At 49.4% G+C, this 57,671-nt stretch carries 58 protein-coding genes and 1 tRNA gene (1 of these 59 only partly in view); 12 read left to right on the forward strand and 47 right to left on the reverse strand.

The window, feature by feature from the left end; all coding sequences use genetic code 11:
• Together ppdK and pgmB are read right to left on the reverse strand one after the other, a co-directional pair.
• Positions 1-1,312 carry the 5' end (the start) of a pyruvate, phosphate dikinase gene (gene ppdK, locus NQ534_RS05345; RefSeq protein ID WP_040783997.1) on the reverse strand. 1,313 nt of this gene lie to the left of the window's left edge, so only the first 1,312 of its 2,625 coding nucleotides appear in the window; its start codon is at positions 1,310-1,312; the stop codon falls past the left edge of the window.
• A gap of 327 nt (positions 1,313-1,639) precedes the next feature.
• Positions 1,640-2,284, reverse strand: a complete 645-nt coding sequence (gene pgmB, locus NQ534_RS05350) for a beta-phosphoglucomutase (protein ID WP_040783995.1) — start codon at positions 2,282-2,284, stop codon at positions 1,640-1,642.
• 132 nt (positions 2,285-2,416) lie between these two features.
• Here pgmB and NQ534_RS05355 point away from each other — a divergent pair, with 132 nt between their 5' ends.
• Together NQ534_RS05355 and NQ534_RS05360 are read left to right on the forward strand one after the other, a co-directional pair.
• Complete coding sequence (locus tag NQ534_RS05355; protein WP_006862846.1) at positions 2,417-3,034, forward strand: TetR/AcrR family transcriptional regulator; 618 nt, start codon at positions 2,417-2,419, stop codon at positions 3,032-3,034.
• Positions 3,015-3,635, forward strand: a complete 621-nt coding sequence (locus NQ534_RS05360; RefSeq protein ID WP_006862845.1) for a DUF998 domain-containing protein — start codon at positions 3,015-3,017, stop codon at positions 3,633-3,635. The genes NQ534_RS05355 and NQ534_RS05360 overlap by 20 nt, the downstream gene beginning before the upstream one ends.
• 250 nt (positions 3,636-3,885) lie before the next feature.
• Here NQ534_RS05360 and NQ534_RS05365 read toward each other — a convergent pair whose 3' ends face one another.
• The 11 genes from NQ534_RS05365 to NQ534_RS05415 all read right to left on the reverse strand — a co-directional run bounded on the left by NQ534_RS05365 (position 3,886) and on the right by NQ534_RS05415 (position 13,412).
• Complete coding sequence (locus tag NQ534_RS05365) at positions 3,886-5,217, reverse strand: MFS transporter (RefSeq protein WP_006862844.1); 1,332 nt, start codon at positions 5,215-5,217, stop codon at positions 3,886-3,888.
• 43 nt (positions 5,218-5,260) lie between these two features.
• Positions 5,261-6,601 carry a hypothetical protein gene (locus tag NQ534_RS05370; RefSeq protein WP_006862843.1) on the reverse strand — a complete coding sequence of 447 codons (1,341 nt, stop codon included), beginning with the start codon at positions 6,599-6,601 and terminating at the stop codon, positions 5,261-5,263.
• A gap of 238 nt (positions 6,602-6,839) precedes the next feature.
• The gene (gene rplA / locus NQ534_RS05375) at positions 6,840-7,532 is read right to left on the reverse strand and encodes a 50S ribosomal protein L1 (protein WP_006862841.1); all 693 of its coding nucleotides are present in this window, start codon (positions 7,530-7,532) and stop codon (positions 6,840-6,842) included.
• Positions 7,533-7,739: 207 nt separating this feature from the next.
• Complete coding sequence (rplK, locus tag NQ534_RS05380) at positions 7,740-8,165, reverse strand: 50S ribosomal protein L11 (protein WP_006862840.1); 426 nt, start codon at positions 8,163-8,165, stop codon at positions 7,740-7,742.
• Between the two features lie 75 nt (positions 8,166-8,240).
• Positions 8,241-8,756 (reverse strand): transcription termination/antitermination protein NusG, encoded by a 516-nt coding sequence (gene nusG / locus NQ534_RS05385; RefSeq protein WP_006862839.1) that lies wholly within the window; start codon positions 8,754-8,756, stop codon positions 8,241-8,243.
• 15 nt (positions 8,757-8,771) lie between these two features.
• Positions 8,772-8,981, reverse strand: coding sequence for a preprotein translocase subunit SecE (gene secE, locus NQ534_RS05390; protein ID WP_006862838.1), 210 nt, complete (start codon positions 8,979-8,981; stop codon positions 8,772-8,774).
• Positions 8,982-9,010: 29 nt separating this feature from the next.
• Complete coding sequence (rpmG, locus tag NQ534_RS05395; protein ID WP_040784044.1) at positions 9,011-9,160, reverse strand: 50S ribosomal protein L33; 150 nt, start codon at positions 9,158-9,160, stop codon at positions 9,011-9,013.
• A gap of 359 nt (positions 9,161-9,519) precedes the next feature.
• Positions 9,520-10,347 (reverse strand): tRNA threonylcarbamoyladenosine dehydratase, encoded by an 828-nt coding sequence (locus NQ534_RS05400; protein WP_006862835.1) that lies wholly within the window; start codon positions 10,345-10,347, stop codon positions 9,520-9,522.
• 15 nt (positions 10,348-10,362) lie between these two features.
• Positions 10,363-10,899 (reverse strand): rubrerythrin, encoded by a 537-nt coding sequence (gene rbr, locus NQ534_RS05405; RefSeq protein WP_006862834.1) that lies wholly within the window; start codon positions 10,897-10,899, stop codon positions 10,363-10,365.
• A 210-nt stretch (positions 10,900-11,109) separates the two neighbouring features.
• The gene (locus NQ534_RS05410; protein WP_006862832.1) at positions 11,110-12,435 is read right to left on the reverse strand and encodes a putative ABC transporter permease; all 1,326 of its coding nucleotides are present in this window, start codon (positions 12,433-12,435) and stop codon (positions 11,110-11,112) included.
• 146 nt (positions 12,436-12,581) lie between these two features.
• A complete protein-coding gene (locus NQ534_RS05415) occupies positions 12,582-13,412 on the reverse strand; it encodes an AraC family transcriptional regulator (RefSeq protein WP_040783983.1) in 831 nt (276 codons plus the stop codon).
• A gap of 241 nt (positions 13,413-13,653) precedes the next feature.
• On the opposite strand from NQ534_RS05415, the gene NQ534_RS05420 reads away from it, so the two are divergent.
• Genes NQ534_RS05420 through NQ534_RS05435 form a run of 4 tightly spaced genes read left to right on the forward strand, consistent with a single transcriptional unit; the run spans position 13,654 to position 19,012 of the window.
• Positions 13,654-16,155, forward strand: a complete 2,502-nt coding sequence (locus tag NQ534_RS05420) for a glycoside hydrolase family 31 protein (protein ID WP_006862829.1) — start codon at positions 13,654-13,656, stop codon at positions 16,153-16,155.
• A gap of 14 nt (positions 16,156-16,169) precedes the next feature.
• Positions 16,170-17,192, forward strand: a complete 1,023-nt coding sequence (locus NQ534_RS05425; protein ID WP_006862828.1) for a TRAP transporter substrate-binding protein — start codon at positions 16,170-16,172, stop codon at positions 17,190-17,192.
• An 18-nt stretch (positions 17,193-17,210) separates the two neighbouring features.
• Positions 17,211-17,714 carry a TRAP transporter small permease gene (locus tag NQ534_RS05430; protein WP_006862827.1) on the forward strand — a complete coding sequence of 168 codons (504 nt, stop codon included), beginning with the start codon at positions 17,211-17,213 and terminating at the stop codon, positions 17,712-17,714.
• The gene (locus NQ534_RS05435; protein ID WP_006862826.1) at positions 17,711-19,012 is read left to right on the forward strand and encodes a TRAP transporter large permease; all 1,302 of its coding nucleotides are present in this window, start codon (positions 17,711-17,713) and stop codon (positions 19,010-19,012) included. Before NQ534_RS05430 ends, NQ534_RS05435 begins: the two co-directional genes overlap by 4 nt.
• Positions 19,013-19,214: 202 nt before the next feature.
• Here NQ534_RS05435 and NQ534_RS05440 read toward each other — a convergent pair whose 3' ends face one another.
• The 6 genes from NQ534_RS05440 to NQ534_RS05465 all read right to left on the reverse strand — a co-directional run bounded on the left by NQ534_RS05440 (position 19,215) and on the right by NQ534_RS05465 (position 24,910).
• Entirely contained in the window at positions 19,215-20,660 is a 1,446-nt protein-coding gene (locus NQ534_RS05440; protein ID WP_040784042.1) for an MATE family efflux transporter, read from the reverse strand.
• 302 nt (positions 20,661-20,962) lie between these two features.
• Positions 20,963-21,196, reverse strand: a complete 234-nt coding sequence (locus tag NQ534_RS21705) for a methyltransferase family protein (RefSeq protein ID WP_006862823.1) — start codon at positions 21,194-21,196, stop codon at positions 20,963-20,965.
• Between the two features lie 149 nt (positions 21,197-21,345).
• Positions 21,346-22,374, reverse strand: coding sequence for a LacI family DNA-binding transcriptional regulator (locus NQ534_RS05450; protein WP_040783981.1), 1,029 nt, complete (start codon positions 22,372-22,374; stop codon positions 21,346-21,348).
• Between the two features lie 126 nt (positions 22,375-22,500).
• Entirely contained in the window at positions 22,501-22,887 is a 387-nt protein-coding gene (locus NQ534_RS05455) for a nuclear transport factor 2-like protein (RefSeq protein ID WP_006862821.1), read from the reverse strand.
• A gap of 106 nt (positions 22,888-22,993) precedes the next feature.
• Positions 22,994-23,956: an RluA family pseudouridine synthase gene (locus NQ534_RS05460; protein ID WP_242655382.1), complete on the reverse strand. Its 963-nt coding sequence runs from the start codon at positions 23,954-23,956 to the stop codon at positions 22,994-22,996.
• A gap of 72 nt (positions 23,957-24,028) precedes the next feature.
• Positions 24,029-24,910 carry an MBL fold metallo-hydrolase gene (locus NQ534_RS05465; RefSeq protein WP_040784036.1) on the reverse strand — a complete coding sequence of 294 codons (882 nt, stop codon included), beginning with the start codon at positions 24,908-24,910 and terminating at the stop codon, positions 24,029-24,031.
• Positions 24,911-25,321: 411 nt separating this feature from the next.
• Between NQ534_RS05465 and NQ534_RS05470 the strand changes: the two genes are divergently transcribed.
• The 6 genes from NQ534_RS05470 to NQ534_RS05495 all read left to right on the forward strand — a co-directional run bounded on the left by NQ534_RS05470 (position 25,322) and on the right by NQ534_RS05495 (position 28,955).
• On the forward strand, positions 25,322-25,588 hold the full coding sequence (locus NQ534_RS05470) for a hypothetical protein (protein ID WP_006862816.1): 267 nt from the start codon (positions 25,322-25,324) through the stop codon (positions 25,586-25,588).
• Positions 25,572-25,850 carry a DUF4160 domain-containing protein gene (locus NQ534_RS05475; RefSeq protein WP_006862815.1) on the forward strand — a complete coding sequence of 93 codons (279 nt, stop codon included), beginning with the start codon at positions 25,572-25,574 and terminating at the stop codon, positions 25,848-25,850. Before NQ534_RS05470 ends, NQ534_RS05475 begins: the two co-directional genes overlap by 17 nt.
• A 118-nt stretch (positions 25,851-25,968) precedes the next feature.
• Positions 25,969-26,541: an RNA polymerase sigma factor gene (locus tag NQ534_RS05480; RefSeq protein WP_074679856.1), complete on the forward strand. Its 573-nt coding sequence runs from the start codon at positions 25,969-25,971 to the stop codon at positions 26,539-26,541.
• Between the two features lie 3 nt (positions 26,542-26,544).
• Positions 26,545-27,813, forward strand: coding sequence for a PepSY domain-containing protein (locus NQ534_RS05485; RefSeq protein WP_006862813.1), 1,269 nt, complete (start codon positions 26,545-26,547; stop codon positions 27,811-27,813).
• Positions 27,814-28,034: 221 nt separating this feature from the next.
• Entirely contained in the window at positions 28,035-28,709 is a 675-nt protein-coding gene (locus NQ534_RS05490; RefSeq protein ID WP_006862811.1) for an Ig-like domain-containing protein, read from the forward strand.
• 175 nt (positions 28,710-28,884) lie between these two features.
• Positions 28,885-28,955, forward strand: a tRNA-Trp gene (locus NQ534_RS05495).
• Positions 28,956-29,065: 110 nt separating this feature from the next.
• On the opposite strand, the gene radA is transcribed toward NQ534_RS05495, so the two are convergent.
• From radA to NQ534_RS05635, 28 genes are all read right to left on the reverse strand, one after another.
• Entirely contained in the window at positions 29,066-30,475 is a 1,410-nt protein-coding gene (gene radA, locus NQ534_RS05500; RefSeq protein ID WP_006862809.1) for a DNA repair protein RadA, read from the reverse strand.
• Positions 30,476-30,478: 3 nt separating this feature from the next.
• Complete coding sequence (locus NQ534_RS05505) at positions 30,479-30,889, reverse strand: hypothetical protein (protein WP_006862808.1); 411 nt, start codon at positions 30,887-30,889, stop codon at positions 30,479-30,481.
• 1 nt (position 30,890) lies between these two features.
• Positions 30,891-33,350 (reverse strand): ATP-dependent Clp protease ATP-binding subunit, encoded by a 2,460-nt coding sequence (locus NQ534_RS05510; RefSeq protein ID WP_006862807.1) that lies wholly within the window; start codon positions 33,348-33,350, stop codon positions 30,891-30,893.
• A 6-nt stretch (positions 33,351-33,356) separates the two neighbouring features.
• On the reverse strand, positions 33,357-33,737 hold the full coding sequence (locus NQ534_RS05515) for a GntR family transcriptional regulator (protein ID WP_040783978.1): 381 nt from the start codon (positions 33,735-33,737) through the stop codon (positions 33,357-33,359).
• 132 nt (positions 33,738-33,869) lie between these two features.
• Positions 33,870-34,919 carry a cadherin-like beta sandwich domain-containing protein gene (locus tag NQ534_RS05520; RefSeq protein WP_006862805.1) on the reverse strand — a complete coding sequence of 350 codons (1,050 nt, stop codon included), beginning with the start codon at positions 34,917-34,919 and terminating at the stop codon, positions 33,870-33,872.
• A 52-nt stretch (positions 34,920-34,971) separates the two neighbouring features.
• Positions 34,972-36,246, reverse strand: a complete 1,275-nt coding sequence (gene purD / locus NQ534_RS05525; RefSeq protein ID WP_006862804.1) for a phosphoribosylamine--glycine ligase — start codon at positions 36,244-36,246, stop codon at positions 34,972-34,974.
• Positions 36,243-36,878 (reverse strand): phosphoribosylglycinamide formyltransferase, encoded by a 636-nt coding sequence (gene purN / locus NQ534_RS05530; RefSeq protein ID WP_006862803.1) that lies wholly within the window; start codon positions 36,876-36,878, stop codon positions 36,243-36,245. Before purN ends, purD begins: the two co-directional genes overlap by 4 nt.
• A complete protein-coding gene (gene purM, locus NQ534_RS05535; protein ID WP_006862802.1) occupies positions 36,872-37,897 on the reverse strand; it encodes a phosphoribosylformylglycinamidine cyclo-ligase in 1,026 nt (341 codons plus the stop codon). The genes purN and purM overlap by 7 nt, the downstream gene beginning before the upstream one ends.
• A gap of 104 nt (positions 37,898-38,001) precedes the next feature.
• Positions 38,002-38,502, reverse strand: a complete 501-nt coding sequence (purE, locus tag NQ534_RS05540; RefSeq protein ID WP_006862801.1) for a 5-(carboxyamino)imidazole ribonucleotide mutase — start codon at positions 38,500-38,502, stop codon at positions 38,002-38,004.
• 101 nt (positions 38,503-38,603) lie between these two features.
• Entirely contained in the window at positions 38,604-40,658 is a 2,055-nt protein-coding gene (locus NQ534_RS05545) for an aminopeptidase (RefSeq protein ID WP_006862800.1), read from the reverse strand.
• A 13-nt stretch (positions 40,659-40,671) separates the two neighbouring features.
• Positions 40,672-40,986: a DUF6142 family protein gene (locus tag NQ534_RS05550; RefSeq protein ID WP_006862799.1), complete on the reverse strand. Its 315-nt coding sequence runs from the start codon at positions 40,984-40,986 to the stop codon at positions 40,672-40,674.
• Positions 40,979-41,440, reverse strand: coding sequence for a VanZ family protein (locus NQ534_RS05555; protein ID WP_006862798.1), 462 nt, complete (start codon positions 41,438-41,440; stop codon positions 40,979-40,981). Before NQ534_RS05555 ends, NQ534_RS05550 begins: the two co-directional genes overlap by 8 nt.
• Before the next feature lie 14 nt (positions 41,441-41,454).
• Positions 41,455-41,613 (reverse strand): hypothetical protein, encoded by a 159-nt coding sequence (locus tag NQ534_RS05560; RefSeq protein ID WP_006862797.1) that lies wholly within the window; start codon positions 41,611-41,613, stop codon positions 41,455-41,457.
• Between the two features lie 30 nt (positions 41,614-41,643).
• Positions 41,644-42,324 carry an orotate phosphoribosyltransferase gene (gene pyrE, locus NQ534_RS05565; protein WP_040784028.1) on the reverse strand — a complete coding sequence of 227 codons (681 nt, stop codon included), beginning with the start codon at positions 42,322-42,324 and terminating at the stop codon, positions 41,644-41,646.
• A 252-nt stretch (positions 42,325-42,576) separates the two neighbouring features.
• Positions 42,577-43,125 (reverse strand): type III toxin-antitoxin system ToxN/AbiQ family toxin, encoded by a 549-nt coding sequence (locus tag NQ534_RS05570; RefSeq protein ID WP_006862794.1) that lies wholly within the window; start codon positions 43,123-43,125, stop codon positions 42,577-42,579.
• Positions 43,126-43,358: 233 nt separating this feature from the next.
• Entirely contained in the window at positions 43,359-44,408 is a 1,050-nt protein-coding gene (locus tag NQ534_RS05575; protein ID WP_040783975.1) for a hypothetical protein, read from the reverse strand.
• A gap of 74 nt (positions 44,409-44,482) precedes the next feature.
• Entirely contained in the window at positions 44,483-45,457 is a 975-nt protein-coding gene (locus NQ534_RS05580; RefSeq protein WP_050778334.1) for an ABC transporter permease, read from the reverse strand.
• A gap of 5 nt (positions 45,458-45,462) precedes the next feature.
• Positions 45,463-46,425, reverse strand: a complete 963-nt coding sequence (locus NQ534_RS05585) for an ABC transporter permease (RefSeq protein ID WP_006862791.1) — start codon at positions 46,423-46,425, stop codon at positions 45,463-45,465.
• Positions 46,422-47,924, reverse strand: a complete 1,503-nt coding sequence (locus tag NQ534_RS05590; RefSeq protein ID WP_040783971.1) for a sugar ABC transporter ATP-binding protein — start codon at positions 47,922-47,924, stop codon at positions 46,422-46,424. The genes NQ534_RS05585 and NQ534_RS05590 overlap by 4 nt, the downstream gene beginning before the upstream one ends.
• A gap of 74 nt (positions 47,925-47,998) precedes the next feature.
• Complete coding sequence (locus NQ534_RS05595) at positions 47,999-49,087, reverse strand: sugar ABC transporter substrate-binding protein (protein WP_006862789.1); 1,089 nt, start codon at positions 49,085-49,087, stop codon at positions 47,999-48,001.
• A gap of 23 nt (positions 49,088-49,110) precedes the next feature.
• On the reverse strand, positions 49,111-50,202 hold the full coding sequence (locus NQ534_RS05600) for an MBL fold metallo-hydrolase (protein WP_006862788.1): 1,092 nt from the start codon (positions 50,200-50,202) through the stop codon (positions 49,111-49,113).
• A 232-nt stretch (positions 50,203-50,434) separates the two neighbouring features.
• Positions 50,435-51,415, reverse strand: a complete 981-nt coding sequence (locus tag NQ534_RS05605) for a sugar-binding transcriptional regulator (RefSeq protein WP_006862787.1) — start codon at positions 51,413-51,415, stop codon at positions 50,435-50,437.
• Between the two features lie 46 nt (positions 51,416-51,461).
• Entirely contained in the window at positions 51,462-53,153 is a 1,692-nt protein-coding gene (locus NQ534_RS05610) for an AAA family ATPase (RefSeq protein WP_006862786.1), read from the reverse strand.
• 33 nt (positions 53,154-53,186) lie between these two features.
• Entirely contained in the window at positions 53,187-54,113 is a 927-nt protein-coding gene (gene pyrF / locus NQ534_RS05615) for an orotidine-5'-phosphate decarboxylase (protein WP_006862785.1), read from the reverse strand.
• Positions 54,114-54,178: 65 nt separating this feature from the next.
• Entirely contained in the window at positions 54,179-54,730 is a 552-nt protein-coding gene (locus NQ534_RS05620; protein WP_074679859.1) for a hypothetical protein, read from the reverse strand.
• Between the two features lie 26 nt (positions 54,731-54,756).
• A complete protein-coding gene (locus NQ534_RS05625) occupies positions 54,757-55,797 on the reverse strand; it encodes an NAD-dependent epimerase/dehydratase family protein (RefSeq protein ID WP_040781437.1) in 1,041 nt (346 codons plus the stop codon).
• A gap of 32 nt (positions 55,798-55,829) precedes the next feature.
• Positions 55,830-57,182 carry a hypothetical protein gene (locus tag NQ534_RS05630; protein ID WP_157200711.1) on the reverse strand — a complete coding sequence of 451 codons (1,353 nt, stop codon included), beginning with the start codon at positions 57,180-57,182 and terminating at the stop codon, positions 55,830-55,832.
• An 89-nt stretch (positions 57,183-57,271) separates the two neighbouring features.
• Positions 57,272-57,640 (reverse strand): hypothetical protein, encoded by a 369-nt coding sequence (locus tag NQ534_RS05635; RefSeq protein ID WP_040781326.1) that lies wholly within the window; start codon positions 57,638-57,640, stop codon positions 57,272-57,274.
• Positions 57,641-57,671 lie beyond the last annotated feature (31 nt).

The following is a 57,671-nucleotide window of genomic DNA, read 5'->3' on the forward strand; positions in this document are numbered from 1 at the left end:
TACCCTCGATATCCTCCGGCGAGGTCTCCAGACGCACCAGAACCACCTTCTTGCCCTTAGCGTGCCAGCTCTTTGCATCCTCCGCCGAGAATACGATCTGTCCGCAGGCTGCACCCGGTGATGCCGCCAGCGCTCTTGCCGCCGGTGTCGCGCGCACGAGGGATGCTCTGTCAAACTGCGGATGAAGCAGCGTATCCAGGTTGCGCGGATCAATCATCGCTACCGCTTCTTCCTCGGTTCTCATGCCCTCATCCACCAGGTCGCAGGCAATCTTCAGCGCCGCCTGCGCGGTTCTCTTACCATTTCTGGTCTGCAGCATATACAGCTTGCCGTGCTCAACGGTGAACTCCATATCCTGCATATCTCTGTAATGCTTCTCCAGAATACTGCAAACTTCTTTAAACTGCTGAAATGCCTCCGGGAACTTGTCTGCCATCTCGGAAATATGCATCGGGGTACGCACGCCGGCAACCACGTCCTCGCCCTGCGCATTCGTAAGGAACTCGCCGAACAGACCGTTCTCGCCGGTAGCCGGGTCACGCGTAAACGCAACGCCCGTACCGCAGTCGTCGCCCATGTTTCCGAAAGCCATCGACTGTACGTTTACCGCAGTTCCCCAGGAGTACGGGATATCATTGTCGCGGCGGTAAACATTGGCACGCGGGTTGTCCCAGGAACGGAATACCGCTTTGATAGCCTCCATAAGCTGCTCCTTCGGGTCGTCCGGGAAATCTTTTCCGATTTTTCCTTTATATTCCGCCTTGAACTGGTTTGCCAGCTCCTTCAGGTCGTCCGCCGACAGCTCAACGTCCTGCGTAACGCCTCTGTCCAGCTTCATTTTGTCAATCAGCTCTTCAAAATATTTCTTGCCGACCTCCATAACAACGTCGGAGAACATCTGGATAAATCTTCTGTAGCAGTCCCATGCCCAGCGCGGATTACCAGACTTTTCAGCAAGCACATTTACTACCGTCTCATTCAGTCCGAGATTCAGGATCGTGTCCATCATGCCCGGCATGGATGCTCTTGCGCCGGAGCGGACAGATACCAGCAGCGGATTCTCGCTGTCGCCGAATTTCTTTCCGGTGATCTCTTCCATCTTTCCAATATACTCATTGATCTGTGCCTGAATTTCGTCATTAATCGTCTGTCCATCTTCGTAGTACTGCGTACACGCTTCTGTCGTGATCGTGAATCCCTGCGGTACCGGAAGACCGAGGCCTGTCATCTCTGCCAGATTCGCACCTTTTCCCCCAAGAAGCTCGCGCATATTCGCGTTACCTTCGCTGAATAAGTAAACCCATTTTGCCATTATGTAGTTCCTCCTGTTTTGTATTTTGGCGGCGGTTCTCTCCAAAACAGCCGCACAGCTTCCGGCAGATGTGGCTCTCTGCCAGAGCTTCTTTTGCGCAATAAAACTGTATTCTTTACCTTGCGCGCAAAAAACACCGGGTAAATAACCGGTGTGACGCGATACCTCGTTATATCGCACACAATTATTGTAACATATCTGAAAATGTAGTCAAGGGAATCTGTATTAATTAAAAATTTAACGATATTAGCTTATCTGCCAGTGTGTTTTTCGTTCATACACATTCCCTATTTCAGAATAAAAGTGTGCTATGCCATCACTCTTCGTTTACAGTATCTCGTCCCAGTTCTCCACCGATGACAGATTCCTCGCCTCAAAGTCTCCGCCCAGCTGCCCAGACAGGGGACCCACCGCCAGGGTTTTCATTCCTCCGTTTCTTGCCGCCTGGATTCCGGCTGCCGAGTCTTCCACTACAAGACAATCCTCCGGCGCCAGTCCCAGCTTCTCTGCCGCCACCAGAAAAACCTCCGGGTCCGGCTTGGATCTGGTGATGTCCAGACCGCAGCTTATTTTATCCAGAAGCGGCATCAGTTCGATCCGTTCCAATATCTCCGGCGCATTTTTGCTGGCAGAGCCTACTGCCGTTAAGACTCCCCTCTCCCGCAGCATTTCCAGCGCTTCTTTCGCTCCCGGCAGCACATCCTCCGGAGACAGCGACTGCAGAGATTTTTTATAATAATCGTTCTTCTTTTCAGCCAGAGCCCTTTTTTCTTCATCCGTATATTTCTTCGTTCCCTTCTCCAGCACGATTTCCAGGGACGCCATCCGGCTGACGCCGCGCTGCCGCTCGTTGTCTTTTCTGCCAAAATCCATAATTCCCAGTTCATTCGCCAGACGCTTCCACGCCTGATAATGAAGCTCGTCCGTGGAAACCAGTACCCCGTCCAGATCAAAAATCACTCCTCTGATCATTTTTTTCTCCTCCTCTTGCAAAAAAATTTTTCTATTTGTGGAGAGAAAAGTGCGTAAGTGGTTGATAAAAGTCATTGCAAAAACTAACGAATGGTAGTATAATAGCTATCGTTAAGTTTAGGAGGCATAAAGATGAACCGGAAAGAAGAAATTATCCTTGTTACATTAGAACTTGCAGCGGCAAATGGTTTGAGCAATGTGTCAATGGCTCAGATAGCAGAAAAAATGGGAATACGAAAACCGTCGCTTTATAATCACTTCAGATCAAAAGAAGACATTATTGCTGCAATGTATCAATATCTGAGGGAAAAATCAAAGGAACAATTATCACTTGCGGATATTGATTACGGTGAATTTATTAAGGATAAAAGTTTGGAAGAAGCATTAACACAGTCGGTATCAAATTACAGCAGCATGAGCACCCAGGGTAAAATGCTTTCCTTTTACAAGGTTATTTACTCTGAAAGGGCAGTTAATCCAACTGCCGCCCGAATTATGGCAGAAGAAACAAAAAGAATGATTTCGGCAACGAAAAATCTGTTTTATGCTTTACAGGTACACAAAAAAATCTGTATCAGAGATATTGATATTGCAGCTGCCTCTTTTGCTCTGACGGTTCATGCTATCATGGACTACCAATTAGATTGTGCCTGCTCCGGAGAGCCTGTTTCAGAGGATATGATACAGGATTATATAAAATGGTTTTGTGAGCAATTTGGAGGAGTGGATAATGAAAAAAACATTGATTAACTGGTCAGGACTTTTCGGTATTATATCGTTACTGTCCTATACCGCAGCAGTAATTTTTTCTCCTGCTGCATATCCCGGCTATGACTGGATGGCACAGGCGGTCAGCGATTTAAGTGCTGATAATGCTCCTTCTAAAATGCTATGGGAGCAATTATCGTCTTTATACGGAGTATGCGGGATCGTTTCAATTATGATGGTCTGCGTATTTGTTCAAGGGAAACTGAATAAGACAATCCGTATTGGGATTTATCTTTTTGCTGTAATGAATTGGGTATCAAATGTAGGCTATGCCATGTTCCCGTTATCAGATAGCGGCAATGCAGGGGCTTTTCAGGATATTATGCATATTTATGTGGTTACAGTGTCTGTTGTTCTTCTTTCGATAATTTCTCTTGTTGTTATTATGATTGGCGGGTATCGGGATAAAAAGTATCGTTCCATAGCGATATGGGCGACCATAGCATTACTTCTCATGTTTGCAGGAGCAATCGGCACAAACATAGTTCCGAGAGATTTTTTCGGTATTCCAGAGCGTTTCAGTGTGTTTGCTGCTGCGGGATTTAATGCTGTATTGGGAATTTACCTGTTTCGTGGTTTTTAAGGGGATACCTCCTTTGACTTGACAGATTCCGCCCTTTGGGGAATATCATGCTGCTTTCCCTGACGATTTGCAGCTACAAAATCCAGCAGTAAGAAATAAATTTATTGATTCCTCACCACTGTTCAGCCTGGCATCGGCTTGCCTTACCTCATCGTTCTTCGCTGCTCAGATTCTGCAAAAAAATAGAGCCTCTGTTTATTCATCTCGAAAAATGAACTTCCTCTTACCTCCATGTTCCGGCACAAACCCGTTACCGGCTTACCGCCTCATATACCGGCCGGTTGTCCTTCGCCGGCAATACGATCAGAAAGAACACGCTCACCAGCGATGCACCGCCGAGCAGCAGCGCTACCGCGCGGTACGGAAGAATTTCTCCGAGCGCACCGGCCAGGAATTGAAACAACACGCCGCCAATCGCAAACAGTGTATTGAAAAATGCATTCACCCGCGCCCGCATATGCTCCGGCAGATAACTCATCACCGCAGTCTCGCGGACGGTCGCGCTGCTGATGCCCAGACCGCCGCACAAAAAACGGCTCGCCAGCATCGCAGGATACGGCAGAAACAGCAGCACCATATCTATTATATTGTAAAAAATATAGACAAACTTTGTAAAAGCATAGCGCTTTTTCGCCGGAATCTCCTTCGTGTACTGAAAAAAGCCGCCAAGTACTCTGCCGATCATCTCCGCACTTTTCAGGAATCCCAGCATCGTTACCGTGAGCCAGGGCTGCGACTGATAATAAACCTGTGTGATAATGCCAAGCCCCTCCGACGTCCCCTGCGTGATTGCCATGTAGGTGTAAATATTCCGGATGCCCTTTTCTTTTTTTATGTATGTGAAGCCCTCCGCAATGTCGCGGCGGTATTGGCGGAACGTGTAGGATTCCTCTGCTGTACTTTGCTTTTCCGTCACCCGGCTTTCCACTATAATAGAAGCAACTGTGATCCCGGCTACAATATAAAATATCACATCCATTTTCAGTGTCTCATATAGAAATGTAGCAAACGGCGCCGACACCACCATGACGATTGGGTAGACCATCGCGCTGACCGCATAGCCCTTCTGCTTCTCCCCGGCCGGGATCAGATCGGGGTACCACGCCTGGTAAGCCAGCCGGTAAAAGACAGATATCGTTCCCGCAAGCAGCGTAAACGCAACATATACGCCAAAGGAAAAACTGTTTTTGCTGATCCAGACTCCCATCACGACGTACAGCACCGCAAGCAGCGCGTCCATCCCGACAATCCACTTCTTTTTTCCGCCTTTGTCGATGAGCGGAGCTGCCAAAACCGGCAGCAGCACATCCGGCAGCATCCCGCAGACCATGATCACCGCCGACAGAAACGCTGACTGCGTCTCGTCAAACACCAGCAGGCTGACAGGCAGGTTCATCGCCTCCCCGCCGATCGCCGACAAGACCGTGGCAGCCGTAATGCAGGAAAAATCCTTTGTCCAGAGTTTTGTATTTTGTTTCATTTTCCAGCTTCCCTTCTCCGGTACTCTGAAGCCGCGTCCTTTTTCTCCGACGTGTCCTGTACCGTTTTTCTGACTGATATTATAAAGATAAAATAAGAGCATGTAAACACTCCCGTTTTGGGAAATTCACATGCTCTTTTAACATTTAAAACGACTTTTTTATAATTCCGGAGGAAATTTCCTGTTCAAATTCCAGCGCCTGCTTATATTTTCTCTGCCTGCGGTAAGCCTCCACAATAACTTCCCGGTAAAAATACAGGTATCCAAAGTGAAGCTCTTCCTTAATCGCGCGTATCAGTTTTTCCAGCAGTTTCAGATACTCCGGGTTGTTGAGAAAGCCCTCCTCTGCCTCCATTTCGGCTTCCTCATAAATCAGCCAGTTTGTTTTCGATGCCGTCTCTTTGCTTACCAGTATTTTTTTCATTTCCGCAAGAAATTTTTCCGCCCCTTCCCTGCGTCCTGTCCGCAGAAAAACAATCGCTTTCTTATGAAGTATCGCAAACCGGTAGTCCTCCGGGATGGTATCCGTGTCCGCCAGCTCCAGATATTCATACGCCAGGTCGTATTTTCGCAGACCAATATAGGTGGCGCCGATGTTGTAGTAAACATCGGAAAGCTCCTTCCGCCAGGCTGTATTCTGCAGAAGCCGGATGGTGCGCTCGTAGTACACCATCATCATTTCTTCCATTCCGAGGCAGGCATACGCAGTACCATTCACAAAGAAACAGTCCGCGAGCTGCCAGGTATTCCCCTCTTCCACCGCTGCCGCCACAACGCGCTGCTCCATCCGGTGAATTTCTGAATAATTGCCCTGCCGGAAATATGCCGTGCAGAGCCGGAGCATCGCCCAGGAATTGTTCAGCGTCTCACAAGCTTCCCGACAGAGCCGCACCGCTTCATCCGCCTTCTTTTCCGTCTCCGCGCAGAGAATCTTATAATAAGCAAGCTGCCGCGGCTCCATGTATTCCTGCAGACAGGTAAGCTGCCGCAGCACCTCCTGCACCGTTTTCTCCGCCTCTGCTTTTCTATGCGACTCGCCCATCCGCTCCGGCTCTGCCTCTGCTTTTCCATGTGATTCATCCGCCTGCTCCGGCTCTGCCTCTGCTCTTTCGTATGATCCATCCGTCTGCCCAAAAGCGCAGATGAGAAGCCAGTCTGCCGCATAACGGCTGTAGCTCAATGTACGCTCCTGTCGCCGCAGCTTTTCATAAACCTCCCCGGTATCCAGATGATACTGCAGGCAGTAGAAATATTCATCTATAAGCTTTCCAAGCCCCTCCAGAACCTCTGGATTTTCCTCATAGACAATTCCCAGCCGCGCGAACAGCTCCGCCAGAATTTTCTCATCCGGGCAGACCGTACCGTGCTCAATCTTACTTAAATAGGACGGCACACAAATGCCGCAGCAAACCTCCTTCTGCCCTCTGTCCTGCCGCAGACGTTCCAGCTTAAGCAGAGCACCCGCCAGCGTACTTTTTCCCGTCATCCGCTTTTCCTCCTGTCCAGTCCCCGTCGTTCCGGCTTCAGCAGAGCACCCGCCAGCGTACTTTTTCCCGTCATCTGTTTTTCCTCCTGTCCAGTCCCCGTCGTTCCAGCTTCAGCAGAGCACCCGCCAGCGTACCTTTTCCCGTCATCTGCTTTTCCTCCGCTTCGGCTTCCTGATTGGATAATTATTAAAAAAATCGCCGCACAGATTTCTCTGCACGGCGATATAAGATACAAACCTATACAAATTTTGCCGTATTCAGTTTTACACCCGGTCCCATAGTTGAAGTAAGCGTAATGCTTCTCAAATACTGTCCCTTAACTGCCGCCGGTCTTGCTTTCCGGATTGCATCTATAAGCGTCTGGAAGTTGTCCGCCAACTGCTCCTCTGTGAAGGAAGCTTTTCCGATTGGCACATGTACGATATTGGTCTTATCCAATCTGTACTCAATCTTACCGGCTTTGATATCCTTGACTGCCTTTGTTACATCCATTGTAACCGTTCCAGCCTTCGGGTTCGGCATAAGTCCTTTCGGACCAAGTACACGACCCAGACGTCCAACTACGCCCATCATATCCGGGGTAGCTACTACAACGTCAAAATCCAGCCAGCCTTCGTTCTGAATCTTCGGAATCAGTTCCTCTGCTCCTACGTATTCAGCGCCTGCTGCCAGAGCCTCGTCAGCCTTTGCATTCTTTGCGAATACAAGCACGCGGACCTTTTTACCGGTTCCGTGCGGAAGTACGACAGCGCCGCGGATCTGCTGGTCTGCATGACGTCCATCGCATCCGGTTCTGATATGAGCTTCGATTGTCTCATCAAATTTTGCTACTGCATTTTTCTTTACAACGCTGATCGCTTCCGCGGTGTCATAAAGAGTTGTGCGGTCAATATTTTTTGCCGCTTCGATATATCTTTTTCCTCTTTTCATATTAGATAACCTCCTGGTGGTATTTGCGGGAATCTCCCTCCCACTGTGTTCAATTTACAAGAATAGGGGCTCGTTTTCACTGATTGCGGGGTGTTCGCTCAACTAAACTCACGTTTCGCCCCGCTCACGTTCGTTAAGGTTCGCGAACGGCTTTCGCACTAACCTCAAACTTCGTGCAGGCACTCGTTTTCGCTAAGTGCTCAATGCCTATTCCTCTACTGTGATGCCCATGCTGCGTGCGGTACCCGCAATCATGCTCATCGCCGCTTCGATGCTGCCTGCATTCAAATCCGGCATCTTTGTCTCTGCAATCTCGCGAATCTTATCCTTGCTGATGGTTGCAACCTTCGTCTTGTTCGGAACACCGGAACCGGATTTGATGTTGCATGCCTTCTTCAGCAGAACTGCTGCAGGCGGAGTCTTTGTGATGAAGCTGAAGCTTCTGTCTGCGTAAACGGTGATAACTACCGGGATGATCACATCGCCCTTATCAGCCGTTCTTGCGTTGAACTCCTTGGTAAACTGAACGATATTGACACCGTGCTGTCCAAGTGCCGGACCAACAGGTGGTGCTGGTGTTGCTTTGCCAGCCGGAATCTGTAATTTAATGTAACCAGTTACTTTCTTTGCCATAATAAGGCACCTCCTTGTGGTATTGTCGGGGGATTTCCCTCCCACTGTCTGACCGCCTGCGAATTGACGGCTGACTTACATTTTCTGAATTTCTGCGAAACCAATTTCTACCGGCGTTTCGCGGCCGAACAGCTCAACGTTAATGGTAACGATCTGCTTGCTCTCGTTGATACTCTGCACAACGCCGACCGTATCCTTCCAGATACCGCCGATGACGCTGACCGTATCGCCGACCTCAATATCAACCATAACGTTTTTCGCCTGAATTCCCAAAGGTCTCATCTCTGCTTCAGTAAGCGGTACAGGCTTCGAACCCGGTCCGACAAACCCTGTGACGCCCCTGGTGTTTCTGACAACATACCAGGTATCGTCATTCATGACCATGTTGAGAAGCACATAGCCCGGAAACATTTTCTTCTGCACTGTTTTCGAGACACCGTTCTTCACTTCCACAACATCCTCCAGAGGTACGCGTACCTCCAGAATCTGGTCCTCCAGATGTCTGTTTTCGATGGTTTTTTCGATATTCGCCTTTACCTTGTTCTCATAACCAGAGTAGGTATGAACTACATACCAGTTTGCTTCTGACATATGCTCACCTTGTCCTTACTTAATCAAGAAATCAATACCATACTGCATAATTACATCGATCACCGCAATAATAGCGCCGAGCAACACGGAAACTACTATTACAACGCCTGTCTGCTTTGTGAGATCTTTCTTGTCGGGCCAGATGATTTTGTGAAACTCTGATTTGAGTCCATCAATCCAGCTCTTTACCGGGGTCTTCTTGTCTTTTTTGGCAACTTCTCCCATGTTATTCTCCTCTCCTGCACTGCGGCGTGCTATTTCGTTTCCTTATGCACCGTATGCTTTCTGCAGAATCTGCAGTATTTGCTGATTTCCATTCTTTCAGGATGATTCTTTTTGTCTTTTGTCGTGTTGTAATTTCGCTGCTTACACTCCGTACATGCCAATGTGATTCTTGTGCGCACAACTTCCACCTCGCTCTCAAACTTTTTTGTGCTGCAGCCTTTTCGCTGCTGTTTTTTTAGGCATAAAAAAAAGACCTGCTTCCATACGCCTGTTTATCTTACCACATGCGTATGGTACACGTCAAGTAAAATTTTCGCAACTATCCAGCCATGCGCCGGATACTGGAAATGAATGCGTCATGCTCGCGACGCGAAGCTGGTCCTTCAGGGCATGTAAGCAGACATTTCCAGTATCTGGCATACGACGTTTAGCCGTAAGCCACAGACAGTAGTTGCGCAGCAACGATAGCCTGCACAGCAGGCAGTCTGTGGCTTGCATGGCAGAGCAGTTTACCTGTAATCATGCAGGGCATGACAAGTCACATCCCAATTAAATCCCGCACGACCTCCCCGGCGATAATCAGTCCCGCCACTGCCGGTACAAACGCCATGCTGCCCGGCGTCTGGCGGCGTCTGCCGACTGCCGCTTCCTGCACGTTCCCGGCGGAACCATTTGCTGCATTTCCGGCAGTGCAGACCTGCTCCGTCTGCTCCCCGTCCTGTCCGCACGCTTTCTCTGCAGCCTGACCGCATATCCGGTCTTCCGTCCGCGGCGTCAGCGGTGTCTCTTTTGAATATACGACCTTTAATTTCCGGATACCGCGTTTTTTCAGCTCTCTGCGCATTACTTTTGCAAGCGGGCAGACGGATGTCTCATAAATATCTGCGACCTCAAACGCCGAGGCATCCATCTTGTTGCCCGCTCCCATCGAGCTGATAATCGGGGTGCCGCTTTTCTGCGCCTGCTCCGCCAGCATCAGCTTTCCGGTCACCGTATCAATCGCATCTACCACATAATCATAAGAGGCAAAATCAAACTGCGCCGCCGTCTCCGGCAGGTAAAATGTACGGTAAGCATTCACCACCGCCTGCGGATTAATCGAAAGCACACGCTCTCTGGCGGCATCCACCTTGTACTGTCCGATCGTATTATATGTGGCAATAATCTGGCGGTTCAGATTGCTGGACGCCACTTTATCTGAATCAATCAAATCCAGCGTGCCGACGCCGCTGCGCGCAAGCGCCTCTACCACATAGCCGCCCACGCCGCCCACGCCGAACACTGCCACTCTGGCACGCGAAAGGCGATCCAGATTATCTTTTCCAATTAAAAGCTCTGTTCTGGAAAACTGATTTTCTTCTGTCATCACTCAATACGTCTCTTAATAATTTTCTGCTTTTACTTCAAAATAAGACTGCGGATGCGCACAGGTCGGACAGACCTCCGGCGCTTCGGTTCCGACAACAATATGACCACAGTTGCGGCACTCCCACACCTTCACTTCACTCTTTGCAAATACCTCCGCCATTTCTACGTTGTGAAGCAGTGCGCGGTAACGCTCTTCATGATGCTTCTCGATTGCGGCAACAAGGCGGAATTTCGCTGCAAGCTCCGGAAAGCCCTCCTTCTCGGCGGTCTCTGCAAAGCCCTTGTACATATCCGTCCACTCATAGTTTTCGCCCTCGGCAGCACTGAGCAGATTTTCCGCGGTATTACCAATACCCTGCAGCTCCTTAAACCACATTTTTGCATGTTCTTTTTCGTTCTCTGCGGTTTTTAAGAACAGCGATGCAATCTGCTCATAGCCTTCTTTTTTCGCAACAGACGCAAAGAAGGTATACTTATTTCTCGCCTCTGATTCCCCGGAAAATGCCGTCTGAAGATTCTTTTCTGTCTGCGTTCCTTTGTACTTGTTCATTTTTCTGCCCCTTTCCTTTCTCTTAAAATCTCATTCTGCGAGGATACACGCCATGCCTGGGTCACACCGGCAGTATGTTGCTCACACACACGGCAGAATATTCCGCCAGGACATACGCCATGCCTGCATCACACAGACAACATGTTGCTTTTCCCCGCATTCTATGTATGGATGAATACCGGCAGTCTGCCCGGTAATTTCCACCATTACTTAATTCTGCCCGGCAGCCTCTTCCGCAGGTTTTCCGCGCATGTCCAGATCCTTTGCCTTCGGATAAATACGGCGCATCACTTCATCGTCATACTTCTCATCCATAATCTGCTGCCACGGCGCTTCCGCAGGAATGCCCGCGCGTCTCTCCTGGTAACGTCCAAGCGCCAGCGACGAAACCGCTATGTTACATATCATAAATACAACCAGAATCCATGTGAGAACTTTTCCCACCCGGAGCGGTATCTTTTCAATCAGTCCGGAAATCTTTTCATAGATAAACTTAAACCAGATGACCGCGGCGATTCCCCAGAAGAAACAATACAAAAGATTTATGCGGCCTGCCAGATTAAACGGCACATGACTGTAATCCCAGAAAATCGTCCCGAAAACCATTTCCGTGAAAACGCTGCAGAGATACTCAAACGCGCCTCCCAGCACAGTCCCGGCGATGAACAGAAAACTGTCTGACTTCTTGCGGTGCTGGTACAGGATGGCAGTAAAAAGCGCAAACCCCAGCCCCCAGACAATACTGAACGGTCCCCAGACCACACTACTGCGGCTCATCCATCTGCCGATCGTAATCCTGCAGAAAACCGTCTCCACCAGGTCGCCAATCAGACCTCCGACCATAAACAACCAGAACAGCTTATAAAACCCGCATCCTTCCGCAAATACCCTGCTTTTCTCCTTTTTGCCCTGCGGCTCCGGCGAAAGCGGATAAGCGCGCAGGATACGCCGCTCGACCAGATCGGCAATCTTTTCGCGCAGTCCGGCGGTAAATCTGGCAAGACGCCGGTTCGACGCGGCATAACGTTCCCGGTCATTTGCCTTCAGAAGCACCGCAGTTGTTCCGAGAATATCAAGAATCAGCACACCGACCAGTATCCATATCACAGTATGCATCAGAATCGGCACATTCGCATTATAGAACCTGTTCAGAACCGGATTCAGCCACTTTACGACAATCACGCCGAGAACGCCCCAGAACAGCGAATGGTCCAGGCAGACATATCCGTCAAAATTAAATTTCTTTTTGCTGTAATCCCACCAGCGCCCATGATAATATTTTTCCAGAAATTTACCCGCCAGCAATTCCGTCACAGTCGCATAAATGCAGCTCCCCACAAACAGGAAAAATATATTATTTTTCAGTGAGGTAAGACCCACAGTCAGAATAACAGCAGTGATACCGTAAATCATGCAGAGCGGTCCGTTCAGAAAGCCCCGGTTTACCACCTTTTTCTGCTTCAGCGTTACCAGTACGGTTTCAAACACCCATCCCAAAAATGCATACGTAAAAAACAGAAATAGTAATCTTGTCATAAACTGTCTTTCATCCTTTGTTCACATAATGATATCGTGAACAGTTTAACATAGTATATGTTTCACGTCTACAAAAGATTTCTTATATTTTACTGAATCCCGGTGGTCATATTTATTGCCGGCACCGCATGTTCCGGCGATGTCCGCTACAGACACTGCATATTCTGGTGGTGCTTGCGGTACCCGGACGGCGTCGTTCCCGTGACCGATTTAAACACCCGGTTAAAATGGGTAAGGTTGGAAAAGCCTGTCTCCCTGCTGATTTCTGTTATCGTTTTATCCGTTTCCATCAGCTTGCGCTGCGCATTCATCACCCGTGTGACGTTTACATATTGTACAACCGTACTGTTTGTATAACGCTTAAATTCCCTGCAGAGATAAAACTGACTGACATAAAATTTCTGTGCAAGCTGCTCCAGGGTAATGTCCTCCTGGTAATGGCTGTGAATGTAGCTGACAATCTGTGTCGTCCGTCCGGTTTCCTCCATCTGCTCCGGTTCCCGCCTGCGCGTATGCATCAGCATCGTAAACAGAAACATATTCAGCAGCGTGCGCCGGTAGCTCTTGTAAAAATCCGACGGATTCTCATACTGGCGTATCAGCTCCTCCAGCATACGATGCAGCTTCTGGCGCGTCGCCGCGTCCGGTCTGTACATACCGTTATTTTCATCCAGCGCATCCAGAAGCTCCTTTGACGCCACCTCGCTGCTCTCAAAATACAGCACAATACGCTTAAACGGCATATCATTCTCTCCGTAGGAACGATGCATGATATACGGAGAAAACAAAATCAGCTCTCCGGGTTTCATATCATACATATCATCCTGCATCATATGATACCTTTCCCCGTCCTCCAGGTAATATATCTCATAATAATTATGATAATGCGATTTCATCATATTATCATTTACACCCGCGATTCGCTCCCCGGCAATGCTCTCTCCCTGCGCCATCCGGATTCCCGCCTGGTCAATCATTCCTTTTCCTCCCAATATTTCCAGCATTCCATTCATCTGTAACTATTCTATCATTATTTCCCGCAGAGAGCAAGATATGTTTAATTTGCGCCATATAACTGCAATTTTCGTCTGGTTTTGCCCTTCCTGTTTTTATATGATATTTATACAAAGATGCCGGAGGGAAAAAGAAAAACCGGGGCATCATAAAAAGAAAGGCTTTTTCCCAATATCACACAAACAAAGAAGGAGGAAATGAGTGATGAAAATCTGTACCAGAGCCTCGTCTGTAACACAGCAGGAAAACTATTTTTCCATTCTTACAGACGGCGCCGAGCTGAGACTGTGGTTTCTGACCGATTCCATTGTGCGCATCCGCGCCGGATTCGACGGGGACTTCGCGGAGGAATCCTACAGTCTGGTTCTTACCGCATGGGAAGACCGCATGGACGGCTTCCTGAAAAATTACCGCCGACGGATCGAAACCGCCCAGGCAGAGCTTACAGACGGCAGTGACGCCGCTGTAATCCAGGGTAAACTGCTGAAGGTGGTGGTAGAAAAAGACCCGCTGCGCATCTGCGTGTACGATGCGGAGGGTACCTGCCTGCACGCCGACATCCCGGACCTTGCCTACCAGGAGGACAGCAACCATCGCCGCATCCATACCAGCGAGATTTCGCCGGATGACTGCTTTTACGGCTTTGGCGAAAAGAGCGGAGAATTTAATAAGGCTCAGAAATTCATGAACATGAGCCCGAAGGATGCAATGGGTTATAACCCGAAGGAGACGGATTCGCTGTACAAGCACATTCCGTTCTACATTAAGCTGAACAGAAGTACGAAAAAAGCGGTGGGCTACTTCTATCACAACACTTACGAATGTGACTTTGACATGGGAAGAGAAAAAAGCAACTACTGGAAAATGCACAGCCGCTACCGTGCGGACGGCGGCGACGTTGACCTGTTTCTGATTGCCGGTCCGTCCGTGCGCGAGGTGGTGGAGCGCTACACAGACTTAACCGGAAAATCCGCTCTGCTTCCGCGCTATGCGCTTGGATACCTCGGTTCTTCCATGTACTATCCGGAGCTGGAGGCAGACTGCGACGACGCCATCGTAGAATTTATCGACACCACCAGAGAAGAGCAGATTCCGGTAGACGGCTTCCAGCTTTCCTCCGGCTACTGCACCGTGGAAACGAACGTCGGCGTAAAACGCTGCGTCTTCACCTGGAACAAAAAGCGCTTTAAGGACCCGAAAGAATTCTTCCGTCAGATGAAGGAGCGCGGCATCACGGTTACCCCGAACGTAAAACCGGGTATCCTGCTGCTTCACCCGATGCTGGAGGAAATGAAAGAAAAAGATATGTTTGTAAAAGCCAGCGACAGCGACGAACCGGGCGTGGGAACCTGGTGGGGCGGAAAGGGCGTATTTGTGGACTACACCAAAGCCTCCACCCGCGAGCACTGGAAAAAGCTGCTGAAGGAAAACGTCCTGGATTACGGCACCTGCTCCGTATGGAATGACAACTGCGAGTACGACAGCATGGTCGATAAAGACTGCCGCTGCGATTTCGAAGGCAAGGGCGGCACCATCGGACAGCTGAAATCCGTCATGTCAAACATTATGTGTCATATCACGGACGAAGCCATCCATGAAACCTTCGAAAATACCCGTCCGTATATTGTATGCCGTTCCGGTCACTGCGGTATACAGCGTTACGCACAGACCTGGGCAGGCGACAATCTGACCTGCTGGGACGCGCTGAAATACAATATTGCCACCATCCTCGGCATGGGCTTAAGCGGCGTGGCAAGCCAGGGCTGCGATATCGGCGGATTCTTCGGTCCGGCGCCGGAGGGTGAGCTGTTTATCCGCTGGATTCAGAGCGGAATCTTCCAGCCGCGTTTTTCCATCCACTCCACCAACACAGACAACACCGTAACGGAACCGTGGATGTACAGCGACCTGAAGGATGATATCCGCCGCGCCATCGAATTCCGCTATCAGTTGAGTCCGTATCTGTACTCTCTGACAGAGCGCGCGCACGAGACCGGTCTTCCGATTATGGAGGCAATGTGCAGCGCCTTCCAGAATGACCCGAAATGCTACGATGAGGGCGTCGACTTTATGTTCGGTGACTCCCTGCTGGTGGCAAATGTTGTGGAAAAGGGTGCAAAGACGCGCAGCATCTATCTGCCTGAGGGTGACACCTTCTACGATTTCTATACAAGAGAAGCTTACGCAGGCGGACAGACCATTGAAATTCCGGTAACTATCAGCAGCATCCCGCTGTATGTAAGAAGCGGCGCGCTGATTCCGATTGCAACCAATCAGATGAACAATCTCGCCACACAGCAGGCGACCGGCATCCGGCTTCTGTGCGCGGCAGACAAAGACAATTTCTTCCAGTTATATGAGGACGACGGCGTTTCTATGGACTATGAGACAGGAAAATATCTGAAAACTGTCATTACCATGACGACCGGCGAGCGCACTTATCTTGATTTCAAACAGGAAGGCAGCTATGAAACAGCCGTTGAGACTATGGAAATCGACATGATTCACCGCGAGAAAGCCCCGTACTGGGTAACCGTGGACGGCGAAATGATTCCGCACTTCCTGCACAGACGCAAATTCGAGGAAGCGGCGTGCGGCTGGTATTACAGTCAGCGTCTGAAATCGGTTCAGATCAAATATCCGAATCCGAAGAAGGACTACCAGGTACTTGTATCCTTTGAGCAGTTTGATTTAATTGGAATGTAAACAGGAGGAACACTATGAAAAAATTAGCAGCAATTACCGCGGCATTTGCTCTTACTGCCGCCGCACTGACAGGATGCGCCGCAAACGGTGCCAGCGACAGTGCCAGCGCAACAGCAGAAAATCCGCTGGTGCTCACGCTGGCGCACGGGCTCAGCGAAACGCATACCGTGCATATCGCAATGGTGGAATTTGCCGAAGAGGTAGAAGAAAAAACAGACGGCAGAATCAAAGTCCAGATTTTCCCGAACGGACAGCTCGGCTCGGAAAATGAAAATATGGAACAGCTCATGGCAGGCGTTATCTCCATGACCAAGGTATCCGCACCGGGACTTGCCACCTACAACGAGGCTTACCATACCTTCGGACTTCCCTATATTTTTGATGACACTGAGGATTTCTACCATATTATGGATTCCGACGAAATGCAGGATTTCTTCCTTTCCTCCGCGGATGACGGCTTTGTAACGCTGACCTACTATACGTCCGGCGCCCGTTCCTTCTATACGAAAGACCGCGCTATCCGCACACCGGCAGATTTGAAAGGTCTGAAAATCCGTGTGCAGGATATGAAATCCCAGACGGATATGCTGGAAGCTCTCGGCGGAATTCCGGTTGCCATGTCCTACGGCGATGTATACACTTCCCTGCAGACCGGTATCATTGATGGTACGGAAAACAATGAAACCGCACTGACCACTGGAAAACACGGCGAAATCTGCAAGGTCTATTCCACAGACCAGCATGCAATGATTCCGGACGTTATGGTCATGAGCGCAAAGGTGTGGGAAACCATCAGCCCGGAGGACCAGCAGATTATTCTGGAGGCTGCCCATGCATCTACGGAAAGCCACAAGATTGCCTGGGATGCGGCAATCGAAGAAGCCATCGAGGAGGCTTCCACCACGATGGGCGTGGAATTTGTAAACGATGTAGATAAGGAAGCATTCCGCGAAGCAACCAGCGGTATGATTGATGAATATTGTGCACAGTATCCAGGTGTACAGAACCTGCTCGATATCATCAATTCCATAAAGTAAAATGAGAGGGAGATTAACATGAGAGAAATATTAACAACCGTGAAAAAGGCTCTTGCAAAGCTTCTGTCCGGTATGGCAACTATTCTGCTGTCCATCATGACGCTGCTGGTATTGTATCAGGTATTCACGCGCTACGTCTTAAACAACCCTGCCGCCTTCACAGAAGAGCTGGTACGTTACTCATTAATCTGGACCGGATTTATCGGCGCCGCATACGCCTTTCTCACCAGACAGCATATGTGCCTTGTCCTGGTGCGTGACAAACTGAATCCGTCCGCAAAGCGGATTCTGATGATCGCCATCGACGCTCTGATCCTTGTATTTGCTGTTTTTGTTATCACAGTCGGCGGCTTCAAGCTGGCAATGAGTGCGCAGAAGGTATACTCCGCACTGCTTGGCATCCCGCGCAGCCTCGTTTATGCGATGGCGCCCATATCCGGTATTTTTATCATCATCGCACAGATTATCAACATCTACGAGGATGTGACCGGTATTTCTATCGAAGGAGGAAATGAGGAATGAATATTGTACTCACAACCGTTATCCTGTTTGCAGTGTTCGGTCTGCTGCTGTTTTTAAGCTGCCCGATTTCCGTCAGCATTGTTATTGCTTCTATTGTAACAGCGATGTCGTCCCTTTCCTGGGATCAGATTACCTTTATCACGATGCAGAAAATGAACAGCGGCGTAGAGAGCTTTTCTCTGCTCGCCATTCCTCTGTTCATCCTTGCAGGCAACATTATGAATAACGGCGGTATCGCGCGCCGTCTCGTAAACTTTGCAAAATTGTTTGTAGGGCGCATTCCGGGTTCCCTGGCGCAGGCAAACATCGTCGGCAACATGCTGTTCGGCGCGCTGTCCGGCTCTTCCGTTGCGGCAGCTTCCGCAATGGGCGGCTGTATCTACCCGATTCAGAAGGATGAGGGTTACGACCCGGCATTTGCCACAGCGGTAAATATCGCTTCCGCTCCGACCGGTCTTCTGATTCCGCCGACCAGTGCGTTTATTGTATACTCCACCGTTGCGGGCGGCGTATCCATTTCTACACTGTTTATGGCGGGCTATGTTCCCGGTATTTTAATGGGCGTCGGCTCTATGATTGTGGCATTTATCTACGCAAAGAAACGCAAATACCCGACCACCGGAAAGGTTTCCGCGCAGGAAGCGCTGAAGGTTACTCTGGAAGCACTGCCGAGCCTGCTTTTAATCGTAATTGTTATCGGCGGTATCGTGAGCGGTATTTTCACGGCAACAGAAGGCGCCGGCATCTGCGTGCTGTACTGCCTGATTCTTTCCATCTGCTATAAGAGCATTACCATGAAATCCTTTATGAAGATTCTGGTAAACAGCGCATGCACCAGCGGCATCATCCTGTTTCTGATTTCCGCCTCCTCCGCGATGTCCTTCGTTATGGCATACTCCGGAATCCCGGCGGCAATCAGTGAAGGTATTATGTCCATCTCCACCAACAAAATCGTCATCTTTCTGCTGATGAACGTGATTCTGATGGTTGTTGGTATGTTCATGGACATCACACCGGCTATTCTGATTTTCACGCCGATTTTCCTGCCGATTGCACAGAGCCTTGGTATGTCCGATATCCAGTTCGGCGTAATGCTCATTTTCAATATGTGTCTCGGCAACATCACCCCGCCGGTCGGCTCCGTACTCTTTGTCGGCTGCGGTATCAGTAAAATCAGTATTGAACAGGTTACAAAAACGCTGCTCCCGTACTTCACCGTGCTGTTCCTGCTGCTCCTTGCAGTCACCTACATTCCGGCGCTGTCACTTGGTATTCCGCAGCTTATGGGACTGATTTAGCAAGCAGCCAATCCTTCAGGGGATTGTGCCAGGCGCTCCCGCATCTGAATCTTGCTGCGCTCTGTATCTATTTGATATTACATTACGAATGGCGCTTCCATGCTTTTGAGGAAGCGCCATTTACATATCGCATATGATATAAATTAATCTGCTTTTTCGTCTGATGTCTGCAGGTTCCTGCACAGAAGCGTTATGCTTTGCTTTATAAGCTCCGCATCCAGCCTTTTTTCCGGAAAAGGAACACGGAAATTGCAAATCTCACACATTCTTCCAGTGACAATATAAAATACACCCACGCTATCGGCAGGTGAAAAAGAAACGCCGAAAGCAATCCCAGTGGAACTCCGAAAAGCCAGGTTCCGATAAAATCAATATACATCACATATTTTGTTCTGCCTCCACTGCGCAGAATTCCACCGCCCAGAATCATATTCTGAACCTTGACCGGGGAAATAACGGCAAAGGCAAGCAGAATATCTTTTGTGATATGTCGGACACTCTCTTCCACACGATAAATCTGCACGTAACTGTCCCGGACCAGCACCAATATCACAGATAATATGACAGAGCCGCAAAGCCCGCACAGCATCAGCTTTACGGCTTCCCGGTAAGCACGCTCATAATCATTTCTGCCAAGCGATTTTCCCACCATGATTCCTGCCGCCTGCGCAAATCCGTTCATCGCGCCAATCATCAATACCTGCACCGGTGATGTCAGCGTCATCGCCGCGCAGGCCTGTGTTCCGATATGCCCGTAAATCGCCGCATAAACATTTTCCCCCAGGCTCCAGAAAAACTCACATATAAGAATCGGAAGCAATATCCCCAGATACTGCAGACGCTCCTCCTTTTCCATATGAAAAGCAGACGAAAAACGTGCTCCCCTTTTCGTGCGGGGAACTGTACAGGACCGGGCTTCTTTTACTCTACTGCCATCTGCCTGCATCCGGACTTCCTTTTCCCTGCTGCCATCTGCCTGCCAGTACCTTCTTTGGGTACGGCGATGATACAGAAACATACCCAGCGTCAGCACACAGCCAGCTACCTGCGCGGTCACTGTTGCTATCGCTGCACCAGTAATTCCCATCGCCGGAAACCCGCATTTTCCAAAAATCAACACATAGTTAAGTAACGTATTCACTGCCGCTGCAGCAATTCCAGCCGCCAGCGGAAGTGCCGCCGCTTCCGCACAGCGGAGAAACGCCGAAAGCAGCGTGGTTAATGCCATCGGCAGAAAGGAAACCGCATAAATCTGCAGATACCCCGCCGCCGTGTCACACGTTAATGTGTCTTTTGTATAAATCTCCATGACCTGTCGCGGAGCTGCAGTACAGACAATCGTAAAAAACAATGCCAGTATCGCCGCCATTCCCAGATTCACCAGAAAGCTCCTGTCCGCTTTCTGCTCATCCTTCTGTCCGATATATTGTGCAAGCATAATTCCGGCAGCCGCTGCAATCGCAGAAACCAGAACGGAAAAAATAGATGCAAATTTTCCTGCAAGCCCAATTCCGGCTACACTGACGCTTCCAAGCTGTCCCGTCATTATCTGGTCGACGACGCTGAATGATGACTGCAGTAAAAACTGCAGCGTCACCGGCAGTGCAATTTTCCACACTGTTTTATAAAAAGTTTCTTTCTGTTCCATGTGATTTCTCCCTCTTCCGTTTTTTCCCATCTACAGGCTGCTCACAAATACGCCAGCTTTCTCCCGCCATCCGAAAGCTGTTCACAGACAATCAGGATTTTCTGCTACCCGACCGCTGCTCACAAATATTCCAGATTTCCTGCGCCATCTCAAAGCTTCCCACAAACCTTCCGGGACATCCATGCATCATCATATTTCACCCCGAAGAAATACACAAGAGGTTAAACGCGTAACCCATCACAAAAAATATAAGAAAAATTTGTAAATTATGCACACAAAACATAAGCACACATGTATCTTTACTAAATGTATCGCCTTACCCTTTTCATATACTGTTTATAGCTTTCTCCGAATTTTTCCATACACCATTTTTCCTCTGAAAGAATAATCCAGTGAGCCGAAATCTGAAATATTACAACGATGCATAACAATATGAGTGATTGTGTCAATAAAGCCATACCTATAAAACAGATAAAGTACGCTACATACATGGGATTGCGTGAAAATTTGTAAATACCATTTGTATTTAAGCCCATACTGTCGGGAGAAGACCACCTGCTCTGTTTATCCTGGTCTGGTCCGCCCCGTCTGCCGGTGATATCCGCGCCTTCCCTTTATCCTTTTCCGCAATACGCATCTGCCTGCCGCTTTGTCAACATTACCTGGTTCACTGCTTTGCGGCAGCTTATTTCACTGCCCTCCCGCGGTATTCGGATGTACTTTGTCGTCTTATTAATGTCACAGGAAGTTTAAGAAACCTGCCCTCTTCCTGCTCCTCCCGGAGTTTTTTCAGTTCGGAAATTGCAAGTGCAGCTCTTTTTGCCCCATCCTGCCGGATGGTAGTCAATGCCGGCGAAGCAGACTCACAATATGGTCCATCATCAAAGCCCGCAACAGATATATCCAGCGGCACCTGCACGCCATTCTGCTGCAAAAAACGCATTAAATCAACCGCATAATAATCCGACACTGCAAAAACCGCTGTATAGCTTTTTATCATATCAATATGTTTCTGATAGAATGCGAGACGCTCCCGTTTTTTCATCGGTATCTGCAGAAAGTCAGCAGTTCCTCCCGTCTCTTTCATAGCATCCCGAAAACCGCACCAGCGCTCAAAATCCATACATATATCATTATCTGAAATGCATATTCCTCTCTGATGACCAAGTTCCCGGAAGTATCTGCCCATCTGATATCCTCCGTCATAGTTATCCACAATCAGATTACAGATACGTGCAGATTCCTTAAAATACCCGTCATATACCACAAAAGGGATATGCATTCTATCCCGCAGCATCCTGTAATCCTGCTCACAGAATCCAATAACGACCAGTCCCTCCATGTTCCACATAGAAGCATAGCGGACAATTTCATCACAATCTTTTGTTACCTTTACCATCATGAAATAGCCCGCTTTTTCGATTTCCCTCGAAAGATAATTCAGAGATGACGCGATAAAATAATCTTCCAGTACATGCATCTCATACTTTTCGTGATTATTTACAACCACCCCGATAATCCGCGAATTGTTCTGTGCCAGCAAAATCTCTGCCATACCGGGAATATATTGTCTTTTCTCTAAAAGCTCCTGCACCCTGCGCACTGTCTCTGCCGATATTTTTCTGGTTTTCCCGTGAATTACATTCGAAACGGTCGCCGTACTGACCCCAAGCTCTTCCGCAATATCTACAATGCGCACACGCTGTTCTTCCACAATTATTCCTTCCCTCACTTATTATTGTAATCACTTATTATAGTAATCACTTATTATTGTAATCACTTGTCATTCTCGTCATTTATTATTCTCATCGCTTATCATTCTCATCATTTATTATTCTCATCACTTATCATTGTCATCATTTATTATCGGTCTGCCGATGTGCATATCCTGCCGCCACTGCGGCGCTTCCCCGTCATCCGCCCAGTATTCATCCATTGATATAATTTTGTCATCCTCTATGCGGATAAACGATGTCACATGAAAGGATGCAGTTTTGTCTTTCGGATACACATGTGTAACCGTGATAACCAGTCCGTCAGCGTATTCTACCCGCTCCACGCTCCCATCCCACTCCCCAGGATACTGGCAGTTTGCCTGGATAAATTCTTCCACCGTAAAGTGTTCATTCGTGCAATGCCAGTTCACATATGCATCTTCACAAAAATATTTTCTTATTGCCTTTTCGTTTTGTTCCAGAATGTCACTCCAGAATTGTCTGATATCCATAAAATCCCTCACTATTCTTTTTTAAACTGTCCTGCGTTCTCCACCCTGCGTCACCTGTTCCATGCTCCCCCTGTGTTCTTTTCCAGCTGGCAGCCACGCTTTCTTTTCAGGCAGAAGGGCATACTTTTTTCACCGCAGGAGGACAAAGCAAAATGGTTTCCCCTGTGAAGGGCTGCACAAGCCGTGCTCTCCATGCGCAAAGCTTTGCGCAGGTCTGCCCGGCAATCCCACGTCCATACACCGCATCACCCACAAGCGGATGCCCGATATACGCCATATGTACCCGTATCTGATGTGTCCGGCCGGTTTCAAGATGCAGCCGCACAAGTGATGCCTGCTCCGGACCGGGCAGGTCTCCTGCGGAAAGAAGCCGCATTGCTTCGTGAAAACATGATTCTTTTTCCGAAATCGCCCGATAATGTGTGACAGCAAAGCAGCCCGCTGCCGGGCAGCATCGCTCCTGCACAATACACATTTTATTTTTCTCGCCCGTCACTTTCTGTATGGGTGCATCAATGGTCTGCTCCCGTTCATATGCCTCATCCGGAAATACGCCTTCGCACAATGCCACATATTCTTTCTGAAACCTGCCGGATTGCCGCTGCTGCCACAGTCTTGCCGCTGCTATCCGGTTTCTGGCAAAAACAACGATGCCGCTTGTATCCTTATCCAGCCTTCCGATGCCGCGAACCTGTTCCTGTCCGCCTTTTCCTGCAAGATAGCCCTGCAGATAGTTTGCCAGCGAATCACTGTAGTGCCCGTGTGCCGGATGAAGCACCATACCGGCTTCCTTCCATACACAAATCAAATCCTCATCCTCATACAAAATGTGCAGCGGATGTTTCTCCGGGATAAGATGAGACATTCTGCATGGCTCATCACCAAACCGCAATTCCAGCAAATCGTGTTCACGTAATACTTGTGTGACACGAACACGTTCTCCGTTTACACAAATGCCGCTTTCCCGGAATTTAAGACTGCGGATTTGTGCCGCCGACAATTTCATGTGATGTTTTAAAAAATCTCCCACCGTGCTTCCTGCATCCGCCGGAGTAATTATTTCTGACATCTTTCTCACGATGCAAGACCTCCTGATATACAATATGTTACCGCTCACTCTGTTCACAGTAACCATTGCCCTTTATTCTCTGCTTTTCCAGAGAAGCTGTCCGTCATCAAAAATCACATCAATCCGCTCCGTATCTTTCAGCCACGCAAGATAAGAACGCACTGTACTCCCCACAAGCACATATTGCTCAAAATTCATGGTGAGGGAATAGTCGTTAAACAGCCTCTGCAACACCTTTTCAAAGCAGACCGGACTTTTGCATATACCTGTGATTTTATCCGCGATTTCCAGCACCTTGTCAATGTTGTACTGCGCCAGTCCGGCTATATCATCCGTCGCTTCTGCGTGAGCAGGCACGAACATGGTCGCCTTTAATTCCTTTACCATACGCAAAGTATCCAGATATGCCGCAACATCATATACGAAACCAATCTGATACTTTTCCAGAGTTTCTCTGCTCGATAAACAGTCCGCAAGATAAACCACATCATCTTTTGTCCGGTAGCCGACCATGTCAAAGAAATGTCCCGGTAAGGGAATCGCACTCATTCCCTCCGGAAGACTGTTTTCCGTGAGATATTCTGCTTCGCTTTCCTGCGCCAGCAAAAACTTGTGACGCAGGTCCTTCGGCGGAAAGCCCCCATACAAAAATGCCGGTTCCAGAACAGGCGACCTTGTAAAATCACATTCTATACCAGGTGCAAAAATCCGGCATTTCGTCTGTCCCTGCAAATACCGGTTGCCGCCGATATGGTCCGCATTGGAGTGCGTATTGTAAATGGCGGTCAACTTCCACTTATTCTTATCCAGGAGCTGCCTTACCTTTCTCCCTGCTTCTTTATCGCTTCCACTGTCAATCAAGCACACATCTGTTTCATTTAATTTCACAAGACCTATTTTTGCAGGACTCTGTATATAAAAGCTATTTTCTCCACCCCGGCATAATTCGTACATAGTATTTTCATCCTCCATTCCATCTCTATATATTGAGCATATCCAACTCTCCCTAAATCATTATAATATACAACATTTCACACTTCAATGCCAAACCTGCGCCCTCTCCGCTATGCGTAAAATGTGATATTATAAATAAATTGCAAACCACATTTACGAAGCGAATTTTAAATAGCCATGCATACGCCAAAAACGTCCGGTGGACGTTTTTTAGTAGATTTGCGAAAGTTACTGTGAGCGCAGAGTGAGCAGTAACCATATTTGCATCTGCAGCAACACCCACACAAAACAGGTCTTGTCACAAAAAGAAGGTTACCTTATAATAATTAAAGAAGCTAACTATCATTTTGTAAAAAATACCAGCACCAGAATCAAACAAAATCATTCCCGTATTTAAAGGAGGAAACAATTATGATGTACCCATACATGACACTAAATGATAATACAGAAATCACTCATTCAGAAATGTACCCCGATGGTCGGGTAAAGGTCTATATCGAAACCCCTATACTTAACGGTTTTCATGATGCCACCTGCTGGCTCCCGGATTACTCCTGGGAGTTTCACGGATACTCAGAAGCCGAGATGAATTATTTTAAGAAATTAATACGTGATAATGCTCATCTGATATTGGAGTTTTCCCAGGAGGGAGGAGTGCTCAATGCCGCAAATTCTTAGAATTGGACCCTATACTATTTATTTCTGGTCAAATGAAAATAATCCACTGGAACCAATACATGTTCATATTGCGGAAGGCACTCCTTCTGAAAATGCCACTAAAATATGGATTACCAGTACTGGAAAAACTCTTCTCAGCAACAACAGCTCTCATATTCCAGACCGGATATTACGGAAAATCATGCGGATTATTGAATCCAACAGCGCCGCCATTATAGAAAAATGGATTAATCAATTTGGAGAAATACGCTATTTCTGCTAATACCCTTAGTGACCAGAAAATAAAAAAAGCTGCTGTACCAAAAAGTTTCTTTATAATTTAAGAAAGCAATGCAATAAAACCCGTTTCTCATGCATTATTAAAGTAAGAGGATATGCTTATGTTAATGTGGACGGCGGATGATTTACATGGATATAACGGCAGGCGGCTGCCGGAAGAAATGGATGACTGGATTTATCAGATTGCGCAGGGGAATGAGCAGGCTTTTTATCGGCTGTATGAGGCGACCAGAAGCTCTGTTTATGGTTTTGTGCTCTCTATTATAAAAAATCCTCACGATGCAGAGGATATTATGCAGGAAACCTACATATCCGTCTATCAGTCCGCTATCAGTTACCAGTCGCACGGAAAGCCTATGGCATGGCTTTTGCGGATTGCCCGCAATTTTACTTTTCTGAAGCTTCGGGATAAAAAGAAGCACCACGCGCTCTCCGCAGAAGAAATGGAACAGTGGCTGTGCGGGCAGTATCAGCTCGACCAGGACGATAAGCTGGTTCTGGAGGCCGCCCTGAACATTCTCAGTGATGAAGAACGGCAGATTATTTCCCTGCACAGTCTCAGCGGGCTGAAGCACCGGGAAATCGCCGACTTACTGAATCTGAAGCTGACCACGGTATTATCCAAATATCACAGAGGGCTCAAAAAACTAAAAGATGCGATTCGGGAGGTATAAAACATGAAACGGAAACATATTCCAGCAGAAGAACAATACCGGAATGCCATGCAGAAAATCACTCCCGATGTGTACCCTGTCATCCGGGAAGCCTGCCAGGATGCCCGGCATGCCTCTGCGGATAACGGACTACCCCTGCATACCGGCAAAGCTCTGCCATTCTATATGCGCCGCAGATACCGGAGCGCGGCGGCCGCCGTGCTGCTGCTCATTCTCGGTTTTTCGGGCGGGCGCTATTATCTGGGCGGAAGCGCGGTCGTGTCCCTGGATGTAAATCCCAGCATATCTCTTGAAGTCAACCGCTTAAACAGAGTCACCGGAGTGAATGCGTTAAACGAGGACGGTAAAACCATTCTGGGCGAAATGAATCTGAAGGGAACGGATATCGACGTGGCTGTAAACGCACTGATTGGCGCTATGGTAAAGGCGGGATATCTCAGTGAGATGGAAAATTCTGTTCTCCTCAGCGTGCTGGACGAGGACGTGAAATCCGGGAAAGAACTGCAGACCGAACTGACACAGTGCATACAGCAGGCATTTGACGGAGCTTCTATCGAGGGAGCCGTTATCAGCCAGAATCTGACCGCCAGCGAGACGCAGTATCAGGAGCTCGCCGGTCAGTTTCATATTTCTGAGGGAAAAGCAGCTCTGGCATGTCAGATTGCCTCCCAGAATTCTGCTCTGACTGCCTCCGATGTCGCCGCATTGTCCGTCAATGATATTAATCTGCTTGCCAGCTCACAGGGCTTCGAGCTGGGCGATGCGCAGGCTCTGGGCACTGCCAGCTCAAAAAACTATATCGGAGAAGAGAAAGCGGCGGAGCTTGCATTCGATTTTTCCGGAATGGATCCGGCGGATGTCCGTTACCTCCAGGTTGCTATGGATTATAAAAGCGGTATTGTCACTTATGAGGTAGAGTTTTATAAAGGCGAATATAAATATGAATATGAGCTGGACGCTGCGGACGGCGATTTGCTGGAATGGGAATCCGAATGGAAACGCGCCGACCTTCTGGAAGCCGAGCTGCAGGAGCTGGAATACGAAGAGACTATCTCCGGAATCAGCAATGAACAGGCGCTTGTCATTGCCGCGGACCATGCCGGGGTTGCATTGGAGGATATTTTATTTTCCAAAATAACGCCCGCTTATGAGCAGGAGACAGCATTTTTTGATGTGGAATTTGTCGCCGGCGAATATGAATATGAGTATAAAATCAATCCTTCTACAGGAGAGATTCTGGAATATACACACATCGCCAAAGCGTACCCCTGATCATCCTCCACAGACAGCAGCATTTCCACCTGTGCCCAGGCATTCGCCGCACAGGTGGAATTTTTCTGTGAAGAACGTGCGGCAATCCGCAAAAGACCACACCGCCGTTTGCCACCCAGCTGAAAATTTTTCCAAAAAATTAAAAATGCCTGCAATAAAACGGCAGGCGGATGTATTAATATGGTATAACAAACAGTCACACATCAAAGGAGGAAACTATTATGAGAAACAACGCGAAAAAACTATTTCCGCTGCTGCTGACATTCATTATGCTTCTTTCCCTGTCTGTCACAGCTTCCGCGGCAGCTGCAAAGAAAATTTCTATCACCGGGACGCTGAAAACAATGGTGGTCGGTCAGAAAAATGAGCTGGATACAAAGATTACTCCAAAGAGCGCGAAGGTCAGAGACAAAAATATTGTGTGGACCAGCAGCAACCCGAAAGTAATCCGGATTCTGGAAAACTACGACGATGAGACAGAAATTAAAGCTTTAAAGGCGGGAACCGCAACTATCACCGTATCAATCAGGGGCACAAACTTAAAAGCCAGCAAAAAAATTACGGTAAAGAATTCCTCTGCCGTATCTGTCAGCAGCTACACGAAAAAAATCAGTTCCTGCACCGAAAATCTTAAGGATATTTACAACAGCATCAAAAAAGCAACCGTTAAAAGCGGCTACTCTGCAGCCCGCAGGCAGGCGCAGACCTATGAAAACAAGATTGAAAAAATCGAAGACCAGCTCGACGAGCTGGAAGATACCATAAAGAGTCTTTACCGCTCCGGCAAACTTACCGCCAGCCAGTACAATTCCTTAAAGAAAAAGCTGAAAAGCGCTGACAGCTATGCCGATAAAGCGGAAGACTATCTGGAAAGAAAGTTTGGAGATTTCGACTGATTCTATTTAAAAGCATCCCCTTTTGGTTTTGCCGGAACCAGAAGGGGATGTTTTTTGTCTCCCGTGTATGATAAATCTGTTGATAAAAATAATGAAAATTTCTGTTGATAAAAATAATGAAAATTTATTGACAATTTTCTTTTGCTGTGCTATAAATATATGGCGAGCAACGCACAGGGGATTGGTCAAATGGTATGACAGAAGTCTCCAAAACTTTTAGCGGGAGTTCGATTCTCTCATCCCCTGCTCAATCTGAAAAGCACCGTATTTACGGTGCTTTTTGTTATGATATAAGTAGTCATTCCAGTCATTTACAACTATTCACGCCAGGGACCGCGTCCGCCTGCCGTCCCCGCTTATGTGGAAAACGGCAAGCCGGAATCTTCTCCGCTGAGTATATAGAACACAGCTTCCCGCACGGTTTTAAGACCGACGATTTTCAGTCCGGGGATTTTTCCGACGCTGCGGACGGAGACCTCCGGCATCAGCACGGTGGTAAAGCCAAGCTTTCTGGCTTCGTCGACGCGCTGCTTTGCCATATTGACCGCACGAATTTCACCGCTTAAGCCCACCTCGCCGAAGGCGATAAGCTTTTCATCCACGGCGATATCCTTGTAGCTGGAAACCAGCGCCAGAATAAGACCGAGGTCGATTGCCGGTTCCGTCATTTTGATGCCGCCGGCAATATTGACGTAAACATCGCAGGAGGAAAGCCGGATACCCGCGCGTTTTTCGAGCACGGCAAGCAGCAGATTTACACGGTTGAAATCGGTTCCCGCCGTGGTACGGCGCGGCATCGGCAGGTTGCTCTGGCAGACCAGCGCCTGGATTTCCACCAGCACCGGGCGCGTTCCCTCCATAGAGCAGGCAACAACGGAGCCGGAAGCATTTTCCAGCTTGCCGCTCAGCATATATTCCGAAGGATTTTCCACCTCCACCAGCCCGGTATCACGCATCTCAAAAACGCCGATTTCATTGGTAGAGCCGAAACGGTTTTTCACACCGCGCAGGATACGGTAAGCGGCATGGCGGTCGCCCTCAAAATAGAGCACGGTATCAACCATGTGTTCCAGCACACGCGGTCCCGCCACAACGCCCTCCTTCGTAACATGTCCGACCAGAAATACTGTGATGCCCATGCCCTTTGCAATCTGCATGAACACACCGGTAGCCTGGCGCACCTGGGAGACGCTCCCCGGCGCCGACGCCACCTCCTCGCTGTACATGGTCTGGATGGAATCAATCACCACAAACTCCGGCTTCTGCCGCTGCAGCACCTCGCAGATAGTGTCCAGATTTGTCTCACAGAGCACCATCAGCTCCTCCTCGAAGCGCCCGACGCGCTGCGCGCGCAGCTTTAACTGACGCGCCGATTCCTCCCCGGAGATATAAAGCACCGTATGCTTCCGGTTGACCAGGTCGCGGCAGACCTGCAAAAGCAGCGTCGATTTGCCGATACCGGGGTCGCCGCCCACCAGTATCAGCGAACCGGACACGATGCCGCCGCCCAGCACGCGGTCCAGCTCCGCCATGCCGGACGAGGTGCGCTCGCTTTCGTCTGCGCGTATCTCGGAGAGACGCACCGGCTCTGTGCCGGGTCCGGATACCGGCGCGCGCCCGCCCTTTGCGGCAGCGCTCTTTTTCGGCGCAGCCGGTTCCTCCACAAAGGTATTCCACTCATGGCAGCCCGGACACTGCCCCTGCCATTTTGCCGATTCATACCCGCAGTTCTGGCAGAAAAATACGGTTCCTTTTGCTTTTGCCATTTCTTACTTCACAATCTTCACGGAAACGCCTCTGCCTGCCTCCAGCTCGACGCTTAAGGAAAGCTTTCCGCTTAAATTCGTTTTCATCGTTCCAATGCTCTCGCCGTCAATTTCGATTTCATATACAGTGTCTGCTTCCATTTCCACTGTAATCTGCACGTCCTGCGCGCCCTCCACCTCAAATTCCATTCCGCTGCCGGTCTCTTTCAGATGGTGCACCGCCGTTCCCGGAACCGATTCGTAGACGAATCTCTCATTTTTTTCCAGCTTGGTAATCTCGCGGAATGATTTTACCTTGTAAAGGTCACCGGCGTTTTCAAAATCCGATACCTTGGACTTTGCGTCCAGAAGGTAATTTCCGAAGCTGATGGTTCCGTCGTTTTCTTTGCAGATTAAACTTTCTACTACTGACATGTCACTGTCCTCCCACTTTATCCTTCTGTTTTTCAAATTTTATTTTACCGTTCGCCATTCTTGCGGTTACTGCATCGCCCGCCGAAATGCGACCGGATAAAATTTCCTCCGCAAGGGCGTCCTCCACATGCGACTGAATCGCACGCTTTAACGGACGCGCGCCGAATTTCGGGTCGTATCCCTTTTCGGCAATAAATTTTTTCACAGACGGACCAATGCTCAGTCTGATGTCCATCTGCTTTTTGCACCGCTCCTCAAAGTCCTTCAGAAGAAGCGCCACGATTCGGTCAATCTCCTCTTTATTTAAGGAACGGAACACAATGATCTCATCTATACGGTTGAGGAATTCCGGCTTAAAGAGCCGCTTTACTTCCTCCATCACACTGCCCTTCATGCGCTCGTAATTCTGTTTTTCATCATTCACCGCGGTAAAACCGAGCTTTTTCGGCTCGACGATCGCCTGTGCTCCCGCATTCGAGGTCATAATGATAATCGTATTTTTAAAATCTACCTTTCTGCCCTGTGCATCGGTAATATGACCGTCGTCCAGCACCTGCAGCAGAATATTGAATACATCGGGATGAGCCTTTTCCACCTCATCCAGCAAAATAACGGAATACGGATTGCGGCGCACCTTCTCACTGAGCTGACCGCCCTCCTCGTACCCGACATATCCGGGCGGAGAGCCGACCAGACGGGATACGCTGTGCTTCTCCATATATTCCGACATGTCGACGCGGATCATCGACTGCTCGCTGCCGAACACGACCTCCGCCAGCACCTTGGAAAGCTCGGTCTTGCCGACGCCGGTCGGACCCAGAAACAGGAAGGAGCCGATCGGACGCGCCGGGTCCTTCAGACCCACCCTGCCGCGCTTGACCGCTTTTGCCACCGCCGTGACCGCTTCGTCCTGCCCGATGACACGTTTGTGCAGCGTCTGCTCCAGCTTCATCAGCCGCTTTGTCTCCTTTTCCGCCAGCCGCTGGACTGGGATTTTCGTCCACATGGACACAATTTCCGCGATATCCTCCTCGCCGACCTCCGGGCAGCGGGCGCCGCCTCTCTGGTCCAGCCGCTTCTGCGCGGCCGCCAGCTTTTTCAGCACCGCCTCCTGCACGCGGTTCAGCTCCTGCGCTTCCTCCCAGTTTCCCTGGATGATAGCCTGCTCTTTCTTTTCGGAGAGCTCTTCTGCTGCCGCCTGCAGCTTCTCTATGCCGTCCGGCACGGAAGTTCCGCTGATTTGTTTGCCGGAAGCCGCCTCATCAATCAGATCTATCGCCTTATCCGGCAGGTAACGGTCGCTGATATAGCGTGCGGAATATTTCACCGCCGCCTCTATCGCCTCGTCCGTAATTTTTACCTTATGATGCGCCTCATAATTCGGGCGCAGCCCCTTCAGGATGGCAATCGCATCCTCCTCGCCGGGCTCTTCCACCGAAACCGACTGGAACCTGCGCTCCAGCGCCGGGTCCTTTTCAATATATTTGCGGTATTCTGTGATGGTCGTCGCGCCAATCAACTGCATTTCCCCGCGCGAGAGCGCCGGTTTTAAAATATTGGAGGCGTCCATCGCGCCCTCGGCGCCGCCAGCCCCGATAATAGTGTGCAGCTCGTCAATAAATAACAGCACATCATTGCGGGCGCTGACCTCCTGGATGACCCGCTTAATCCGCTCCTCAAACTCGCCGCGGTACTTGGAGCCCGCCACCATCGCCGCCATATCCAGCGTATAAAGCTGTTTTCCGTGGATAACGTCCGGAACATCGCCCGCAACGATCCGCTGCGCAAGCCCCTCGACGATTGCCGTCTTGCCGACCCCCGGTTCTCCAATCAGACAGGGGTTATTTTTTGTGCGCCTGCCGAGGATCTGGATAATCCGGCGGATTTCCTTTTCTCTTCCAACGACAGGGTCCAGCTTTCCGTCCGCCGCCTGCTGCGTCAGATTTCTGCTGTAGCGCTCCAGCATATCGCCGGACGCCTCCGGACCTCTGTCCTGCATCTGCTGGACATACTCCCGGTAGCGCGATTCCTCCAGCCCCAGGCATTCCAGAACATCCATAAAGACCCTCTGCACCTGGATGCCCATCGTATGAAGAAGACGCATCGCCACGCAGTCCGTATCCTTCAGGATGGCAAGCAGAAGATGCTCCGTGCCCGTCTCCTTCTGACGGAAAAAGCGCGCCTCCGCCTCCGCCTGCTCCAGAATCGCCTCCGCGCGCGGGGAATAGCGCACATTCTCCGGTTCCATGAGCGTGCCCTCCGGCACGATCAGATCGCGGACCAGCTCCATCACCTTTTCCTCACTCACCTGATGCTGCTGAAGAATTGCAGATGCCATGCCGCCGCCCTCCTCCAGCAGACCCAGGAGCAGATGCTCGGAGCCGATATAGCTCTGTCCGCATTTCTTCGCCGCCTGCTGCGCCAGCTTCAGCGCATGCGCCGCCTGTTGTGTATACTGCATATCTCTTTACATCCTTCCGTTTTTCATATCGTCTAAAATCTCGTCAATCATCGTATGGACTTCTTCCCCGGTAATATTCTTGCAGCAGCCCTTTGCCAGAAGGACCCGCAATGAGCTGCGCATTTCCTCCATAGCCTGCCTTTTATCGGAATCCAGGGCGACCACCGCTCCTCTTCTGCGGTCAAGCTGGAGAAAACCCTCCTGGCGCAATACGGAATATGCCTTATTTACCGTGTGCATATTGATGCCGATATCGTCCGCCATCTGCCTCACCGAGGGAAGCGCATCCCCTTCGTGAATGGCGGACGTTGCAATGCCAAGAATAATCTGGTTTCTGAGCTGTATATAGATTGCCTCGTCGCTCTGAAAATCAATTTCAATTATCATCTGTACCACTTCCATTTCCCGGTTTGTTATACACATTATAGCACAGTTGACAAAAGATGCAAGCAGATTTTTATGGAAAAAGGACCGCCGTATCGCGCGGCAGTCCCTCTTTTTTCCTTTATCCCCGTCTCTTTACAAATCAATCATTTCTACATTCACGTCCGGCTCGTCCGACTGTCCCTGCACCATGACAGGTTCCTCCGTGCCCTGCGCATCCTCTGCGCGGCGCGGCGCTGCGCTCTGCGGTGCCGCCGGCGTCTCCGGCTTTGCAGCCTCTTCCTGCTTCTGCACCGGTGCGTTTACCTGTCCCGGTCCCGGCTGTGCATGCAGTACCTGGGAAGCATTTCCGAAGGTTTCCCTCACACTCGCCGAAGCGTCCGCCACCGGCTGTGCAGTATAGGTTCTCTCCGGAGCCTTTCTCGCAGAATCCATGCCGTTCGGCATATTCTGCTGCGGGTTATAATAATAGGTCTGCTGCATATTCTGTTCCTTGCGTGTAAACTCCCTGCTATCCTCCGCCTGTCCTCTTGCTTCTTTAAGGTCTTCCTTCAGGTCCTTGTTGCGAAGGCTCTGATTGATCAGGAAGAACAGAAGCAGTACGGCAAAGCCCACCAGACCATACATGATTTTCATCAGAAGGTCGATGCGGTTTGTCAGGTCCTCGTTTTCGTTTGTTAGCGTGGTCACCTGGTTTTTCGCCTGCTCGTATTCAATCTGCCGCTGCGCCGCCTCGCTGGCTGCCTGCTCCGACTGTCTCTGGGCTTCCTCCGACGCCTGCTGCGCTTCCTGGCTTTCCGTCGCCTGCGTCTCCGTCTGCGCCTCGCCCTCTTCCGTGGTCACATACAGCGTATAGGATACCCGTGCGCCGTTCGCCGCCTCTACCGTGATATAGACCGTGGTGGTACCGTCCTCGCCGATCTGCGTGCCGCTGATGTCCGTAATCCTTGCGGTTGCATCCGACGTAACCGGGTCGAGCAGCAGCTCGGTCGTGCCCGCCGGGACAGTAACATTGTACTCCCATGTGGAATATACAAATTCCGGTGAACAGGAGGAGGCGTTTTCCAGCCCCAGGCTGTACAGGGAATTATCCCCCGATGAGGCGGACGCCGTCATGCACATCAGCCACAGCGCCGCAACGATAATGGAAACCGCACAATGAAATGTTCTTTTCCGTGTTTTCATGATATTACCTCTCTTTTGCACTTTTTATAATGTTGCGGACGAAAGCCCCCAACTATGATACTTCATCAATGGCTTTTCCGATGTCATGACGATAATATTTGTTATCAAAATCAATCCAGTTTACTGCCTCATAAGCGTTCGCGCGTGCTTCTTTCAGGTCTTTTCCGGTGGCGGTAACGCCGAGCACGCGTCCTCCGTTTGTCACAATGCCCGCTTCTGTGCGCTTCGTGCCGGCATGGAACACATAATATCCATCCTTGTCCGCAAAGTTTTCCAGACCACGGATAGGCAGCCCCTTTTCGTATTTTACCGGGTAGCCGTCAGAAGCGAGTACCACGCAGACCGCCGCATTATCCGCAAACTCCAGGTTTACCTTATCAAGCGTGCCGTCAATGCACGCCTCAAAGACATCCACAATATCCGTCTTCATGCGCGGGAGCACCACCTGTGTCTCCGGGTCTCCAAATCTGGCGTTATACTCCAGAACCTTCGGACCGTCCGCCGTCAGCATCAGACCGAAGAAAATGATGCCCTTAAATTCTCTGCCCTCCGCCGCCATCGCGTCCACGGTCGGCTGATAAATATATTTCTGACAGAATTCATCAATCTCTTTTGTGTAGAACGGACTTGGGGAAAAGGTTCCCATACCTCCGGTGTTCAGCCCGGTATCGCCGTCGCCCGCGCGCTTATGGTCCTGCGCGCTCGTCATGGTCTTAATGGTCTTTCCGTCCACAAACGAGAGCACGGACACCTCTCTGCCTGTCATAAATTCTTCAATTACCATGCGGTTTCCGGAAGCGCCGAACTGCTTATCCAGCATGATGGTCTTAACGCCCGCCTGCGCTTCCTCCAGTGTATTGCAGATGAGCACGCCCTTTCCGAGCGCCAGCCCGTCCGCCTTTAAAACGATCGGGAACTTCGCCGTCTCCAGATAGGCAAGCGCCGCCTGCGGGTCGTCAAAATTCTCATATGCCGCCGTCGGAATGTGATATTTCTTCATCAAATCCTTGGAGAACGCCTTGGAGCCCTCCAGAATCGCCGCGTTCGCGCGCGGTCCGAATACTCGCAGCCCCTCTTTTTCAAAAACATCCACAACACCGCCCACCAGCGGGTCGTCCATGCCGATCACCGTAAGGTCGATTTCTTTTTCCTTTGCAAATGCCGCCAGTTTTTCGAACTCCATCGCGCCGATATTGACGCACTCGGCATATTGCTCTATGCCGGCGTTTCCCGGCGCGCAGTATATTTTTTCCACTCTGGGACTCTGTGCGACCTTCCATGCAATCGCGTGTTCTCTGCCGCCGCTCCCTACAATCAGTACCTTCATTTTTCTCCTCCGCTTATCTTCACTCTGCCGTCTTCCACCTTCACTCTGCCGTTTGCAATCAGGTTTATCGCCTGCGGCATAATCTGCCACTCAGCCTCTTCCATCACGCGCCGCTGCAGCGTCTCCGGCGTGTCGTCCTCCCGCACCGCTACCGCCTTCTGCAGGATAATCGGTCCGGTATCCGTCCCCTCATCCACAAAATGCACCGTCGCCCCGGTCAGCTTTACGCCGCGCTCCAGCGCTTTTTCATGCACCCGCAGCCCATAGTAGCCGGTTCCGCAGAAAGACGGAATCAGCGCCGGATGGATATTGATGATGCGGTTTGGATACGCCTGCACCATTTCTTTTGGAATGACCACCATACAGCCCGCCAGCACAATCAGATCCGGCGCATATGACTGAATCTTCGCGAGCAGCGCCCGGTTAAATTCGTCGCGCGTCCCAAACGACTTCGGGGAAACACATACGCCCTCAATACCCGCCTGCTCTGCGCGCTTCAGCGCGTAGGCATTCGGGTTGTTGCTGATTACCGCCGCAATTTTGGCATTGGTAATTTTTCCGGCAGCCAGTGCATCGATAATCGCCTGCAGGTTCGTCCCGCCTCCGGATACCAGCACTACCATTCTCAGCATAATTCCACGCCTTTCTCACCTTCGGCAACACTGCCGATGACATAAGCCGTCTCGCCTGCCGCCTCCAGGGCTGCAACGGCTTTCTCTGTATCCGCCGCATCCACGGCAATCACCATGCCGATGCCCATGTTGAAGGTATTATACATCATCTGCTCCGCAATCTGTCCTTCCTTCGCAAGCATTTTAAAGATTGCCGGAACCTCGTAGCTGTCCTTCTTTATCACTGCCCGCACGCCGTCCGGCAGCATTCTCGGAATATTTTCATAGAAGCCGCCGCCGGTGATGTGGCTGCAGCCCTTCACGCACACGCCCGCTTCCTTTACGCTGCGCAGCGCCTTTACGTAAATTCTGGTCGGCGCCAGCAGCGCCTCGCCCAGAGTCTTTCCAAGCTCGTCATAATAGGTATTTAAGGATGCCGCATCCATCGGGAATACCTTGCGCACCAGTGAAAATCCGTTGCTATGTACGCCGGAGCTGGCGATGCCGATCAGAGTGTCGCCCGCCTTGATATTGTCTCCGGTAATCAGATCCTTTTTATCTACCACGCCCACCGCAAAGCCTGCGATGTCGTATTCGTCCTCCGGCATCAATCCCGGATGCTCCGCCGTCTCGCCGCCGATCAGCGCACAGTCAGACTGCACGCAGCCCTCCGCCACGCCGCCAACGATTGCAGCGATTTTTTCCGGATAGTTTTTGCCGCAGGCAATGTAATCCAGGAAAAACAGCGGCTCACCGCCTGCGCAGGCAATATCGTTTACACACATTGCCACCGCATCGATGCCGATGGTATCATGCTTATCCAGAATAAACGCCAGCTTCACCTTGGTGCCGCAGCCGTCCGTGCCGGATAAGAGCACCGGCTCCTCCATATTTTTAATCTTCGCCAGTGAAAACGCGCCGGAAAATCCGCCCAGACCGCCCAGGACCTCTTCCCGCATCGTGCGTTTTACGTGCTCCTTCATCAGCTCCACGGATTTATATCCGGCTTCGATGTCTACGCCCGCATTCTTGTAATCCATAACTGTTCTCCTCTCGCCTGTTCCTTTTTATTCATGAAGTCCCGGATTTGTTACTGTTCACTCCGGCAACTTTTTATGCCCTGCGCCTTCCGGGTGCGGCATTATCAGTATGCTTTATAGCCAACTTCCTTCAGTCTCGCATCCTTTGCCTCCACCTGCTCCTTCAGCTCCTTTGAGTAAGCCTTCAGGCGCTCCAGAAGAGCGTCGTCAGAGGTGGCAAGAATTTTCGCCGCAAGCAGTCCGGCATTTGCACCGCCGTTGATCGCCACAGTCGCCACCGGAATACCGGACGGCATCTGCACGATGGAGTACAGGGAATCCCTGCCGCCCAGAGAACTGGTATGCATCGGGATACCGATGACCGGCATTGGGAAAATCGCCGCGCACATGCCCGGCAGATGCGCCGCCATGCCCGCTCCCGCAATGATGACCTTCCAACCCTTTGCCTCGGCTGATTTTGCATATTCAAAAAAGGTATCCGGCTCGCGGTGTGCGGAAATGATGGACATTTCGTATTCCACGCCAAGCCTGTCCAGAATGTCCGCCGCCTTTGCCATAACCGGCATATCAGAGTCGCTGCCCATTACAATTCCAACTTTTGCCATGATATTTTCTCCTTTAACAATTCTGTAATAACTGTTTCCATTGTACTAATTCTTTTCTTGCTTGTCAACATCCATCGGGCGATTGTTACGGTTCTCTCAGTTTAACGTAACGGACTGTTCAGCTCTTCACAGCCCGGCAGAACAAAACGCCCGTCCTCGATAATGGGGATACGCGCGCCTTCCGCCGTAATCACCTCAATCAGTCCCAGCTCCCGATAGGGAATCGTGATGTCCGTATGGCATCCGAAGTACGCTTTTGCCACGTCGGTTTTACGCAGCAGAGACACCTCGTTGTCTCTGGCGATGATCTCTTTGCCGTCCGGATTGAACACCGCCGTGTCCTCCGCCCAGCTATAGCAGGTATCGCCGACCGCAAAATGCGGTCCCATCTTTTCCGCAATCAGAATCGGCAGCTTATCCGCGATCTGATACTTTTCCGCCACCATGTATGCTGTGGTATTGGTGCCGATCGCAAATTCGCCCATCGGCAAAGTGTCGTGGTGGAACAGCACGTTTTCGCGGATATATCCGCGGTTTGCCTCTTCCGTATCAAAATTAGTACAGGTATAGTCCGTAATCATGCCGTCTGTAAAGGTGATGTCCAGATTATGATAGCAAAGTCCGTTCAGATACACCTCCGTGACATGCAGCCGTCCGTTCGTCCCCGAAAGTCTGGGGGAAGTGAACACCTCGCCCACCGGAATATTCACATCCGCCACGCAGTTTTCAAACAGTGTTTCCTTCTCCGGATCCTTCAGTTCAGGAAGCTGCACCGTCAAATCGGTATGGTTGCCGTTCTTTCCAAGGATGTGCACCTGCACGCCCGTATCCAGCGTATCGATGATGGTCTGCTGGATGCGCTGGTAAAGATGATAATCCAGCGTATTAATCTTTACCGTCTCCCGGAATATCTCTTCAAAATTATCCCCGATTTCCGGCACCGGGAACGCGATAATCGTGAAGCTGCGCTCCTCGCCCTTAATGTAGCGGTTTGTGATCTGCATCGTTTCATTTGCCAGTTCCACGGAAAGATGCTGCTGCTTTTCGGAAAGCCGGTAAGCCGCATCCTTATTCTCCGGTGCAAACGGATTTTCCCCGAAGGTCTCCACAAGCGCCGGACCGGCATGTACATACGCCAGCTCCTTATACGTTTCGTAAGCTGTGCGCAGCACGCCAAGCTTGCGCTCCACAAATGCCTTATCAAGGTAAATGGCACTGTCACCCTTATGGTCGTAATCGAACTGCGGGTTCGGAACAGCCCCGTAATACCCGACACGCTCATGCTGCCGGCGGTTGACGCTGTGCGCCGCCGCCCGGTAAATCACCGGCTGCAGCCCCATCTGCGCAAAATTTTCTATCGCCCTGCGTATCATCCGCTCAAAGCCGAGCCGGTAGCGGATATTCACCGTCTTCTTTTTCGACAGATCCTTTTTTCCGAGAATGAAGCCGATGCGGTAGCCCTCCGTGTAAACGGACGCCATCCTGTCGATTTCCTCCTGCGGAAGGGAATTTAAAAACGCCGCCGTCCGCAGCTCGTTTTCGGAGACATATTCGCCGTACCGGTAGAGATAGCGCATGTCCGTCAGATCGGATTCCGTGATAATGCGCACGGCAAAATCCAGCGACGGGTCCACCGCCCGGCGGACATGCTTTTCCACCAGCATATCTGCATAGTCGCTCACATGCCAGTAAACGATCTGCTGAATCCGGCGGTAGGTGGGAAGCTCCTCTTCCTCAAAACAGTTGTAAACCTCGATAAACAGCTCGCACAGGGAAGTGATATCCGCCAGCTCCTCCTCAAAAGCCGCCGGAATCATGCTGCGTATCTCCGTATATAAAAAAGAAAGAATCCGCCCGTGCACCTCTCCGAGAGTATCTACCGCGTAAGCCGGATTTCCATAGCTTGTATCATACTGTTCCGGAAGGATGTCCTCGTAAAGCGCATGGTTCACCTGCTGCCACTGCTGCAGAGAATACGCTTCTGTCTTTCCCCCGGAAATCTCTCCGTACAATTCTTTTATCTGCAAAATAAACGCCGCTGTCTTCTGGAAATAGCCTGCAAACGGCTGCGGCACCTCCGCGCGGTCCGCAATCTGCGCGATCCGCTCCGAAGCCAGAGCAAATCGTTCCAGCACAAGTTCGTCCTGCTGCATCATCCATTCCCTCCTTCTACACCCCAATCAGATACAGCGCCAGCCAGATGACAAATACGGTCCCGCTGAGCACCGAGCCGATTTTCGGATATTTATATTTGATATTTTTTTCTGAAAAGCTGCGGATGCCGACAATAAAGCCTGCCAGAGCAAAAATCAGCCCGCAAAGCCCGAACGCCCCGGCATAAATTCCGGCGTCTCCGCGCATATAATAGGAGGCGTAGATCATCGCCAGCAGAAATACCAGCGAAATGCCGCCCATGATTGTCGAGATAATCCCATTTACAGAATTTTTCTTTTCCGTGAAGGAATACATCATCTTTTTAGCCATATCGTTTTCTCCTCACCTGGTTGCATATGGTAAATATCAGAAATCCAAGCACGCCGCCGATGGTATTCAGCATCAGGTCGTCGACATCGAAGCTGCCGACCCTGGAAATAAGCTGCGCGCACTCCACCAGCAGGCTGAATTCAAAGCTCAGGAACGTAATCACAAAGAAATTGCGCGCCTTTCTGTTCAGCACCGGCAAAATCGCCCCGAACGGCATAAAGCAGATTACGTTGCCCGCCAGATTGGTAAACACCGCCAGGAACCCAAGCTCCTCCCGGTATGTCCAGAAACGGTGGATTTCCTTAAACGGCTCCAGATTGTAAGCATACTCCCGCTCCGTGTACATTCTGTCAAAGCTCTCTGCAAAAAACAGAAAGTAAGTCAGCAGAAACAGATACAGGATAAACAGCACGGTGCTGAGCGCCTGTATTTTTCGTTTTGTTTCTATCTTCACCTGAACACCCCGGTCTACAGCATTACATGTTTCCGCGAAGCAAGAAGTCTCGCCCCGTTCACAACCGCCAGAATCCCCGCGGCAAGACCAACCACGATTACCAGTATACCAATCACGATGTCACCGGCGCCCGTCGCGCTCAGTGTACGGTATATTTTTTCGTTTTCATTCATAGTCCGTCTCCTTTACTGCTTTCTATCCTGCTATTTTACGCCGTACTGCGCATAATACGCATCGATCGCGGCTTTTATTTCATCATTAATTATGATATTTCCCTTATACGGTTTATTATGCAGATATTCCACCACTTCTTTCATGGTGACAATGGCGTTCGTCTCAAAACCGTACAGCTCCTTCACCTCATCGAGCGCGCACTTCTTTCCGCCCTTTCCGACCTCCATGCGGTCCAGCGACACCATCAGACCCACGATTTTCACGTCCGCTGCGCCGCGTACCTTGGGCACGGTCTCCTCCATCGATTTTCCGGAGGTGATCACATCCTCAATCATCACCACGCGGTCGCCGTCTTTTAATTTGCTGCCCAGAAAGCCGCCCTTATCCGCGCCGTGGTCCTTTTCCTCCTTGCGGTCGCTGCAGTAGCGTATCTCCTTGCCATACAGCTCGCTGAATGCAATCAAGGTGGTTACCGCCAGCGGTATCCCCTTGTACGCCGGTCCGAACAGCACGTCAAAATCCGCGCCGTATCTGTCATAAATCGCCTTTGCATAATACTCTCCCAGCTTCCTGAGCTGCGCGCCCGTCACATAACCGCCCGCATTCATGAAAAACGGGGACTTTCTGCCGCTTTTTAAAACAAACTCGCCAAACTTCAACACCTGGCAATCCACCATAAACTCAATAAATTCCTGTTTGTAGCTTTCCATGTTTCCTAAAACCTCCATCTTTATGGGTCTGCTCTGCCCTTACTCTTTTCCGGATACTTCCCGCGTTCTGCTTTCCGTCTGATTTCTTATAGTATCTTTGCATTCCGGAAAGGAACGGTTAAACTCTTTTCAATTCTAACATATCCAATAGGGTTTTTCAATTCGGGAATTTCATAAGATTAAGGATTAATTCCATTCCGACGCATAAGAAAAAATTGCTGTGTCATCACAGCAATTCACAAAAAACGGGTTTTATTCCCGCAATGAATATTCTTTGCATAACTCTTCCAGCACTTTATAATCCAATGCTGATTTTACATATCCTGCCGTTATATCTCCTTCCTGCTTTTGTTTATACAACAGCTTAGCATTACTGGCAATCTTATCCTTGTACTTACGAATAAAGATAATTTCGTCTTGTATTAAATCTCTATAACGCAAGTCTGTCTCTGAATCTATATCATATAATTTCAGCTCTTTCTCCGGCACTGGTATCATATGGCTGATACGCAAAGTTCCCTTTAATTCTTTAACACCCTGGCTGTTCTTCACAACAATCCTCATAATTGGTACAATACTCTTTCTTATCACCCTGTTCTGCCCTGCCACTTGATAATCTGATTCTTTGGGCGAAGACATAGGAATATAATAACAAAATTCCTCAATTTTTAAGCAAATTCCTATGTATTTTCTCGTATGCGTCCGATGGTTTTCTTTATTAGAATACACATTCGGAACCTTTTGTCTCAAGAAATCGACATATCGGTCTGATATGCTATAAATTTTAAATTCATTTATCATTTTGCATTCTCCATAAAAGAAAAGGAAGTGGACCAGCACTTCCTTTGAGTTTAAAACTTCCCACTATATGGCAGGGACTCTCCCGAGTTTAAAACTTCCCACTATATGGCAGGGACTCTCCCGAAGATAGTCTCCTATCTGTATTTATATTATATGCCAGCTACCCATAAAAAATCAACCATTTTTGAAAAAATTATTAATTCTTTGCTAATCTCAATGCCTCATTTATTACACTATTGTCTGCCATCACGAAATCCCGCCGGTAAAATTTCTTCCTGCAGACTGTACAGAGTTACTTCGCCGGACCCATGATTTGCTGCCAGAATTTTAACCATATTTTCCTCATGGTATACGCTTATCTGCGTCGGTCCCACTCCCGCCTCCAGAAGTGTACGGGCATCCGTTTCCAGATTTATCAGTTCCAGTTTCTTTTCTCCTCCGCGGCTTCCGACAATTAAAAACGGCTTTCCAAAAAGCTCTCCAATCCAGATAACATGCCCGAAATCAATGTCATAACGCCGTATCTGCTCATAACCGGTATCTGTTATCCGGTACACAGCCGCTGTATTCCCGTGAAATGGCTCTATGACGCCCGCATACTTTTGACCATTCAGCTCTGCAATCGAAATATCACTGGTGGGTGTTGCTGTCAGAAGTACAGGAACCGCCGTGTCACCGGGCCGGTAACCGGATAAATCAAAGTGCATCACCCCATTCTCCGCACAGATATAGACCTGGTTCTCATCTTCGATAAATAATCCATGATTTTTTGTCAGACCGTCAAATATTTTTGTCATTTTCCATTCGCCCTCCGGCTTATCCGGAACCGGTATCATAAAAAGCGCCCCCGGTTGCGACCAGTCCTCCTGGAAATCCTTATCACGGCAGAGCTGGCATCCCAGAATAAACAGACCATTGTCATTTTTCACCACTCCAATCCGGTGGCAGAATGGAAGCCGGAATACCTCACGCAAATTCCACGGACTCATATACCCCTTTGCCGTCGGCTCCAGCAGGCAGACCGCCGCCTCCTTTGACTGAAACACCGGATAAAACCGTACAATCGCCAGCAGCTTTTCCTGTCCCGGAAGCTGGACAATATTCATAACACCGGTATCCCCTTTCCAGAGAGGTGCATATTCCCCGGTTTCCGGATTAAAAATATACGCGCTCTCCCCTTTCGCCTCGCTCGCTGCTGCCAGATAGCGTTTTCCCTGCAGGGACAATTCCGCTGTCACATATACCATCGACAAATCTGCCATCTTCTTTTTCTCAATCTTCATAGCTCTTTTTCCCTTTCGTGGTTTTCCCATATGTTTTTCTAACACACATGCACTTCATCAAATGCCGGAAGCAATCATACTGCTGCTGAGCGCGCTGCCTGTATCCGTTTCAGCTGCACATCCAGAAGCACTGCCAGCACAATAATCGCGCCTGTCACAATCGACTGCGCCAGAGCTGGAACCCCCAGAAGGTTCATGGCATTTACAATCAATGTAAGAATCAGGGCGCCAATGATTGCTCCAAACACACTGCCTTCTCCTCCGGACATGGAAGTTCCGCCAATTACAATAGCGGCAATCGCCGTCATCTGAAACGTATCTCCCATTCCCGCCTGTGCCGCACTCTGGCGCGCCACCTGCAGGATTCCACCGATCGCAGCTCCGCAGCCGCTGAGAATATACACAATAAATAATGTCAGCAGCGTATTGATTCCGGAATATTTTGCCGTGGTATAATTAGCACCCACACAATACACCTGCTTTCCAAAATTGCTTCGCTGAAAGCAAAGATACATCAGCAATGTTACGCCCAGGGCAATTATCATGATCACCGGAAAGCCGAAAATATTCCCCGATGCAAGGCTGCGGAAGCTTTTCGGAAAACCCGAAAAAATATCAGACCCCATCAATATCAATGCCAGACCATTTGCAATATAGCTTACGCCATACGTGGAAACAAACGGCGGTATTCTTACAACGCCAACCAGAAATCCGTTGATCGCGCCAAACAATATTCCCACCAGAATCGTCAGGATGATTGCCGCAGGCACAGAAAAATCATTATTCAGAAACCATCCGCACGCACATCCGCACAGCGACATAACTCCTCCAATCGAGTTGTCGATGCCATGCGTCAGAATACAACCGGTAGCGCATGCAGCAAGAACCAGTAATACAGAAGACTGACGCAATATATTCATGAAATTACTTACCTTAAAGAAATTGTCGGAAACAAGCGCCAGTACCAGACACATCACTGCAAGAATCCCTATCCGGTAAAGTCCGCTTTCAAAGAAAATGCCGAAAAAATCTTTTTTCTGATTTTTCATAATCACTACGCCTCCTTCCTTGTTTTCAGAAGTACGTCAATGGAAATTGCCGCCACCACAATAACTCCCATCAGAAATGACTGTGACTGGGGCGATACCCCCGAAATATTCAACCCGGTTTTCAGTATCTGAATAAACAACACACCCATGACCGTCTTAAAAATATTTCCATTCCCCTCCGAAAAGGAGTTCCCGCCGATAATCGTTGCCGCTATCGCATTAAACTCCCACTGCTTTCCATAATCGGGATGTCCGGACGCAGAACGCGCAGCAAACAGCACACCGGCTATTCCGACAAGCACACCTGCCACTGTAAACACCATGATTTCTGCCTTTACCGGATTAACCCCGCCCAAAAACAGCGCTTCCCGGTTTCCTCCCAGACCATACATATTTCTTCCAAATGCAGTGCGGTACACCAGAATCCAGACCATAAAAAATACCAGTATCGCCAGTATCATAACCATTGGAATCTTCCACACACTTCCATCCGCCAGAAACCTAAAATGCTCATTGAGCGCCGGAACAGAAATTCCACCTGTAATCAGGGAGCCAATCCCATAAAACATGGTTCCAAAGCCGAATGTAGTAATGTATGCCGGCACCTTAAACCGTGCGATAAACACTCCGTTCAGCAGACCACAGCATGCACCTGTCAGGATTCCCGCTATCGCGGAAAGCCAGACCGGTATCCCGGCGTTTATCATCATGGCGATTATCACTGTGCAGAACGCCATATTGTTTCCAACCGACAAATCAATCTGCCCGACCAGCACTGCCATTGTCTCTGCCAGCGCCAGTATCAGAAACGGCGATGCCTGTTTAATAATATTCACAGCGTTTCCCCATGTCAGAAACTGCTCCCCTGTAAAAGCAAACGTAATAACGATAATCGCAAGCATCCATACCACAGGTTCCACACTGCCCGCCGCCTGCAGCACGCTTCTTCGCGGTTTTTTATTGTTCATTGTCCATCCCCGCCTTTCGCTCCGAGCATATAACCCGCAATGTTCTTATCCGACAGCTCCTCCCTCTGAAGTTCCCTGACAATCTTTCCTTCGTACATAATATAGACACGGTCACACATACCGATAATCTCCGGCAAATCACTGGAAATCATCAGAATTCCCCCGTTCTTTCTCACAAATTCATCCATCAGATTGTGGATTTCTTCCTTTGCTCCCACATCCACGCCGACGGTAGGCTCATCAAAAATCAGAAACTCCGATTCCGTCACCATTGCCTTACCAATTACTACCTTCTGCTGATTTCCGCCGGACAGATTCCCGACAAGCTGCGTCCTTCCCGGTGTTTTGATTGACAATGCGTGAATCATCTCTTCCGCCTTCTCTGTTTCTTTCTTCTTATTGTAAAAGAAGCGGCTCCAGCGCCCAAACGCACTCAGCGCTATATTCGCCGCCACCGAAAAGCGCAGAACCAGCCCCTCATATTTTCTGTTTTCCGGCACAAGATAAGCTCCGCGATTAATCATTGCCGATACTGAGCGTGGTCTTATCCGCTCTCCCCGGTAATAAATTTCGCCGGACAGAATGCGGTTCATGCCAAACAGACTCTCTGCCACCTCCGTACGTCCTGCACCGACCAGCCCGGCAAGACCGACAATTTCTCCCCGGTGAACATTCAGGGAAATATCCTTCTGCCCCTTTTTCAGATTAACGTGCTCCATGCGCAGCAGTTCCTCTCCCTGCGGATTAATCCTCCGGCTGTAAAAACTGGAAACATCACGCCCAACCATGCGTTTTACAATTTCTTCCTCATTCATGCCTTCTCCGGACATCGTCCCCACATGATGCCCGTCACGCAGTATTGATATCTTATCCGCCAGCTTTTCAATCTCCTGCAGTCTGTGAGAAATATAAATAATGGCAACGCCCTCGCGTTTCAGCTCCAGAATCTTTTTCATCAGACTGTCCACCTCGCGTTCCGACAGAATTGCGGTAGGTTCATCAAAAATAATCATTCTCGGCTTCAGATTCACCACACGTGCAATATCAATCATCTTCCAGACAGAGGCGCTGAATTCTTTTACCGGACGGGTAACGTCGATACAGACGCCGAAGCCCTCCAGCAGTTCTTTTGCCCTTCTTTCCATCTCTCTGACATCAAACAGACCGGTTCCCGGTCTTTTGGGCTCATGGTTCAGAAAAATATTGCGCGCAACACTTAAGTATGGTACCAGCATCAATTCCTGATGAACGGCTTCTATGCCGAGTGCGGATGCTTCCAGCGGACCGGTAAGCTGTATTTCTTTTCCCTCATAATATATTTTCCCCGCGGTCGGCTTGTAAGCGCTCAGAATAATCTTTATCATCGTTGATTTTCCGGCTCCGTTTTCACCAACCAGAGCATGTATCTCTCCGGCGTAAAATTCGATATTCACATCCGTCAGTGCTTTCACGCCCGGAAATTGCTTGTCTATATGTTCCAGTTTCATCAATGGCGTCATATGCATCCTCCCAATATGAAAGTGTAAGGGTGCCCCGGAAGTATTCTTTTCGGGACACCCTCATTTTTTAATCCCTAACTTGGGTCTTTCCACCAAGCCAAATTTTCAATATAGTTATCAATGTTGGACGCATCAATCACAACATCATCCGCTGTCTGGAAATCCGGCCATGCCACATATTCCGGGAATAAATCTCCATCATTCAGATAGTTCACCAGAAATGCCGCCCCAATATATCCCAGCGATACCGGGTCCGGATTCACAGAAACGGTAAGCGTCCCCTCCTGCATTGCATAGGAGGCATCCTTATTGCAGTCGATTCCGGATACGCCGATACCGCCGTCCTCAAAGCCAAGTTTCCAGCCGGCATTTTCCATTGCGGCAATCGCGCCCATCGCACATTCATCGTTTCCGCCGATAACCCAGTCAATATCATCCTCGCTGTATTTCTGTATCAGATTCTCCATAACGCTCATGCTGGTTGCTCTATTGAAGTTTCCTGGCTGCTCCTCAATCAGATTCAAATCCGGATATTTCTCAAACACTGCATGCGTGGCATTAATTTCATCAATCGCGTTCTGCGCCTGCTGCGGACCGGTAATGTAAACAACATTTCCCTTGTAGTCCAGCTTTTCTGCAAGATATTCCGCAATCAGTGTCGCCTCATCCGCATATTTTGTTCCATACCAGCCGTATATTTTGTCTGTATTCGCCTGCGTGCCCTGCACAAGCACCGGGATACCGGCATCCCATGCCTTTTCCAGCGCCGGAACGATTCCATTGGAATCTACCGGATGAATGCAGATAGCGTCTACGCCGCTCTGAATCATATCTTCCACAAGACGGACTTGATCTTCATTGCTGTCCGCTGTCTGCGGGGAAAGCAGCATGGCTTCAAAGCCGATATCCTCCGCTGCCTTGCTGAAACCGTTCAGCACCCCGTTCATAAACGGATTCGTATTATTTTTTACAATCATGGCAATCGTATAATCGCCATTTACTTTCACATCTGTGGTTGCAGCCCAGGACAGTCCTTCTACCGGATATTCAATCGACTCCGGTCTCTCAGCAGCCGGGTCATTGAAAGCAACGCCCTCCGCCATTGCTGTCATGGATGTAGTAAGCAGCAGAGTCGCTGCAGCAATCGCCATTAGTTTCTTCATAGATAACCCTCCTTTTTCGTGAATTATGTCTCTTCTTTTCCGGCATTTCCATAAACATAGCTCTTTTCCCAGTCATAGCGCTCCTGCCAGTCGGGATATTTGTACTCCCACATAGCGGCATCGCGCGGATATTCGTACATTCCGCCGCTCTTCATGATGCAGGCAACCATTCCCGGATGATTTTCCCGGACAATCCTCTGGAGCTGATGCGGATTGATTTCACTGCTTGCCCAGTTTTCATAATGATCCGGAATTACTACCTTCGCGCCAAGATTTTCCGTCACGCGCATCACATCCCACGGATTCATTTTATCGGTTCCTCCCGGAGCATTGTATCCCATATCCGTGACAACCACATCAATCTTGTTGCGCTGTCCAACCGCCTTATAGCCATCGTTATACAGCGTATCACCCAGAAAGATTACCGAATGCCTGCCCGTGTCAAAAATAAAGGATACTGCATTCGAATCAAAGTCAAGCGTATCTCCCGGCTTATAATCTCCCGTCATACATGCCATACTGTCATAATTACGCTCTACCTTTACTGTTACATCCAGACACTGGAACCGGTCGCCCGGCTTTACCTCCACGATGCGCTCTTCCGGTACGCCCCACTGGCGGAACAGGCTGCAGGTATTCTTTGGTCCGACAAATTTGCAGTCTGTTGTCTGCAGTGTAGCCTGTACTGTGTAATAATCCGCATGGTCCTGGTGATGATGCGTTGCAAACACATAATCCAGCCTTTTAAACTTCCACGGGTCGATTACATGCGGGTTAATCCGCATCCAGTGCAGCTTCGGCGCCCCGGTCGTCCGGCATACACCGCAGTATTCGTAATTGCTGCACAGAGAGGATCCCGAATAATTGTCTACCAGAAATGTTGCCCCGCCTGCCGATTTATACGCCCAGCTCGGTCCGCCCAGCATCCACATTCCAAAAGACCCTTCCGGAAATTCCGCCTTCTCAATCTCCTGGTTCAGCATACAGTGCCATTCCGGAAAGCACTCCTCCAGCCAGATTTCCCTGGTCATTTTTCGTGGAACCCCTGTCCCCTTACTGTCCGGAATCGAATCCTCATACCGGCGGATTTCTTTCTTTTCATCAAATACACCCATAAAAAGCCTCCTTCTCAAATTGTAATGTGCGTTCTGCTGTTTTCTTTTTCTCACCTCTTCTGAAGTTGTACAGATTATACCATGCTATATTACTTTAGTAAATGCAATTATGTGCAATTTTGTATTTTAATTTGCTGATTCTGTTTATTTTTTGTACATAATTCCATTTTTTCTATTTATTCCCACCAGAGCGACAAAAAACCGGCTCTCGCCGGTTTTTCTTCCACTGTTGTTATCTGCCCGTTATTTTATCCTGTAATTCCAATACGGCTGCTGCCGTTATGGTATCTGTAATTAAAACATCTATGAGTTTTCCGCGAAGCGCTCCCAGCATTCCGCGTACCTTTGAAGGTCCGTGCGCAATCACTATGCGCTCTTTTCCGTTTACCAGATATTCCCACGGAATGCTGACACACTTCCGGTTCCATTCACAGTCTATCCAGTTTCCGTCCAAATCAAAAAACTGAGCGCACAGACTTCCCGCCGCGCCTTTCTTCTGAAGTTCATGACGGTGCTTCTCCGTCATATATCCCCACCAGTTTGGCATATCTCCTTTTACATCAAAGGTTCCGATGCTCATCAGCATCAAATCACATTTCTTCATCAGATACATTGCATCTGAAACTGCCGGTTCCCGCATCAGCTCTGCCTTAACAGCAAGATCGTCTACATACACCGGCGTATTTAAAACATAAGCCTTGCCGCCAAATGTATTCGCCAGAAATTCTACAAGCTCTGCCGACATATCCTGATTGATGCTGGCGCCAATAGTCTGCACAACCTTCAGATTACAATCGTGCTGCTTCCGCAGCATATGTACCGTCCGCGTTACATTATGGCTGCCCGTAATCCCGAACACACAGTCTCCCTTCAGCCTGTCCGAAATATACAGCGCCGCATAATTTATCAGCCCGTCCATAGCATTTGATGTCTGGTCCCCCTCAAAGCTTGTCAGGACGACGGGATTGCCGATTCCAAACTTTCTTTTTAATTCATTTTCATATGAATGCACGCGCGACAGATAATGCTTTACTTTGATATCAACAATCCCAAGGTCCTGCGCCTTCTGAAGTATTCTGCTTACCTTCGACCTGGAAAAATACAATTTTTCCGCTATCTCCGGCTGCATCATTCCAAGCTCATAATACATATGGGCAACCTGCGAATAAATAGCCAGCTTATCATCCCTTATAGCTCCGTCGTGTCTTGCCATAACCCGCTCCCTTTTTCAGTATTCCTTTGTAGTTGAAAAACACCTGTTAATTCTTTGCAAGCATCACCCTGCAGCGCTTTTTGTAACAGGCAATCCCATACTTCAAAATATGCGTGCTTCCTTCGTCCCGGAGCGTTTCTTCATAATGATTCTCCTCAATCTGCTCAAGCGCCTTCCGGCAGCACTCGTCCAGATTTCCGTTTTCCGCATATTTCACCTCGATCACCACGCCGGTTTCCTCATCTTCCATCATAAGCAGAATATCGCTGTATCCATCTCCCGCTTCCTCATTGGAAGATACGATCCATGCGTTATAGCAGCTCAGGATTCCAAGCAAAATCCCATGATAAAAGTTTTCTTTCAGACGTTTTTTCACAAAGGTGTCCCGGATACTGATCGTTCTTCTCAAAAAATCTGTAAAACGCTTCTCCACCTCCGCCGCATCGCCATCCTGCAGCGCCCGGCAGAATGCTTCTGTATCCGCTCTGTTGCTGCGCATGTCCTCCTTAAAAAGAGCCATGATCTGTTCCGTATAAATTTCCCGTATTTCCATATTCGGAATCGCAAGACAGAAAGTTTTCTTATCCGGCTTTCCCCTTTGCGTGAGATAGCCCGTCGTAAAAAGGACGCTCCAGATGTTATCCACCGTACTGTACATATCCTGATAGGTCAGCTCCTGACGGATTTCTTTTCGAATCGTCTCTCCGGCAACCAGCTTTTCAATCTCCTGTTTTACAGCCGACGTATCCGCCTGCTGTATGAAACGTCTTACCGCATCATTGCTGCTGGTATTTGACCAGTAATTCTGCGGCTGCGCCTCACGGTCTGCCCTCAGAGCATCACAATAATTAATTACATCCCACGGACAGTATACATCAACATTGCCAAACTGGTAACCATCATACCATTCCTTCGCCACTTTATAATTTGCGGACAACCCATAGTATTCCAATAAATTTTTTACTTCTGTGTCCGTAAATCCGAAATATTCATCAAATCTGACCTCTGCAATCGTCAGCACCCGCAGATTATTCAACCCAGTAAAAATGCTTTCTTTTGAAATGCGCATACAGCCAGTGAGCACCGCAAGCTGCAGGCTTTCGTTTGTTTTCAATGTCTGCTCAAACAGGTTACGGATGAATAACACCATCTGCTCATAATATCCCTGTTCAAAGGCTTTCGCCAGAGGCACGTCGTACTCATCAATTAATATAACCGTCTTTTCTCCATGATGCTTAAAGAGCAGCTCTGACAGAACCTTCAGACTGTTGCACAGGGCTCCCTCGCTTACCTCTGCGTCCAGCAGTCTGTCGTAGGCTTCTTTGTCGCGCTGCGTAAGCCGTTCGCTCTCCAGAAGATACTGGAAACGCCTGATTTCCCCCTGGAGCACCGGCACCGCCATCTCCAGCGCTTTTTCATAGGAGATAGCGTTAAGCCCCTTCAGCGATACAGAGATGACCGGAAATTTTCCCATATACCTTTCACACAGCTCTTTTTCCTCCGAAATTTTAAGACCGTCAAAAAGCGCCGGGTCGGTGTTCACGTCAAAAAAGTATTTCAGCATACTCATATTTAAAGACTTGCCGAACCTGCGCGGACGGGTAAACAGATTTACCTTGCCCCAGTTTTCCAGCAATTCCTTAATCATCCCGGTTTTATCCACATAATAAAAGCCTTCTGTACGGATTTCCTCAAAATTCTCGATTCCGATGGGAAGCATCTTTCTTTTTGTATCCATTCCGCTCTCACCTCCTGCCTGCGCCCTGCACAGTTACCGGTTTTCCAGCGCTCCGTTAATATCCTTTACCATATCCTCCACCGCCGCGCGGCTTGCCTCCGCAAAATGCTCCGGACCATATGCAGCATATTTTTCCTGTTTATAAGCCGCAATGATTCCGCGGGAGGAGTTGACGATCGCGCCCAGACCATCCTCATTGAAGAAGTGCACGAGGTCTTTGCCCTGTCCGCCCTGCGCGCCGTAGCCCGGCACCAGGATGTAGGTTTTCGGCATAATTCGGCGCAGCACCCTGCCCATTTCCGGATAGGTCGCTCCCACAACCGCACCGACATAGCTGTAGGTATCGCCCATGCAGGTTTCGCCCCACTCTGCCACTTTTTCTCCAACCAGTTCGTAAAGCGGTCTGCCGTCTACGAGCTGGTCCTGGAATTCTCCGCTGGACGGATTGGAGGTCTTAACCAGAATAAACAGCCCCTTCTTCTCTTCTTTGCAGACATCTATGAACGGTTTTACTCCGTCCGAGCCGAGATACGGATTTACCGTGGCAAAATCTTCGTTAAATGCCGCATAGGATTTGCTGCCCACCTGCACCTTTCCAAGATGTCCGGTCGCATACGCCGCCGATGTGGAGCCGATGTCGCCGCGCTTGATATCGCCAATCACCACCAACCCTTTTTCCTGGCAGTAATCGATGGTCTTTTTATACACCTTCAGCCCTTCTATGCCAAACTGCTCGTACATGGCAATCTGCGGTTTTACCGCCGGAATCAGATCCCAGGTGCAGTCTACAATTTCTTTATTGAATTGCCAGATTGCCTCCGCAGCGCCCTCCAGCGTCTCTCCGAATTCCGCGAACGCCTTCTGTTTGATATGCTCCGGGATATAGCTGAGCATTGGATCAAGTCCCACCACGATCGGCGCTTTTGTTTTCTTAATATTGCTGATTAATTTGTGAATCATATGATTTCCTCCCTGTCTGTCCGGCGTCTTCCGCACCGTCCGGTTTTCAGTATATCTGCCGCTTATTATACCGTATCCACCCCTGTTTGTAAAGGCAAAGCCCCTTCGTAAATGGCGTCACTACCTGCAGTGCTATGGCAAACACAGTAAGAACAAACACTGTTTGTCTCTGTATCCTTACATGGGCAAATATATTCCTTTTTTCCAGAAAGACGGTATCCATGCCGGTGCAGCGCCTCCAGCGTGCTTTCCATATCTTCCTTGTGAAGGATTTCACGGATCAGCGCGTCATCGGAAGCGGTAGCGACCACTTCATTAATCAGGTCAAAATGCTCCCTGGTCGTTGTTATGCCATGCGCCTCCAGCTTTCTTCTGCAGCTATCGTAATCCCTGTCCCGGAACAGCTCCGAAAGAGCCTCCCAGTCCTGGGACAGTGCCAGGTTCTTATAGCTTTCCTCCAGCTCCTCCTCGCTGAATTCATAAATACCTCCCGCTTTCAGCAGTTGTCTCAGTTCTTCTTTGGAGGAAGCGTGCGCCACGGCTTCCACAAATTCTTTTCCTCCGCTGAATACCATTTTTGTTCCGTCTTCTGTTTCCCGAAGTATACTGTCTTTCATTTCTGTCTCCTTTCTCTTCTTCTCGTTTATTGTTCAGTCATCCCACATCTGATATATCCCTCTGCCATCAGCCACTCGGCTTCATCCTTCAGCGTCTCCTCATAAGGCCTTGTATGATAACCCAGTTCCTTCTCTGCCTTGGAATAATCAAACTCGTTGTTTCTTGCCAGGTTGTAAACCGCAAAATTAGTCATCAGCGGCTTTTCCCCTGTCTTTTTGGACTTCTTCTCCATCTGTGCCGCCAGCTTGTACGCCATTCCAATGGGTACATAGAAATATGGCGTCCTGCATCCGCTGGCGGCATGGAGCATCCGGCACATTTCCTTTAACGTTACCTCTTTGTTTCCCAGGATATAACACTCCCCGATCCTGCCCTTATCCGCTGCCGCCACGCAGCCATAAGCCAGGTCACGCACATCGCAGAGATTAAAAGAGCCGCCCATTCCCACAGGCATTTTGCCGTTCATGATCTTGATCACAGTCCCTGTCGTTTCTCCGATTGCGTAATCCTTCGGTCCCAGGATCCCGCTGGGATGGACCACGCATGCCTTCAGCCCCTTCTCCCTGCATGCATCCAGCACTGCCTGCGTAGCCATCGCCTTTGTCTGGCTGTAGCACCCTACCTGCCGTTCTTCATCAATCGGAGTAAATCTCTTCGTCTCACGGATAGGCGTCCCCTTGGACTGCTCCGGAATGGCTCCGGTAGAGCTTACATATACCATTTTTTTACATTCCGGATGCTTCAGGCACTGTTCGATCATGTTCCGGGTTCCGCCTACATTGACGTCCACCAGCTTCTGGTTAAATTCCGCGTTTGTAGTAACCATGCTCGCGCAGTGGATGACCACAGATGCGCTTCCCTTTGGTACCGTAAAAAAGTTTTCCAGGGATGCCATGTCGCACAGGTTTCCTTCCACGATTTCCACCTCATCCGGAATATATTTTACGGATTTATCGCCCGGCAGGACCAGAGCACGCACGCGGTCCCCCCTTGACAGAAGTTCATCACATACATGGCTTCCCAAAAATCCTGCCGCGCCTGTTACCAGATACATTGTCTTCTCCATTTCAAATACCTCTCTTTCTTTTTTGCTCTGTCTCAATTACTGAGCAAACTATAACAGGGGAATGTTTTCCTTCTGTTTGAGAACTGTTTCTGATTTATTAATCCGGATTTTTTTTCGGCAGGCCATTCGCCTCCGATGCCTGTTTTCTGGATTTCCATGGAAATGCCCAGCCGGGCGCAAAGCCCAAATACCGTCTCCTGCAGCTTTTCTTCCGCCAGATTGCTTGTCACGGTCAGCTCTATCGTATCCCGATAGGAGCAGACCGCTATCTTGACCGGTTCGCGCCCGGTGACAGGAAGCACACACCGGTATCCGATGATACAGGAAGCAAATTCCTTCCTGGGCTGCATTTTTCCGAGGTTCGAGAGAACCATCGTGCTGTACCCGTTGTACCGGTACATTGTTTTTAAAAACCAGTTCTTCAAAACAACCGGGGCATACCTGGAAACCAGGCTTTGCTGCCCTGTCACCTGTCCAGCCACCTGGCTGCGCAGGTAATTTTCACTGCATTTATCTGAAAACTGACGCTTTACTTCGCCGATCAGCCGCTCCAGCGTATAATATTCTTCCGGGTCAGCCTCAATGGGAATGCAGGTGAAAAAATTTTTTTCCGTCTTTTTCTGAAAAAAAGGCCGGAGGTTTACCGGTATGGCAACCCTGAACCGTCTCCTGCTCTGCACTGCTTTTTCCCGGTATTCCTGCCAGAGCGCATAAAGGCTTATAGCTGTAAGCAGCTCACAGACCGTCGCATGGTATTTCCGGCATGCCTCCTTTAATTCGGTTAAGGAAAGCTGCCCTGTATAGACAACCACATTGCCCTGCGGCTGTTTTTTCCCGCAGATCCGGAAGGCAGGGGATTTTTTCAGCAGCTTCCACGGTCTTCCGCTCTTTGTCCCAAAACTCTGATACGCATCCCGGATATTCTCCGCCCCTTCCAGACCGTATCTTTTTTCCAGGACATCCCGGGATAAAAGTCCCCGGTAAGCCAGCTGGCAGTACCGGTAGCATACCGCATGGAGAAAATGTATGGCTCCCGTCCCGTCTGTCAGTGCATGGAATGTTTCAAGATGGATCCAGTTCTTCTCGTACAGGAACCGAAACTGAAGTCCTTTTTCCGGAAACGGCCGTATACCCTTATCCTTCTGTCGTGTGATTTCCGGCAGTTTATCCGAATTTTCCAGATAGTACCAGAACCGTTCCCGCTTCAGGCAGACATGAAAAGCAGGAAACGCCGGGAGAGTTTCTTTTACCGCCTGCTTCAAAAGCGCAGGGAGCACCGGCGTTACCAACGCAATGCTGATCCGGTAGATCTGCGGATACTCCCTGGTCGCGATAGCCGGATAAAGATTCCCGCTGCTGTCCAGTTTCATCTTTTTCCTTCCCATTTGCTTTCATCCCTTTCCTTTTTCTGAAAAAGCCATTTCAGACTCTGCGGCGGTGTCTGAAATGGCTTGTCCATAAGTTTTTCCAGCATTTATTTTAAGCCCCTGGTAAGGGGGATCAGACACAGCAGCAGAACGATGCCGAGCAATCCGATCACGATTCCGGGAACCAGATTGGTCCACACCATGACCATACACATCCCGACGCCCAGAAACAGCGCTCCTGCGATTCCAAGCAGTACAGTCCCTATGGTCTTTCCCGACAAGCGGATAGGATTTTTATTTTCCATCTTTCTCCACACAAGTACCATGACCAGAAGCACCACTGCCCCGATTGTCCCCATCACAATCCCCGGCTGGAAAGCATCCCATTCCGGGATCAGCGCCATGCACATGCCAAGCGCAAACAAAATCCCTCCGATAGTTCCCAGGATCATTGCCACAAAATTACTTTTTTTCATTTTCTTACCTGCCTTTCTCTGCACCCTTCTG

Source organism: Marvinbryantia formatexigens DSM 14469, from assembly GCF_025148285.1.
Lineage (GTDB): Bacteria > Bacillota > Clostridia > Lachnospirales > Lachnospiraceae > Marvinbryantia > Marvinbryantia formatexigens.

Bases quoted from the DNA above. Each gene is read 5' to 3' on its own strand.
- pgmB (WP_040783995.1), bottom strand. From the start codon at position 2,284: ATGATCAGAGGAGTGATTTTTGATCTGGACGGGGTACTGGTTTCCACG.
- NQ534_RS05355 (WP_006862846.1), top strand. From the start codon at position 2,417: ATGAACCGGAAAGAAGAAATTATCCTTGTTACATTAGAACTTGCAGCG.
- NQ534_RS05360 (WP_006862845.1), top strand. From the start codon at position 3,015: ATGAAAAAAACATTGATTAACTGGTCAGGACTTTTCGGTATTATATCG.
- NQ534_RS05365 (WP_006862844.1), bottom strand. From the start codon at position 5,217: ATGCTCTTATTTTATCTTTATAATATCAGTCAGAAAAACGGTACAGGA.
- NQ534_RS05370 (WP_006862843.1), bottom strand. From the start codon at position 6,601: ATGACGGGAAAAAGTACGCTGGCGGGTGCTCTGCTTAAGCTGGAACGT.
- rplA (WP_006862841.1), bottom strand. From the start codon at position 7,532: ATGAAAAGAGGAAAAAGATATATCGAAGCGGCAAAAAATATTGACCGC.
- rplK (WP_006862840.1), bottom strand. From the start codon at position 8,165: ATGGCAAAGAAAGTAACTGGTTACATTAAATTACAGATTCCGGCTGGC.
- nusG (WP_006862839.1), bottom strand. From the start codon at position 8,756: ATGTCAGAAGCAAACTGGTATGTAGTTCATACCTACTCTGGTTATGAG.
- secE (WP_006862838.1), bottom strand. From the start codon at position 8,981: ATGGGAGAAGTTGCCAAAAAAGACAAGAAGACCCCGGTAAAGAGCTGG.
- NQ534_RS05400 (WP_006862835.1), bottom strand. From the start codon at position 10,347: ATGACAGAAGAAAATCAGTTTTCCAGAACAGAGCTTTTAATTGGAAAA.
- rbr (WP_006862834.1), bottom strand. From the start codon at position 10,899: ATGAACAAGTACAAAGGAACGCAGACAGAAAAGAATCTTCAGACGGCA.
- NQ534_RS05410 (WP_006862832.1), bottom strand. From the start codon at position 12,435: ATGACAAGATTACTATTTCTGTTTTTTACGTATGCATTTTTGGGATGG.
- NQ534_RS05415 (WP_040783983.1), bottom strand. From the start codon at position 13,412: ATGATTGACCAGGCGGGAATCCGGATGGCGCAGGGAGAGAGCATTGCC.
- NQ534_RS05420 (WP_006862829.1), top strand. From the start codon at position 13,654: ATGAAAATCTGTACCAGAGCCTCGTCTGTAACACAGCAGGAAAACTAT.
- NQ534_RS05425 (WP_006862828.1), top strand. From the start codon at position 16,170: ATGAAAAAATTAGCAGCAATTACCGCGGCATTTGCTCTTACTGCCGCC.
- NQ534_RS05430 (WP_006862827.1), top strand. From the start codon at position 17,211: ATGAGAGAAATATTAACAACCGTGAAAAAGGCTCTTGCAAAGCTTCTG.
- NQ534_RS05435 (WP_006862826.1), top strand. From the start codon at position 17,711: ATGAATATTGTACTCACAACCGTTATCCTGTTTGCAGTGTTCGGTCTG.
- NQ534_RS05440 (WP_040784042.1), bottom strand. From the start codon at position 20,660: ATGGAACAGAAAGAAACTTTTTATAAAACAGTGTGGAAAATTGCACTG.
- NQ534_RS21705 (WP_006862823.1), bottom strand. From the start codon at position 21,196: ATGGGCTTAAATACAAATGGTATTTACAAATTTTCACGCAATCCCATG.
- NQ534_RS05455 (WP_006862821.1), bottom strand. From the start codon at position 22,887: ATGGATATCAGACAATTCTGGAGTGACATTCTGGAACAAAACGAAAAG.
- NQ534_RS05460 (WP_242655382.1), bottom strand. From the start codon at position 23,956: ATGTCAGAAATAATTACTCCGGCGGATGCAGGAAGCACGGTGGGAGAT.
- NQ534_RS05465 (WP_040784036.1), bottom strand. From the start codon at position 24,910: ATGTACGAATTATGCCGGGGTGGAGAAAATAGCTTTTATATACAGAGT.
- NQ534_RS05470 (WP_006862816.1), top strand. From the start codon at position 25,322: ATGATGTACCCATACATGACACTAAATGATAATACAGAAATCACTCAT.
- NQ534_RS05475 (WP_006862815.1), top strand. From the start codon at position 25,572: ATGCCGCAAATTCTTAGAATTGGACCCTATACTATTTATTTCTGGTCA.
- NQ534_RS05480 (WP_074679856.1), top strand. From the start codon at position 25,969: ATGTTAATGTGGACGGCGGATGATTTACATGGATATAACGGCAGGCGG.
- NQ534_RS05485 (WP_006862813.1), top strand. From the start codon at position 26,545: ATGAAACGGAAACATATTCCAGCAGAAGAACAATACCGGAATGCCATG.
- NQ534_RS05490 (WP_006862811.1), top strand. From the start codon at position 28,035: ATGAGAAACAACGCGAAAAAACTATTTCCGCTGCTGCTGACATTCATT.
- radA (WP_006862809.1), bottom strand. From the start codon at position 30,475: ATGGCAAAAGCAAAAGGAACCGTATTTTTCTGCCAGAACTGCGGGTAT.
- NQ534_RS05505 (WP_006862808.1), bottom strand. From the start codon at position 30,889: ATGTCAGTAGTAGAAAGTTTAATCTGCAAAGAAAACGACGGAACCATC.
- NQ534_RS05510 (WP_006862807.1), bottom strand. From the start codon at position 33,350: ATGCAGTATACACAACAGGCGGCGCATGCGCTGAAGCTGGCGCAGCAG.
- NQ534_RS05515 (WP_040783978.1), bottom strand. From the start codon at position 33,737: ATGATAATTGAAATTGATTTTCAGAGCGACGAGGCAATCTATATACAG.
- NQ534_RS05520 (WP_006862805.1), bottom strand. From the start codon at position 34,919: ATGAAAACACGGAAAAGAACATTTCATTGTGCGGTTTCCATTATCGTT.
- purD (WP_006862804.1), bottom strand. From the start codon at position 36,246: ATGAAGGTACTGATTGTAGGGAGCGGCGGCAGAGAACACGCGATTGCA.
- purN (WP_006862803.1), bottom strand. From the start codon at position 36,878: ATGCTGAGAATGGTAGTGCTGGTATCCGGAGGCGGGACGAACCTGCAG.
- purM (WP_006862802.1), bottom strand. From the start codon at position 37,897: ATGGATTACAAGAATGCGGGCGTAGACATCGAAGCCGGATATAAATCC.
- purE (WP_006862801.1), bottom strand. From the start codon at position 38,502: ATGGCAAAAGTTGGAATTGTAATGGGCAGCGACTCTGATATGCCGGTT.
- NQ534_RS05545 (WP_006862800.1), bottom strand. From the start codon at position 40,658: ATGATGCAGCAGGACGAACTTGTGCTGGAACGATTTGCTCTGGCTTCG.
- NQ534_RS05550 (WP_006862799.1), bottom strand. From the start codon at position 40,986: ATGGCTAAAAAGATGATGTATTCCTTCACGGAAAAGAAAAATTCTGTA.
- NQ534_RS05560 (WP_006862797.1), bottom strand. From the start codon at position 41,613: ATGAATGAAAACGAAAAAATATACCGTACACTGAGCGCGACGGGCGCC.
- pyrE (WP_040784028.1), bottom strand. From the start codon at position 42,324: ATGGAAAGCTACAAACAGGAATTTATTGAGTTTATGGTGGATTGCCAG.
- NQ534_RS05570 (WP_006862794.1), bottom strand. From the start codon at position 43,125: ATGATAAATGAATTTAAAATTTATAGCATATCAGACCGATATGTCGAT.
- NQ534_RS05575 (WP_040783975.1), bottom strand. From the start codon at position 44,408: ATGAAGATTGAGAAAAAGAAGATGGCAGATTTGTCGATGGTATATGTG.
- NQ534_RS05580 (WP_050778334.1), bottom strand. From the start codon at position 45,457: ATGAAAAATCAGAAAAAAGATTTTTTCGGCATTTTCTTTGAAAGCGGA.
- NQ534_RS05585 (WP_006862791.1), bottom strand. From the start codon at position 46,425: ATGAACAATAAAAAACCGCGAAGAAGCGTGCTGCAGGCGGCGGGCAGT.
- NQ534_RS05590 (WP_040783971.1), bottom strand. From the start codon at position 47,924: ATGACGCCATTGATGAAACTGGAACATATAGACAAGCAATTTCCGGGC.
- NQ534_RS05595 (WP_006862789.1), bottom strand. From the start codon at position 49,087: ATGAAGAAACTAATGGCGATTGCTGCAGCGACTCTGCTGCTTACTACA.
- NQ534_RS05600 (WP_006862788.1), bottom strand. From the start codon at position 50,202: ATGGGTGTATTTGATGAAAAGAAAGAAATCCGCCGGTATGAGGATTCG.
- NQ534_RS05605 (WP_006862787.1), bottom strand. From the start codon at position 51,415: ATGGCAAGACACGACGGAGCTATAAGGGATGATAAGCTGGCTATTTAT.
- NQ534_RS05610 (WP_006862786.1), bottom strand. From the start codon at position 53,153: ATGGATACAAAAAGAAAGATGCTTCCCATCGGAATCGAGAATTTTGAG.
- pyrF (WP_006862785.1), bottom strand. From the start codon at position 54,113: ATGATTCACAAATTAATCAGCAATATTAAGAAAACAAAAGCGCCGATC.
- NQ534_RS05620 (WP_074679859.1), bottom strand. From the start codon at position 54,730: ATGAAAGACAGTATACTTCGGGAAACAGAAGACGGAACAAAAATGGTA.
- NQ534_RS05625 (WP_040781437.1), bottom strand. From the start codon at position 55,797: ATGGAGAAGACAATGTATCTGGTAACAGGCGCGGCAGGATTTTTGGGA.
- NQ534_RS05630 (WP_157200711.1), bottom strand. From the start codon at position 57,182: ATGGGAAGGAAAAAGATGAAACTGGACAGCAGCGGGAATCTTTATCCG.
- NQ534_RS05635 (WP_040781326.1), bottom strand. From the start codon at position 57,640: ATGAAAAAAAGTAATTTTGTGGCAATGATCCTGGGAACTATCGGAGGG.